Consider the following 55,771-nt stretch of genomic DNA (forward strand, 5'->3'; position numbering starts at 1 on the left):
AGGCCGTCGCCCATCTCGACGAGATGACCCAGCAGAACGCCGCCCTCGCCGAGCAGTCGGCCGCCTCCGCAGCCTCCCTCTCCGGCCGCATCGGCGAGCTCAACACCCTCGTCGCAGCGTTCAAGACCGGGCAGGAGCAGCAGGTGCCGGTTCAGATGGCCCAGCCGCAGCGCATCGCTGCGCCCGCCCCGGTCGCGCCTCGGCCGACCCGCGCCGCCGCACCTGCTCGGGCGCCGGCCCCGGCCTATGCGCCAACGCCGGCGCGCGCCGCCGACAAGGCTGCGAAGGCTACCAGCTCCGAGCCCGAGCGCCTGCGCAAGCTCGCCGAAGCCGCCTTCGCCCAGACCAAGGCCACGCCGGCCCGCGTGCCCGCCAAAAAGGTCGCCAATAGCCGCAATGCCGACGCCGGCTGGGAAGAGTTCTGAGGCAACCCTAAAGAAGCGCCTCACTCCGGTAGCTTAGCAGTACACGTCAAGGGCCTCGCGCAACGCTGCGCGGGGCCTTTTTCATGGTGGATCGTTCAACCCTGGCGGCAGCTTTCGGCCAGCCGTGCACGATCTCACTCCACTCCCGCCTGAAGCTTTGGAGAATCGTGCAATCATCGCGGGGCATCGGTCTACCGCCTGAGAGCCGCCCGCAGGCAAGGTCTCCTCACACCGGACGCGCGGTCGCGCCGGTCTTTTCAGGAGGCCAACATGTCTGAACTCAAGGGCAAGGTCATCGCCATCACCGGCGCCAGCAGCGGCATCGGCGAGGCGAGCGCGAAGCTTCTGGCAGAGCGCGGCGCGCATGTCGTGCTCGGCGCCAGGCGCGGCGAACGACTGGTCGCGCTCGCGGCCGAGATCAGCGCGAAAGGCGGCCAGGCCCGCCAGCGCGTGGTCGATGTCACCGACCTCGCCAGCGTCGAGGCCTTCATCGGTTTCGCGCAGCAGGAATTCGGCCGCGTCGACGTCATCGTCAACAATGCCGGCGTGATGCCGCTCTCGACGCTCGACACGCTCAAGATCGACGAGTGGAACCGGATGATCGACGTCAACATCCGCGGCGTCCTGCACGGCATCGCCGCCGGGCTGCCAGTGATGAAGCGCCAGGGCTTCGGCCATTTCGTCAACCTGTCCTCGATCGGCGGCCATGCCGTCTATCCGACCGCCGCCGTCTACTGCGCCACGAAGTACGCCGTGCTCGCGATCTCCGAAGGCCTGCGCCAGGAGAACACCGACATCCGCGTCACCGTGATCTCGCCCGGCGTGACCCGCTCGGAGCTGGCCGACAGCATCTCCGACGAGGGCGCCCGGCAGGCGATGAACGACTTCCGCAAGATCGCGATCGCGCCCGAGGCGATCGGCCGCGCCATCGCCTTCGCCATTGAGCAGCCGGGCGACGTCGATGTGAGCGAGATCATAGTTCGCCCCATCGCCAGCGCCTACTGAGCGCCCATCAGCGCGCCGGCGGATGGCCCAGCGCGCTCTTCACCCACTGACGCGAGGGAGCGAACCATGATCGTCACAAGCCTGATCCATGCGCTCGGCACCCTTGCGGCGAGCGTCAGGCCAGCCGCGGCGAACCCGCCGCTGCCGCTCGAAATCGACCTGGACATCCCCGAGGCTCCGCTCGTCGCCACGCAGGCCATGGCCGGGACCTGGGCGAGCGAGGACAGGCTGGTGCGCCTCGAACTCTCGGCCAATGGCCGCTACGACGAGGCGCGCGGCACGCGCCGCAGCGCCTATCGCGGCCGCTACGAGGTCGAGGGGCAGCGGCTCTACTTCGCCGATGATCGCGGCTTCACCGCGCTCGGCGAGGTGCGCAACGGCGTACTGCGCCTCGGCAGCGAGCGGCTGATGCGGCAGTGAGCGTGACCGGCTTCCACCGTCATGGTCGGGCTTGTCCCGACCATCCACGTCTTCGCTGATCGAGAACCGTGGTCAAGACGTGGATGCTCGCCACGAGGGCGAGTATGACGTCGCGGGTCTCGCCGCCTCAATACGCGACCGTGAAGCGCTGTCTGTTATGGGCGGGCTTCTCCAGCTCGTCGACCAGCGCGATCGCGTAATCCTCGGCCGAAACGGCGCTCTTGCCGTCCGCGTCGACCAGGAGCTGGTCCTTGCCGAGGCGGAACTTGCCCGTGCGCTCGCCGGGCGCGATCAGCGCGGGAGGCGATAGGAAGCTCCAGTCGAGCCCGTTCTCCTGCCTGAGCAAGTCGAGGAAGGCGCCGCCTGCCTTGGCCTCGACGAGATAGATCGCGGGAAAATCCGGCGCGTCGAAGAGCTTCACGCCCGGCGCGACCTCGAGGCTGCCGGCGCCGCCGACGACGAGATAGCGCTTTACGCCGGACTGCTTGACCGCGGCGAGCAGCACGGCCGGGTCGCTGGCGGTGAAATGCACCGCGCTGATGACGGCGTCGTGCCCCTTGAGCTGCGCGGCGAGCCCGTCCTTGTCGAAGACGTCGCCCTTCACGGCGGTGATTCCGGCCTGCACAGGCACCTTCTCGGGATTGCGCACGATGGCGCTGACCTGATGGCCACGCGCGGTGAGTTCGGCGAGCAGGCGCGAGCCGATGAAGCCGGTGGCGCCGACGAGAGCGATTTTCATGGTTCAATCCTTCCAGTATCTAATGGGAACCAACATCCCAATGGACACTAGATGGCCGGCATGCGATCACGCGTAAAGAAGGCACTTTCACGCTACGTGGTCACCCGAAGGATACCGCCGTGCTGCATCGCCCCGATCCGTTCGACGCGAAATGCCCGACCCGGCAGGTGCTCGACCGTATCGGCGACCGCTGGGCGGTGCTGATCCTGATCTCGTTGGAGCAGCGTACCATGCGCTTCAACGAGCTGCGCCGGCGGATCGAGGCGATCTCGCAGAAGATGCTGTCGCAGACGCTGAAGAGCCTGGAGCGCGACGGGCTGGTCAACCGCAAGGTCTTCGCCACCGTGCCGGTGACGGTCGAGTACTCGCTGACCCCGCTCGGCCGCACACTGTCGCAGACGGTGCATGCGCTGACGCTCTGGGCCGAGACGCATATCGGCGAGGTCGCGCAGGCGCAGCAGCGCTATGATCAAGGCGAGGCTGCGCCGGAAACGGCCACAACGCCGCCGCGCTAGCGTTTCCGCCAGTTTCGTGTATACCCCCGGCCAACCGGCCTAAAAGCCGGCTGCGCATCCCCTCCTCGATGAGGCCGATGCGGGCTTCGGACCTTGCTGGACGACATCCCGGCCTGGCCCGCCAGATCAACCCGAACACGAGGATCCACGATGTCGATCACAGCCGAGCGCAAGACCGCGCTCATCAACGAACACGCCACCAAGCCGAACGATACCGGCTCGCCCGAGGTCCAGGTCGCGATCCTGACGGAGCGCATCAACAACCTGACCGGGCACTTCAAGTCGCACGTCAAGGACAACCATTCGCGTCGCGGCCTGCTCAAGCTGGTCTCGCAGCGCCGTTCGCTGCTCGACTACCTGAAGAGCCGCAACGAGGCGCGCTACAAGACGCTGATCGAGAAGCTCGGCATCCGCCGCTGATCGACTGATCCGCTTCCCGCCCGGCGCGATCTCGTTCCGGGCGGTTTTTCCAGAGCATGATGCCGAAAAGCGGGTACCGGTTTTCGGGCCACATCATGCTCCCCTTCCAGGGTCTGGCCGCAATGGGGCGGCGCCCTGATCTTCAACGCGGTGGCCGCATGGGCGGTTTGCCGCTGGCCTCCACTGGGCGCCAAGACGTCCATGGCAGGATCGCCGAGCGCTCGGGCGCCGTCTCCACGCCTCCCGAGCTTTCCGCCGTCTTGCCCATGGGCTCGAGACGCCCGGACGGGTGCCGCATCCGATCCGAAAGACAGACATGTTCGACATCCAGACCGAAGAATTGATGTGGGGCGGGCGCAAGCTCGTACTCGAAACCGGCAAGATCGCACGCCAGGCCGACGCCGCCGTGCTCGCGACCTATGGCGAGACCGTGGTGCTCGCCACCGTCGTCTCGGCGAAGGAGCCCAAGGCCGGGATCGACTTCTTCCCGCTCACCGTGAACTACCAGGAAAAGACCTTCGCCGCCGGCCGCATCCCCGGCGGCTATTTCAAGCGCGAGGGACGTCCGACCGAGAAGGAGACGCTGGTCTCGCGCCTGATCGACCGGCCGATCCGCCCGCTCTTCGTCGAGGGCTACCGCAACGAGACGCAGGTCGTCTGCACCGTGCTGCAGCATGACCTCGAGAACGATCCCGACATCGTCGCCATGGTCGCGGCCTCGGCCGCCCTGACCCTGTCGGGCGTGCCGTTCACCGGCCCGGTCGGCGCGGCCCGCGTCGGCTATTTCGACGGCGCCTACAAGCTCAACCCCCTGGTCGACGAGATCAAGGAATCGGGGCTCGACCTCGTCGTCGCCGGCACGCCCGATGCCGTTCTGATGGTGGAATCGGAGGCCAAGCAGCTGTCCGAGGAGATCATGCTCGGGGCCGTGATGTTCGGCCACAAGCATTTCCAGCCGGTGATCGACGCCATCATCCGCCTGGCCGAGAAGGCCGCCAAGGAGCCGCGCGACTATCAGCCCGCCGATAATTCGGTCGTGCTCGAGGCCGTGCTGAAGCTGGTCGACGCCGATCTGCGCGCCGCCTACAAGATCACCACCAAGGCCGAGCGCTACAAGGCGATCGACGCCGCCAAGGCCAAGGTCGCGGCGCTGGTCTCGTCCGAGCCGGACGGCAAGACCAGCTTCACCAAGGAGCAGGTCGGCGGCCAGTTCAAGGAAGCCCAGGCCAAGGTCGTGCGCTGGACCATCCTCGACGAAGGCGTGCGCATCGACGGGCGCGACCTCAAGACCGTGCGCAAGATCGTGGCCGAAGCCGGCATCCTGCCGCGCACCCATGGCTCGGCCCTGTTCACCCGCGGCGAGACGCAGGCGCTGGTCGTGACCACGCTGGGCACCGGCGACGACGAGCAGTACATCGACTCGCTGGAAGGCACCTACAAGGAGACCTTCCTGCTGCACTACAACTTCCCTCCCTACTCGGTCGGTGAAGCCGGCCGCATGGGCTCGCCCGGCCGCCGCGAGATCGGCCATGGCAAGCTCGCCTGGCGCGCCATCCGGCCGATGCTGCCGGCCAAGGGCGAGTTCCCCTACACGATCCGCGTCGTCTCGGAGATCACCGAGTCGAACGGCTCCTCCTCGATGGCCACCGTCTGCGGCACCTCGCTCGCCCTGATGGACGCCGGCGTGCCGCTCAAGGCTCCCGTCGCCGGCATCGCCATGGGCCTGATCCTGGAAGGCGAGCGCTTCGCGGTGCTCTCCGACATCCTCGGCGACGAGGACCATCTCGGCGACATGGACTTCAAGGTCGCCGGCACCGCCGAGGGCATCACCTCGCTGCAGATGGACATCAAGATCGCCGGCATCACCGAGGAGATCATGAAGGTCGCCCTCGACCAGGCCAAGGGCGGTCGCGACCACATCCTCAGCGAGATGAACAAGGCGCTTTCGGTCTCGCGCGGCCAGCTCGGCGAGTATGCCCCGCGCATCGAGACGATGAAGATCCCGGTCGACAAGATCCGTGAAGTCATCGGCTCCGGCGGCAAGGTCATCCGCGAGATCGTCGAGAAGACCGGCGCCAAGGTCAACATCGAGGATGACGGCACCATCAAGATCGCCTCGGCCGACGGCAAGTCGATCGAAGCCGCGATCAAGTGGATCAAGTCGATCGTCTCGGAAGCCGAGCCGGGCATGATCTATGACGGCACCGTGGTGAAGATCATGGAGTTCGGCGCCTTCGTGAACTTCTTCGGCGCCAAGGACGGGCTTGTTCATATTTCGGAGCTGGCCGCGGCTAGGGTCCAGAAGGTCTCGGACGTCGTCAAGGAAGGCGACAAGGTCAAGGTCAAGTTCCTCGGCCAGGACGAGCGCGGCAAGATCCGCCTCTCGATGAAGGTCGTCGACCAGGAGACCGGCGAGGACATCACCGAGAAGCTGAAGGCCCAGCGCGACGCCGACAAGACCCGCGAGCGCGCCGAGTAAGCCTGACGCGATTCACGTGAAACGGGACGCCCCGCATCGAAAGGTGCGGGGCGTTTTGCTTTGGGCGCATCATCCGGGTGGACCGCACCACGCCGGTATGCTCGGGCTTGTCCCGAGCATCCACGTCTTGGACGCCGCCCGCGATGAGTGAAGACGTGGATGGTCGGCACAAGGCCGACCATGACGGGAGGGCGAGCAGAGAACGGCTAGCGCTCCACCCGATTTCCGAATAGTCTAGACTTATTGATTTCGGAGACTGGCATGCCCGACCACAGCATCACCTCGCTCGACGCCCTCAGCGCGCTCTATCCGAATCCGGTGGCCCCGGCCTCGGTCGCCAAGGAGATCGATCACATCGATGCGAACTACGCCGCGCTGATCGCCGCCTCGCCGTTTTGCCTGCTCGCGACCATGGGTCCAGAGGGGCTGGATTGCTCGCCGCGCGGGGATAAGCCGGGCTTCGTCACGGTGAGGGACGCGAAAACGCTCCTGATTCCCGATCGAAAAGGCAATAACCGCCTGGATACGTTTAAGAATATCCTGTCCGACGCGCGAATCGGAATGCTCTTCCTGATCCCCGGTTACGGCGAGACCTTGCGCGTGAACGGACGCGCCGAACTCTCCTGCGATCCTGAGTTGTGCGGAGGGTTCGAGATGGCCGGAAAGCTGCCGGCCTGCGTCATCGTGGTCAAAGTCGAGGCCGCCTACTTCCAGTGCTCGCGCGCAGTGGTGCGGGCCGACCTGTGGAACCCGGCGGGGCATGTCGACCGGCGCACGTTGCCGAGCGCCGGGCAGATCCTGCAGGGGATCACGGCGCGCAACACGGCGATCGAGACGTTCGATGGCGAGGCCTATGACAAGGCGCTGCCCGAGCGGGTGAAGGCGACGTTGTATTGAGGCGCGGTTCTCCCCTTCTCCCCCTGCGGGAGAAGGTGTCAGGGCAAAGCCCTGACGGATGAGGGGTCGCGCAACGGTAGCCGCGCTTGGCCTACTCAAACACGGATAGGGCAGCGCGACCCCTCATCCGCCTGCCGGCACCTTCTCCCACAAGGGGAGAAGGACGCCAATCACAGCAGCCCGTTATTCCCCGCCAGCACCTTGAGGTTCACCTCCGGCCGGGCGCCGACATGGCCGATGACCTCGGCCGCCGCCAGCGCGCCGAGGCGCAGCGAATCGCGGACCTCGCGGCCCGAGGTCAGGCCGAAGAGGAAGCCGGCGGCGAAGAGGTCGCCGGCGCCGGTCGCATCGACGACGCGGTCGATCGGGAAGACCGGCTCGGCGAGCACGCCATCGGGCGTCACCGCCAGCGCGCCCTTCTCGGAACGGGTCACGGCCGCAACGATGTTCTCGGCGCGCAGCGCGGCGAGCGCGGTGTCGAAATCGCCTGTCTGGTACAGGCTCTTCAGCTCGTGCTCGTTGGCGAAGACGATGTCGACCATGCGGTTGCGGACCAGGCCGAGGAACTCGTCGCGATAGCGGTCGACGCAGAAGGAATCCGAGAGCGTGATGGCGACGCGTCCGCCGGCGGCATGGGCCAGCTCGGACGCCTTGCGGAAGGCGTCCTTGGCCGCCGGGGGATCCCAGAGATAGCCTTCGAGATAGACGATGTCGGCGTTCTGCACCGCCTTGGCGTCGACATCGTCGGTGGTGAGGCCCTGGCAGGCGCCGAGATAGGTGTTCATCGTGCGCTCGCCATCGGGCGTGACGATGATGAAGGAGCGCGCCGTCGCCGGGCCCTCGGTGGCGAAAGCGGTGTCGAAGGCGACGCCGAGCGAGGTCAGGTCGTGGCGGTAGAGTTTGCCGAGCTCGTCCTGCTTGACCTTGCCGATGAAGGCGCCCTTGCCGCCGAACGAGGCCAGGCCGGCAATCGTGTTGGCGGCCGAGCCACCGGAGATGACCTTTCCGGGACCCATGGCGGCATAGAGCGCTTCGGCGCGGGCCTCGTCGATCAGCATCATCGCGCCCTTGGCGAGCTCGTGCTTGGCCAGGAAATCCTCCTCGGCCGAGGCGATGACATCGACGATAGCGTTGCCGAGGGCGAGAACGTCGGTGCGCGTGGCTGTCATGGGAGCGTCCGGAGCGTGGGAAATCGAAAGGAAAGCTGCGCGGCGTGTCGCATTCGCTGCTGCAAGGGTCAAGCCATCGGGCCTAGCCGCGGCTACGCCGCGCCGCGGCCTCGTCCAGCACGGCGGCGAGCTGCTGGAAGTCCTGCGGCTCCAACGCCGCGATATCGCGGGCGAGCCGGTTGGCCAGCAGGGTCGCCTCCGGGTCGAGCCCTGCCGTGTCGACCGTGACGCGCGGGTGTGAGAGATCGGCCAGGCGGATCAGTTCGTCGGCCTCGTCCCAGATGACGCCGAGCACGTGGATGACGCCCTGGATCAAGGTGAAGGTCGGGCGGCCGCGCTTGCCGTGCTCAAGCGCCGAGAGATAGGCCGGCGTGACGCCGAGCGCCGCCGCCATCTCGGCCAGAGTGACGCCACGGACCGCGCGCAATTCGCGCACGCGCTGGCCGAAGGGGGTCACCAGCCGGTCTCGCGGCTGCGGCGCAGGCGGATATAGAGCGCGCCCGAGCCGCCATGGCGCTGCTCGGCCTCCTCGAAGCCGACCACCAGCGGGCGCAGGTCGGGCAGTCGCAGCCAGTGCGGTACCGTCCGGCGCAGAACGCCGCGCTCCTCGCCGAACAGCGCATCGCCCGCCGCGCCTTTGCCGGTGACGACGAGCGCCAGCTTGGTGCCGCGCCCCTGCTCGCGGCGCAGGAAGGCGCGCAGCGCGTCGTGAGCCTGGTCCTGGCGCATGCCGTGCAGGTCGATGACCGCCTCGACGGATTGCTGGCCGCGACGCAATTGCGTGCGCAGACGGCGCTCCAGCGGGGCCAGGGGCGGCGGGGTCGGCTTGGCAGGGGTGAGCCTCGCGGTGACCACGAGAGCCGGCGCAGCGGCTTCGGCTACGGCCGGTGGGGGCGGTTCGGGTGCCTCCGGTTCCGGCAAGCGCCCGGCAAGCGGCTTGACCGAACGCGCGACCTGGCGCCAGAGCGCGATATCGGCCTCCGACAGGACCTTGCCGCGCCGGCGCATGATCAGCGCTCCTCGCGCGGCCAGAGCACGATGAAATCGAGGGCATGGCGCACGAGACCGGCGCGGTGGCCGGCCTCCGGCCCCGAACCGACGAAGAGATCGATCCGCGCCGGGCCAAGAATGGCGGAGCCGGTGTCCTGCGCGATCATCAGGCGCGCCAGCAGCTCCGTTCCGCCGGTGCCGGCGGGGATCTCGGTGTCGATCCAGGCGGGCATGCCGTAGGGCCAGAGCGTACGGTCAACGGCGATGCTGCGCAGGGGCGTGAGCGGCAGGCCGGCGCCGCCGATCGGCCCGGATTCAGCCGGGAGGTCGTCCTTGCGGGCGAAGAAGACGAAGGACTTGTTGAGGCGGATCAGGTCGCGGGCGAAATCGGCGTCGGCCTTCAGCCGCGCGATCAGCCGGTCCATCGTCATCTCGGCGGGGGGGATGCCCTCGCGCTCGCTGAGGGTGCGGCCGAGCGAGGTGTAGGGATGGCCGTTGCGGCCGGAATAGACCAGCCTGACCACCCCGCCATCAGGCAGGCGGATGCGGCCGGAGCCCTGGACCTGCAGCACGAAGCGGTCGACCGGATCGCGCAGCCAGATGATTTCCAGCCCCTGGCCATCGAGCGCCCCGGTCTCGATCGCGGTGCGGTCGGGGAAGGGCTCGAAGCCCTTGGCGGTGCGGCGGGCAGAGGAGAGCGCCGGGTCGAGGCCAGGCCAGTCATCGCCCTGCTGGCGCGTCACCAGATCGGCCGGGCGGTCGTAGAGCGGCGTCGGATATTCAGCCGAGCGCGTCAGCGAGCCAGCGAATTCGGGCTCGAAATAACCGGTCATGAAGCCGCGCGGACTGCCCAGCGGCCTGATCCGCCAGAAGTCGAAGCGCTCTTCGAAAAAGCGGCGGGCCGTTGCCTGGTCGGGCTGGCCCCGGGCAAGCAGCGCGCGCGCATCCTTGCATATGGCGACCAGACCGGGGGGGATCGGCGCGCCCGGACGCAAGGGCGGGTCAGCGGCGCAGCCGGCGGCGAAGATGCCTAGCGGAATGCGCTGATCATCGTTGCGCCAGCCGGGAATGCCCCCGGGCGACATCAGCTCGGCGCGGGCGCCGGGCGGCAGAGGCGGGGCAGCGTGGGCGGGCGTCATGGCCGTCATCAGCAGGCTGGCGGCCAGGAACGCAACGCGGATCACGCGCCGGATTCGGTCGCGACCAGGAGCCAGTTGGGATCGCGGCTGCCGAGCTGTCGCGAGAAGGTCCAGATGTCGTTGACCTCGGAGACCGCCTCGGCGCTGCCGTCAACCACCGCGCCTTGCGCATCCCGGGTCGCGCTGATCAGCTGCGAGACGAAGGCGATCGTCACCTGCGCCGTCTTACCCTTGACGTCGACGGCGGTGATCTCGGCCTTGTCGATCGAGACGAAGTTGGATTCCGCCTTCTCGCCGCGCTTCTCGCGATCGGTGATCGCCTGCTCGAAGCCGTCATAGACCTCCTTCGCCAGCAGGCCCTTCAACATCTTGCGATCGCCGCGGGCGAAGGCGGTGACGATGGTCTCATAGGCCGCCTTGGCGCCGTTCACGAAGGTGTAGGGGTCGAAGCCCGCCTCCTGCTGCGCGATCGCGTCGATGCCGGCGATGATCGGCGAGTCCGGCGGGGCGATGTCCTTCCAGCGCTCGGCCGCGGGCGGCGGCGCGCCGTTGGCGGCGGGATCATTGGCCGCACCGGGCAGCCTGATGACGTTGTCGCGCTTGGCGTCGGCCTGCGGCGCCTGGTCCGGCCGCATCGGCGGCGTCTCGCGGCGCGCGAAGGGATCGGCCGGCGGCTGCTCGCTGCCGGTCTTCTGGCCGAGAACGGAGCGCAGCTTCCAGGCGACGAAAACGGCCAGAGCCAGGAAGACCAAAGTCGTCATGTCGAAGGAATTTTGCATCGAACGCTGATCCGAAGCTCCAAGGGGGACCGTTTCGTGCCGGCTCTATACGACGGTCGGCCGGCCGTCGGATGCCATATGGTGATCTAGGCTCGTAACATCCACCCCTCAGCTTGTGAAGGCTTGGGCTTGTGAAGGCAGCTTCTTGTGCCTGGAAGTCGTCCATGATAGCCGACGCGTGCATGGCACCGGGGAGCGGTGCGCAGTCCCTGGCGTCAGCACGGCGCGGGATTTTTCCGAGACAGCCTGCCAACAATAGATGGGACCGATGGCCAACGACATCCCCAACGGCAACGGCGCGGGCCCGGCGGATGCCGGCCCGAGCCTGAACGCCCTGATCCAGTACACCAAGGATTTCTCGTTCGAGAACCCGAAGGCGCCGCGCTCGCTGAGCCAGCAGGAGGCCCAGCAGGGCCCGCAAATGTCGCTGCAGGTGAACGTCTCCACCACGGCGCTCTCCGACAGCGAGTACGAGACCGTGCTCCAGCTCGAGGGCAAGGCGGAGCTGAACGGCGAGACGCTGTTCGCGTTCGACCTGAGCTATGCCGGCGTGTTCCGGCTGGCGAACATCCCGCAGGAGCATATCCACCCGGTGCTGGTGATCGACTGCGCCCGCCTGCTCTTCCCCTTCGCCCGGCAGATCGTCGCCGATGCGGTGCAGAGCGGCGGCTTCCCGCCCTTCTACGTCCCGACGATCGACTTCGCGCAGCTCTACCAGCAGCGGATGCAGCAGTTCCAGGCCGAGCAGGGCGCCGCCAACGCCTGATCCGGCTTGCCCGGCCGCTATGAGAAAGGGCCCGTGAGGGCCCTTTTTATTTGGCGTCACCCCTTCTCGGGCAGCGCGATGTAATTGCCCCAGAGCGGCGTCTTGAGCGTCTGGACGAAGGCCTCGTGGGCGGCGAGGGCGGCCTCGTCGAGGCGGGGCGCGAGCGGGCGCAGGCGCTGCGGCCTCTCGGCGACGCCGGCGAGCCCGTTGCCGAGGCCGGCGACCGACGCGACGCCGAGGCCGAGATCGGCCTGCTTGCCGCCGATCAGCTCGATATAGACCTCGGCCAGGATCTCGGAATCGAGCAAGGCGCCGTGCCTGGTGCGGCGGGTGTTGTCGATGCCATAGCGCGAGCAGAGCGCGTCGAGGCTGTTCGAGGCTCCCGGATGCTTGCGCCGCGCCATGGCGAGCGTGTCGACGACGCGCGCCGGCTCGATCGGCCCGCGCCCGACGCGCTTGAACTCCATGTTGAGGAAGCCGACGTCGAAGGCGGCGTTGTGGATCACCAGCCGGGCGCCGTCGATGAACTCGGCGAAATCCTGCGCGATCGCAGCGAAGATCGGCTTGTCTGCGAGGAACGCGTCGGAGAGGCCGTGGACCCTGAAGGCGCCCTCGGACATCGCCCGCTCCGGGTTGATGTACTGGTGATAGGTCCGGCCGGTCGGGCAATGATTGACCAGCTCGACGCAGCCGATCTCGACGACGCGGTCGCCGCCATTGGCTTCGACGCCGGTGGTCTCGGTATCGAGGACGATCTCACGCATGGCTGGTCTCAATCTGTGCGGCCGGGCCGGCCCGCGAGCGCCACCAGGATAGAGCCGACTTGCCGCTCCGCAGCCAGAAGACCGCGCGAGGTGTCCACAAGGAAGTGGGCGCGGCGGCGCTTCTCGGCATCGGGCATCTGGCGGGCGAGGATCGCGGTGAATTTCGCTTCGGTCATCTCGGGCCGGGCAAGCACGCGGGCACGCTGGACCTCGGCCGGGGCGGTGATGACCATGACGGCGTCGCAACGCGCCTCGCCGCCGGTCTCCAGCAGCAGCGGCACGTCGAGGATCGCGATGTCCTGGCCGGCCTGGCGGCAGCGGGCGAGGAAGGTGCGCTCCTCCTCGCGGACCAGCGGGTGGATGATGGTTTCGAGTTGGCGCAGCGCCGCGGGCTTGCCGACGACGGCAGCGGACAGGCGGGCGCGATCGACCGCGCCGTCGCGGACCACGCCGGGAAAGGCGGCCTCGATCGGCGCGACCGCCCTGCCCTGGTAGAGTCGATGGACCGAGGCGTCGGCGTCATGGACCGGGATGCCGCGAGCGCGAAACATCGCCGAGGTCGTCGACTTCCCCATCCCGATCGAGCCGGTCAATCCCAGGATGAAGGTCATGCGCGAAGGACGTCCCGCTGGCGGAAGGGCCGAATCAGTGGCCGAGGATATCCGCTTCGAGCCGCGCCCGCAGCGCCGGCGTGACGGAGGGCTTCACCCCGAACCAGCGGGTGAAGCCGGGCACGGCCTGATGCAGCAGCATGCCGAGGCCATCGACGGCGACACCGCCGCTCCGCGCCGCCTGGTCGAGCAATGCCGTGCGCAGCGGCACATAGACGATGTCGTCAACGATCGTGCCGGGGCGGAGGCCGGCGAGGTCGAGGTCCAGCGGCGGCTGCCCCTTCATGCCGAGCGCCGTGGTGTTGACGATCAGACCGGCGCTGGAGACGAGCTGATTGCGCTCCTCCCAAGCGGCGGCCTCGACCGGAGCGCCGAGCGCCGCTGCAAGTTCCACCGCGCGGGCCGGGCTGCGGTTGACCAGTATGATGCGGCTGAGCCCGCGCCCCTTCAGCCCATAGCCGATGGCGCGGGCAGCGCCGCCGGCACCAAGGATCAGGACGGAGCGGACGCGACCGCCCCAGCCCGGAGCGGAGGCGTCGAGATGGGCGAGGAAGCCGGCGGCGTCGGTATTGTCGCCATGGAGCTTGCCATCCTCGCGCCAGATCGTGTTGACCGCGCCCATCGCCTTCGCCGTCTCGCTGGGGACGTCGATCAGCCTCAGCGCAGCTTCCTTATGCGGGACCGTGACGTTGCCGCCCACGAACTCGCCGGCGCGGACCTTGTCGATGAAGGCCGGGAGCTCGGCGGGCGGCACGTCGACGCGCTCATAGGAACCGTCGAGGCCATGCTCGGCGATCCAGGAGCCATGGATCAACGGCGAGCGGGAATGGGCGATCGGGTGGCCAATGACGAAGCAGCGGCGGGTCATGGAATCAGGAAGTCCGGATCAGCGGGCGAGGAGGCCGAGCTCGCGCAAGGCGTCGAGCACGGCGAAGAGCGGCAGGCCGAGGATGGTGAAATGGTCGCCCTCGACCATCTCGAAGAGCTGGGCGCCAAGGCCCTCGACCTGATAGCCGCCGACGCTGCCCAGGATCGCCGGGCCGGCCGCCGCGACATAGGCGGCGATGAAATCGGCGCTGAGCGGGCGCATCGTCATCCGCGCCGTCTCGCCGCCCTCGGCGACGATCTCGCCATCGCAGGCCAGGACGAAGGCGGAGTGGAGCTCGTGCCCGCGCCCGGCCAGGGCCGCGATCTGGGCTTCGGCACCGGTAAGATCGGCCGGCTTGTGATGGATCGTCCCGCCGCAGGTCAGGCTTTGATCGGCGCCGAGCACGAAGCGGCCGGGATTGTTGACGGAGACGCCGAGCGCCTTGGCGCAGGCGAGCGCGCCCGCGATCGCCGAGCCGGCCGCGCCCTGCCGCAGCAAGGGCGCCTCGGCCGCGCGCTCGTCGAGATCGGGCCTGATCGCCTCGACGGGGACACCGGCGGCCACGAGCATGTCGCGCCGCGTCGTACTGCCGGAGGCGAGGAGGAGCGGCTTGTCCGCGCGCCAGAGCGAAGCGGGCGCGCTCATGTCGCAATGAACTTCATGCGGTGGTCGCGCAGCAGGTCGAGGATCGCGGCCGCCGTCTCCTCAATCGAGCGGCGGGTCACGTCGATCACCGGCCAGCCCTTGCGGGCGCAGAGCCGGCGCGACTGGGTCACCTCGTCGGCGACCGCGGTCGGATCGACATAGGGCGTCTCGTCATCGGCTTTGAGCGAGAGCAGCCGGTTCTGGCGGATCTGGACGATGCGCTCGGGGCTGGCGACCAGGCCGACGATGAGCGGCTTCTTCACCCGCTCGATCTCGGCCGGCAGCGGCACGTTCGGCACCAGGGGCACGTTGGCGGTCTTGATGCCGCGATTGGCGAGATAGATGCTGGTCGGCGTCTTCGAAGTGCGACTGATGCCGACGAGGATGACATCGGCGTTTTCGAGATCGCCGCCGAGCTGCCCGTCATCATGCATCAGCGTGTAGTTCATCGCGTCGATGCGGCGGAAATATTCACTGTTGAGCACGTGCTGCGCGCCTGGCCGTGGTGCCGAGGCCTGGCCGAGATAGGACTGGAACAGCGAGAGCACCGGGTTGAGCACCGACAGGCAAGGGCAGCCGAGCTCCTTGCAGAAGCTCTCCAGGCGCTCCGACCATTCCGATTCGACCAGCGTGTAGAGCACCACGCCCGGCGAGGATTCGATCTCGGCCAGCACGCGGGCAAGCTGCGCCTCCGAGCGGACCAGCGGATAGACATGCTCGATCGCCGAAACCGATTCGTACTGGGCCGCCGCCGCACGGCTGACCGCGATCAGGGTCTCGCCGGTCGCATCCGAGACGAGATGAAGGTGGAAGTAGTTGCGCGCCACTGCGGCTCCTGGGCTATCCGATCAAGAAATCTCTAGAGCATGCTGTAGTTCCGCGAAACCTCACCCGTCATGCTCGCCCTCGTGGCTGGTATCCACGTCTTGAACGGTGCCCGCGATAAGCGAAGACGTGGATGGTCGGGACAAGCCCGACCATGACGGCGGAGGGTGCGACAAGCTTGGGGAGGAATGTGGACAACCGAACATCTGGGCGCGGCTGATCGACCCGCCTGTATAACTCCGCCCGGCCATCAACAGGGTGGCGGGTGTGGAGGGAGGAATCGATGTTTCACGTGAATCATTTTCCCATGCGTTAACCCTCGCCGGATTCCGATTGGTTAAGAAACCCTTAACGCTTCGTTTCCACCTGTCCCGATAGCCGGCTCGAGGACTGCCAGCCTGTGGACTGGTTGTGGATCGGCTTGGGCCGGGCTATCTGCCCCCCTCCATCAGACAAAACAAAAGAATCTCTCTCTAAGATTCTTATTTGATTTAAGAAGGCCTGCGACCGGAGTGGCTATGGCAACGCGTGACGACCCGCTCTTCCTGCGGGCTCTTTCGGGTGAGACCCTGTCGAAGCCCCCGCTCTGGCTGATGCGTCAGGCTGGCCGCTATCTCCCCGAGTACCGCGAGATCCGAGCCAAGGCCGGCGGCTTTCTCGACCTCTGCTACAATCCCGATTTCGCCGCCGAAGTGACGCTGCAGCCGATCCGCCGCTTCGGCTTCGACGCAGCGATCCTGTTCTGCGACATCCTCGTGATCCCGCATGCGCTCGGCCAGAAGCTCTGGTTCGTCCAGGGCGAAGGTCCAAGGCTCGAGCCCGTGGCCGATGCCAAGAGGCTTGGCGAGATCCACGAGGAGATCGACCGGGATGTGCTGGCGCCGGTCTACGAGACCGTCCGCAGGGTGAAGGCTGCCCTGCCCAGCGAGACCGGCTTCATCGGCTTCTGCGGGGCGCCCTGGACCGTGGCGACCTATATGGTGGCGGGACGGGGCACGCCGGATCAGGGACCGGCCAAGGAGCTCTTCGCCCGCGACGCCGAGCTGTTCGCAAGGCTGATCGACCGGATCGTCATGGCTTCGATTGTCCATCTCAACGCGCAGATCGAGGCCGGAGTCGATGCGGTGCAGATCTTCGACAGCTGGGCGGGTTCGCTTGGCGAGAGCGATTTCGAGCGCTGGTGCATCGCGCCGACCAGGCGGATCGTCGACGGGGTGCGGGCGCGCCATCCCAAGGCGAAGATCATCGGCTTCCCGCGCGGCGCGGGGCGGCTGATCCCGGCCTATATCCGGGGCACCGGAGTCGATGCCGTCAGCCTGGAAACCGAGATCGACCGCAGCTTCGTGAGCGAGCAGATTCAGTCGCTGGTGCCGGTGCAGGGCCATCTCGATCCGCAGCTGCTGCGCGCTGGTGGGGCGGAGCTTGAGCGCGAGGTCGAGGTGATCCGTGCGTCATTCGGCGCAGGTCCGTTCGTCTTCAATCTCGGGCATGGCATTCTGCCGGACACGCCGATCGCTCATGTCGAGCGCCTGGTCGCAGCTGTCAGGGCATGATGGGAACGCGCCGATGCTGATCGAATGGATCAAGGCCTTTCACGTCATGGCCGTCATTTCCTGGATGGCGGGCATGCTCTATCTGCCGCGGCTGATGGTCTACCATGCCGATGCGCAGGTCGGCTCGATCCAGTCCGAGACCTTCAAGATCATGGAGCGCCGGCTGCTCAAGGGCATCATCAATCCGGCGATGGCGCTGACCTGGATCCTGGGTCTTTACCTCGCCTGGCAGATCTTCGGCTTCAAGGGCGGCTGGCTGCACGCCAAGCTGCTGCTGGTCTTCATGCTGTCGGGCGTCCACGGCTATCTCGTCGGCCGGGTCCGCGCCTTCGCCGAAGACCGCAACGACAAGCCCGCCCGCTTCTACCGGATCATCAACGAGGTGCCGGCGGTGCTGATGGCGCTGATCGTCATTCTCGTGATCGTGAAGCCCTTCTAAGTCGCGTCGTCGTTTCCGGCTTGAGACTTCAGCCGAAACCCGCTATCAAGCGTTAGCGCAATCTCTGCGTCCCTCCCTGTTGCCGATGGTTCGTGAGCTTCCTGCCCTAGCAGACGCTCATGGTGCGCAAGCAGCGCACTGGCCCTCTCAGGCCCTGTCGAGCCCTCCATTTTAGTCCTGGCTCCTGCCATTCGTGCGGGGGCATTTACGATCCGGGTGCCCCATGCGGGAAATCAAACTACACGAACTCAAGGTCAAATCTCCGACCGAACTCCTCACCTTTGCCGAAGGGCTCGAGGTCGAGAACGCCAGCACGATGCGCAAGCAGGAGCTGATGTTCGCGATCCTGAAGCAGCTCGCCGCGAAGGAAACCGAAATCCTCGGCGAAGGCGTCGTCGAGGTCCTGCAGGACGGCTTCGGCTTCCTGCGCTCCTCCGATTCCAACTATCTGCCCGGCCCGGACGACATCTACGTCTCGCCGTCGCAGATCCGGAAATTCGGCCTGCGCACTGGCGACACCGTCGAGGGTCCGATCCGCGGCCCGAAGGACGGCGAGCGCTATTTCGCCCTGCTCAAGGTCAACACGATCAATTTCGAAGACCCCGAGAAGATCAAGCACAAGATCCATTTCGACAACCTGACGCCGCTCTATCCCGATGAGCGCCTCAAGCTCGAAGTCCTGGATCCGACCAAGAAGGACTTCTCGCCGCGCGTCATCGACATCGTCTCGCCGATCGGCAAGGGCCAGCGCGCGCTGATCGTGGCGCCGCCGCGCACCGGCAAGACCGTGCTGCTGCAGAACATCGCGCAGTCGATCACCAGCAACCATCCGGAATGCTACCTGATCGTCCTGCTGATCGACGAGCGTCCCGAGGAAGTCACGGACATGCAGCGCTCGGTGAAGGGCGAGGTCGTGTCCTCGACCTTCGACGAGCCGGCCTCGCGCCACGTCCAGGTTGCCGAGATGGTGATCGAGAAGGCCAAGCGCCTGGTCGAGCACGGCCGCGACGTCGTGATCCTGCTCGATTCGATCACCCGCCTCGGCCGCGCCTACAACACCGTGGTGCCGTCCTCCGGCAAGGTGCTGACCGGCGGCGTCGACGCCAACGCCCTGCAGCGTCCCAAGCGCTTCTTCGGCGCGGCCCGTAACATCGAGGAAGGCGGCTCGCTGACCATCGTCGCGACCGCGCTGATCGATACCGGCAGCCGCATGGACGAAGTCATCTTCGAAGAGTTCAAGGGCACCGGCAACTCGGAAATCGTGCTCGACCGCAAGGTGGCCGACAAGCGCATCTTCCCGGCGATCGACATCCTCAAGTCCGGCACCCGCAAGGAAGAGCTCATCACCCCGAAGGACGTGCTGCAGAAGACCTATGTCCTGCGCCGCATCCTCAACCCGATGGGCCCGCAGGACGCGATCGAGTTCCTGATCGACAAGCTGCGCCAGACCAAGCAGAACTCCGAGTTCTTCGACTCGATGAATACCTAACCTCTTCTCCCCTCGGGGGGCAGAGGCTTCGCGAAGCGGAGAGGAATGCGGAAGGGTCGCGCAAGCGGCCCTTTTTCTTGGCGGGCGCGTCTCTTCCCTTCTTCCGCAAGGGGAGAAGGGAAGGTGTCAGCGCGCCGCTTCCAAAGCCTCCGCCAATCGATTCGGCTCCGTGACGGGCGGCAGGCAGCGGCCCGAAAAGCAAATGAAGGCGGCGCCTTCACCGGCGCGGCTCACCATGGCGGCAGCCGGATGTTCGGCCGGAAGTGCTTCCGGGTCGGGACAGTCGATGACGATGGTCGTGGTATAAGGCAGCTTCAGCGCCGCCCTGCGGAAAGCGTCCCGGTTTGTCCCGGCAACCACGATCTCAACCCCATTCCTCGCCAGGTCATAGGCATTGAGCACCGAGCCATGCGCCATCGGCGCGCGGGCGGCTGCGCCAAGCGCTGCATCGAGGAAGCTCTCGGCCCGGGCGCGGTCCTCGGCGTCGCCGGTCTTGGCCGCGAGACGCAGCAGATTGCCCGCGTGAACTCCAATCGCATTGGGCACGGCGTCGTCGTGGCTCGGCCGCGGTATGACCGGCAAGCTGCTGGAATCGTTGCGGGTCATACCGAGTAGGCCTGTCTCGGAACTACGGTAGTGCCGCCAGAGATGCTCCGCCCAGCGTTTGGCACGATCGAGGTAGTGCTGCTCGGAGGTCGCGTCATATAATGCGAGGGCGGCATCGATCATCGCGGCGTGGTCGAGTGCGAAGCCGGGCCGGATCAAACGACCCTCGCGATAGGAATGGGCCAGGCCGTCGCCATCCGCCATTGATTCGGCGACGAAATGGTAGGCGCCTTTGGCAAGCGCGAGCCAATGCGGCCGATCGAGCAGGCCGGCTGCGCGAGCGAGCGCTGCGATCATCAGGCCGTTCCAGTCGGCCAAAATCTTGTCGTCGCGCGCCGGGGGGATGCGCTTGCTTCTGATTGCGAGCAGCTTTTCCCGGATTGGCGCGAGCTCAGCTTCGATGGCGGCGTCGGGATCGGGCGTCTCCAACCGATTCGGGATCGTAACCTCTTCCCAGTTGCCATGCGGGGTGACGTCGTAATGCTGCGCGAATAGCGCGTACTCGTCCGGTGGCAGCAGCTCGTGCAGTTCGCGGGCGGTCCAGACATAGTATTTGCCCTCGACGCCGTCGGAATCGGCATCGAGGCTGGCGGCGAATGCGCCTTCGGGCAGCAGCATCTCGCGCTCGAGCCAGGCGACGATGCCCTCAGCTGCCATGAGGGCAAGGGGATCGCCGCTGCGCGCGCCTTCGAGCGCATACAGGCTCAGCAGCTGGGCGTTGTCGTAGAGCATCTTCTCGAAATGCGGCACGAGCCAGCGCTCATCGACTGAATAGCGGGCGAAGCCGCCGCCGAGATGATCGTAGATGCCGCCGCGAGCCATGCGCTCCAGGCTGCGGGCAGCGCGTTGCAGCGTCAGGGAATCGCGGGTGCGTGCGCCATGGCGCCAGAGCAGCTCGACTAGGCCGGGATTGGGAAACTTTGGCGCGCCGCGCAGGCCGCCGTGATGGGGATCAAAGGCCTGCGCGACCTGCCTGGCGACCTCGTCGAGATCCGGCTCATGACGCTGCCCGTCGCCCGCCGCGGTTTCGCCGCGGATCAGCGCCGCCTTGATCGCTTCGGCGTTCTTGGCGATGCGCTGGGGGTCCTGCATGTGGATCGTTGCGATCTGGTTGAGGACGCTGCTGAAGGACGGGCGGCCGTAGCGTGCTTCCGGCGGAAAATAGGTGCCGCCCCAGAAAGGCTCGCCATCGGCGGTGAGGAACATGGTCAGCGGCCAGCCGCCCTGCTCGCCGAGGCTGTGCAGCGCGCTCATGTAGACGTGGTCGATATCGGGCCGCTCCTCGCGGTCGACCTTGATGTTGACGAAGAGCTCGTTCATCAGCGCCGCCGTCGCCTCGTTCTCGAAGCTCTCATGCGCCATGACGTGGCACCAATGGCAGGCGGCATAGCCGACCGAGAGCAGCACCGGCCGGCCGCTGTTCTTAGCCTCGGCAAACGCCTCCTCGCCCCATTCCCACCAATGGACGGGATTGTCCTTATGCTGCAGGAGATAGGGGCTGGCGGCCGCCTTGAGACGGTTCATGGGCAGGTCTCCGGTGAGCGGCAGCGTTGAGACGGGCGATAGCGAAGCATGATCCAGGCTGAGGAATATCCGACGATTGTGGCGGTGTCGTCGGGAAACGGCCGCGCCGGCGTCGCGGTCATCAGGATCTCCGGTGCCCGGGTTCGATTCGTGCTCGAAACATTTGCCGGAGTTATCCCCAAGCCGCGATTTGCGACCCTGCGGCCGCTGCGGACCATCTCAGGCGAGATCATCGACACCGCGTTGGTCCTGTTCTTTCCCGGCCCCGCCAGCTTTACCGGGGAGGATGTCGCCGAGTTCCATGTCCATGGCTCGCGCGCAGTGCTGGCCGCCCTGCTCTCTGCGTTGACGGCTGTCTCTGGCGTGCGCCTGGCGGAAGCCGGCGAGTTCACCCGGCGAGCTTTCGAGGCCGGAAAGCTTGACCTTGCCGCGGTCGAAGGCCTTGCCGACCTGATCGATTCGGAGACGGAATGGCAGCGCAGGCAGGCGTTGCGGCAAATGGAGGGCTCGTTGGGTCGGGCATCCGAGGCTTGGCGGCAGGCGCTGATCAAGGCGATGGCGCTACTCGAGGCCGAGATCGATTTCTCTGATGAAGGCGATGTCTCGGGGCCGCTGCTGGCGGAGGCGGTGGCCGGCGTGGCGACGGTGCTGGACGGTCTCAAGGATGCGCTGGGTTCCTTCCGCATGGGTGAGCGGGTGCGCGAGGGTTTTGTCGTCGTGCTGGCCGGGCCGCCCAATGCCGGCAAGTCGAGCCTGCTCAATGCGCTGGCCCGGCGCGATGTGGCAATCGTCTCGCCGCAGCCGGGCACGACGCGGGACATCATCGAGGTTAGGCTCGATCTCGCCGGATTTCCTGTAACCCTCGTCGATACCGCCGGCTTGCGCGAGAGTGCTGATCCGATCGAGGCCGAAGGCGTGCGGCGGGCAATGGCCCTGGCCGATAAGGCAGACCTCGTGCTGCGCCTGCGTTCGATCGATTCGCCTCCGAACCAAATCGAGAACAACGCCCGCGAGTTGGCCGTAGCGACGAAGGCGGATCTGCCGGGAAGTCCCGAGCCGGGAGAGTTGGCGGTGTCGGTACGAACCGGCGCTGGCATCGATAGGCTTTTGCAGGGGATCAGCGAGCGGTTGGGCGCCTTGTCGAGCCCCGAACCGGCGCTGCTGACCCGCGAACGCCAGCGTGTTGCGGTCTCGGATGCAATCATGGCCCTCGAACGCGTCGTCGGCTCCAGCCATGATCAGGCCGAGCTGCTGGCGGAGGATATCAGGCTCGCGGTCAGGGCCTTGGAGCGCCTTGTCGGTCGCGTCGACGTCGAGGATGTGCTGGATCAGCTCTTTTCCGGCTTCTGCATCGGAAAATAGGGTTAATAGAAGGTAAAACCGGGCGTTTCACGTGAAACGTGGCGGCCATCTCAAGAAGACAATTGACCCTCTGCTCGGGCTTGGATAGCGAAAGTCATGGTCGACACCCAGAGTTCATATGACGTCATCGTCGTCGGTGGCGGGCATGCCGGCGTCGAGGCTGCCGCTGCAGCCGCGCGCGTCGGCGCGCGCACCGCGTTGCTGACGCACCAGCGCGAGACCATCGGCGTGATGTCGTGCAATCCGGCGATCGGCGGGCTGGGCAAGGGCCATCTTGTCCGCGAGATCGATGCGCTCGATGGCGTGATGGCGCGCGCGGCCGATCGCGGTGGCATCCAGTTCCGCATGCTCAATCGCCGCAAGGGCCCGGCGGTGCGCGGCCCCCGCGCCCAGGCCGATCGCAAGCTTTATCGTCAGGCGGTGCAGGATATCCTGGCTGAATACGGCAATCTCGACATCATTGCCGGAGAGGCGTTTGACCTCGATATCGCCAATGGACGCGTGACCGGCGCCGTTCTCGCCGATGGCCGTCGATTCGTTACCGGAACAATCGTGCTGACGACCGGCACCTTTTTGCGCGGCCTGATCCACATCGGCGAGCAGAAGATCCCTGCCGGCCGCGTCGGCGAAGCGCCGTCGCTGGGCCTGTCGGCGACGCTGGAGCGGCATGATTTCCCGCTCGGCCGCCTCAAGACCGGCACGCCGCCGCGGCTCGATGGCCGCACGATCGATTGGGCCGGGCTGGAGATGCAGGCCGGCGACGATCCGCCGGAGCCGTTCTCGGCGTTGACCAAGGCGATCACGACGCCGCAGATCTCCTGCGGCATCACCCGCACCACGGTTGCCGGTCACGACCTGATCCGGGCCAACCTGCATCGCGCGCCGATGTTCTCGGGCCAGATCGAAGGTCGCGGGCCACGCTATTGCCCCTCGATCGAGGACAAGGTCGGCCGTTTCGGCGATCGCGACGGGCATCAGATCTTCCTGGAGCCGGAAGGGCTTGACGACCCAACGGTCTACCCGAACGGGATTTCGACCTCGCTGCCCGAGGATGTGCAGCTCGGCCTGCTGAAGACGATCCCCGGCCTGGAGCGCGCGGTTATGCTGCGGCCGGGCTATGCGATCGAGTATGATTTCGTCGATCCCCGCGCCCTGAAGAGCACGCTGGAGACGCGCGCTATTCAGGGCCTGTTCCTGGCCGGACAGATCAACGGCACGACCGGCTATGAGGAAGCGGCAGCGCAGGGCTTGTTCGCCGGCCTTAACGCAGCGCGCCGCGCCGGCGGCGCCGAGCCGGTTACGATGGACCGCACCTCGTCTTATATCGGCGTGCTGGTCGACGACCTGGTGACGCGCGGTGTTACGGAGCCGTATCGAATGTTCACCTCGCGGGCGGAATTCCGCCTGTCCTTGCGTGTAGACAATGCCGATGAGCGGCTGACGGCTTGGGGCGTGGAGCACGGCCTGGTCGGTAGCGAGCGTGAGCGGCATTTCCGGGCCAATGCCGGACGGGTCGAGAAGTTGCGTGAGCGGCTGCGGAGCGTGTCGCTGACGCCATCCGAGGCCGACCAGATCGGGCTCCAACTCAACCGCGACGGCATTCGGCGCAGCGGCTACCAGCTTCTGTCCTATCCCGATATCAGCTTTGAGCAGCTGGCGGCGATCTGGCCCGATCTCAACGACTATTCGCTATCCGTGACCGCTCGGGTGACGGCCGATGCGACCTATGCGGTCTATCTCGACCGGCAGGCGGCGGAAATCGGTGCGGTTCAACGCGATCAAGCGCTGGTCGTGCCGGATGATCTCGACCTCGACGTGATTTCGGGTCTCTCCAACGAGTTGAAGGCGAAGTTGACGCAGCAGCGTCCGGCCAATCTGGCGCAGGCCGCGAAGATCGAGGGCATGACCCCGGCAGCCCTGACGCTGCTCGCTGCTCATGCCCGGCGCGGGCGGAAGCGCGCTCCGCAACTGGCTGACTGATCCGTGACTGTTGATAACGGTGATAACGGCGACCGTGCCCGCGCTTTGCGCTTGACACCTGTTTCACGTGAAACACAGGAGCGGCTCGCGCTTCTGGTGGCGGAGCTGGCGCGCTGGCAGAAGGCCAAGAACCTCGTCTCCTCCGCCACTCTCGCCGATGTCTGGACGCGGCACGTCGCGGACTCGCTCCAGCTCTTCACTCTGGCGCCTGATGCGAAGCGATGGCTCGATCTCGGCTCGGGCGGCGGTTTCCCGGGTCTCGTGCTCGGGATCTGCCTGGTCGAGACGGGCGGGCATATCGATCTGGTCGAGAGCAATGCCCGCAAATGCGCCTTCCTGCGCCATGCCGCCCGGCTGACAGGGGCGCCGGTCACGGTCCATACCGCGCGGATCGAGGATGTGATCGGAGAATTCACTGGAAAAGTCGACGTCGTTACCGCGCGCGCGCTCGCGCCACTGCCAAATCTGATCGGATGGTGTAGAACGTTGTTGAGAACTGGCACCCTCGGACTCTTTCCCAAGGGACAATATCTAGATGCGGAATTGACCGAAGCCTCTAAATATTGGAATATCCAGGCCTCAACTGTTGTTTCCGTGACAGATCCGGCGGCCCGAATCCTAATGATTCGCGGAGCCGAGCAGCGGGCAGATTCATGAACGCTCTGACACCCATCGCCGCTACGTCTCGCCGGCCGCGCGTGCTGGCCCTGGCGAACCAGAAGGGTGGCGTCGGCAAGACCACGACCGCCATCAACCTCGGCACCGCGCTCGCCGCCATCGGCGAGAAGGTGCTGATCATCGATCTCGACCCGCAGGGCAATGCCTCGACGGGGCTCGGCGTCGACCGCAAGAGCCGGCGATCCTCGACCTATGACGTGCTCTGCGGCGATATCGGCTTGGGCCAGGCACTGCAGGAAACGGCCGTTCCCGGTCTGTTCATTGCGCCCTCGACGCTCGACCTACTCGGCGTCGAGCTCGAGATCGCCAGCGCCAAGGACCGCGCCCATCGGTTGAAGAAGGCGATCGACGAGATCGCCGACGATCCGCGCTGCTCGGACCTGACCTATGTTCTGATCGATTGCCCGCCCTCGCTCAGCCTGATCACGATCAACGCGATGACGGCGGCCGACGCCGTGCTCGTGCCGCTGCAATGCGAGTTCTTCGCGCTGGAGGGCCTCAGCCAGCTGCTCAAGACGGTTGAGCAGGTCCGCGCCGGCCTCAACCCGCGCCTGGTCATCCAGGGCGTGGTGCTGACCATGTACGACCCGCGCAACAACCTCTCCGGGCAGGTCATGGCCGATGTGCGCGAGTTTTTGGGCGAGAAGGTCTACGAGACGGTGATTCCGCGCAATGTCCGGGTCTCCGAGGCGCCGTCCTACGGCAAGCCGGTGTTGCTTTACGATCTGCGTTGTTCTGGCTCGCAGGCCTATCTGCGTCTGGCTTCGGAGGTGATCAAACGGGAGCGCGAGCTTCGTGCCGCCTGACAATTCCAGGGTAATGTTGAAAGGTTCTGCCATGGCCGAGGAACAAGGACGTTCCCGTCTTGGCCGCGGGCTCGCGGCCCTGATCGGAGATGTCGGCGACGAGATCGGCGCCATCGAGCGCTCGCGCGGTCAACGGCGCGTTCCGGTCGAGTTCCTGCGTCCCAGCCCGCGCAATCCGCGCCGCAGCTTCGGCGAGGACGATCTTGAGGATCTGACCGCGTCGATCCGCGAGCGCGGCATCCTGCAGCCGATCATCGTGCGCTCGATCGCCGGCATGGTCGACGCCTATGAGATCATCGCCGGCGAACGGCGCTGGCGCGCGGCGCAGCGGGCAGAGCTGCATGACGTGCCGGTGATCCTGGTCGAGGCCAATGATCGCGAGGCGCTCGAGATCGCCATCGTCGAGAACGTGCAGCGCACGGATCTCAACGCGATCGAGGAAGCCGCCGGCTACGAGCGGCTGATCGCCGAATTCAGCTATACCCAGAACGACCTTGCCCGCGTCATCGGCAAGAGCCGCAGCCATGTCGCCAACACCTTGCGGCTGTCGAAGCTGCCCGAGCCGGTGCGCAGGATGGTCAGCGAGGGCGCGGTCTCGGCCGGCCATGCCCGCGCCCTGCTCTCGGTCGCCGATCCCGAGCTGATGGCGAAGAAGATCGTCGACGAGGGCCTGAGCGTCCGCGATATCGAGCGGATCGTGCAGGAAGAGTCGCGCGGCGAGACCAAGAGCGCTTCGGCCAAGCCGAAGGTCGACAAGGACCCCGATACCCGTGCCGTCGAGAAGGCGCTGGAGGAGGTCCTGGGCGTCTCGGTCTCGATCCAGCATCGCGCCAATGGCGGCGGCGAGATGAAGCTCGGCTACAAGACGCTGGAGCAGCTCGACGCGCTCTGCCGTCGGCTGAAGGCCTGAGCGGCTGCTTCTGTTGGTAAGCAAACCCTCGCCGTCATTCCGGGCAAACGCAGCGCAGTCCCGGGATGACGGCGTTTCAATTGTTCTCGTAAATTAGGCGATATCAGCCGCCGCGTGCGCCGCTCTGGCCCAGCCGCGCCAGGGTCCAGAGCGCGCGCGAGGCCGTGGCGCGGGCGATCTCGCCGTCGCGCCTGACAGCCAGCATCGCCGTTCCCAACGTAGCCACCGCTTCCGTCAGCTTCGGCACCGTCCAGGCGTTCAGGGCGGCCTCGGCGACCGCCATCCGGGGAAAGGGCAGGCGCATGGCTGCGACTGCGTCGCGCGGCCCACGGCCGCCATCGACGCCCTGACGGGCTTTCAGCAGCATCAGCGCGTGCCGCAGCACGGCGCCGAGCATCACGCCCGAATCCAGGCCCTCGCTGGTCAGCTTGGCCAGCGCCAGATCGAGCGCGGGCAGGCGGCCGGCGAAGACGGCGTCGATCAGCGCCGCCTGTTCGCGCTGGGCGGTATCGCCGACCACGGCCTCGATATGCTCCTCGGTGATCGAGGCATCGCCGCCGGCATAGAGCAGCAGCTTTTCGATCTCGCGGCGCGAGGTCTGGCGGTCGCCGCCGAGCAGGCCGGCGAGCTGCTCGCGCGTGGTACGGTCGATGTTCTTGCCGGCCGAGCGCATCATCTCGTCGATGATGCTGCCGAGATCGCGCGCGGCGTCGCCGTAGCAGGGCACAGCGAGTGCCGTTCGCGCCTTCTCGCAGGCGACGCGCAGCGGGTTGGTGCGCTGCAGGTCGCCGGCCTCGACGATGACGATCGCGTCCTGCGACGGCGTCGCCAGCAAGGGCTCGACGGCGGCGAGCAACGGCTTCGAGGTCGGCGAGACGCGAATGGCGCGCCGGCCGCCGAACAGGCCGATCGTATTGGCCTCATCCACCAGCTTGAGCGGATCGGAGGCGATGTCGTCGCCGTCCATGCGGACGAGCTGGAAGGCGTTGTTGATGTCGTCGACGCTGGCGCGGGCAAGCGCGGTGGCGCGCTCGGAGACGAGCCCGGCATCGGGGCCGTAGATCAGGACCAGGCGCCAGGCCGGGTCGGGCTTCGCCAGGGCGCGGTCGGCCTCATGCGCCTTGATGGCGACCATGCTGGAGCTCTTTGTCTTGACGCATCTTCTTCACGCGAACCGGTATCCACTTCGCTCGAAAATGCTTCAGCTGGTCAGGTCGGCGGCCAGCTGGCCGCGAATCAGCTCCGCCAGCGACTTGCCGGCCCGGACCTGAGCGTCGCGCGCGGCGCGGACGGTGGCGAAGCGCTGCTCGGAGCGATCATAGGGCGCGCGGATCTGGTTCAGGCCGGAGGAGACGACCTTGCCAGTCGCGCTGTCGGTGACCTTCCAGGTCGCCGTCGCGACCAGGATCGCCGAATCGGCGCGGCCGTTGGCGTAGTCGACGGTGACCACCTCGAGGCTCTCGTTCACGGAGGCTTCGAGCTTCAGCCGCTTGGTGGCGTCAGGCGCGCCGCCGCCATCGAGGTTGAAGACCAGTTCGTTGCGCAGGTAATGGCCGACCAGGCCCTTGATATCGGCGATCTCGACGCCCCTGAGCGCGTCCTTGACGCTGCCGCCGACGGTGCTCGTGGTGCTGTCGGCATAGAGCGGGCGCAGGCAGCCACCGGCGATTGCGGCAAGGCCCAGCGCGGCCAGCAGCATCAGCCGGCGGGTCGGAGCGCTCGATTCAGACGACGACATTCACGATTCTCCCGGGCACCACGATGATCTTCCGGATCGGACGGTCCTCCAACGCCTTGAGGACGGCCTCGGAGGCGCGAACGATCGCCTCGACGGCCACCGTATCCGCATCGGCGGGGACGGTCACCTCCGCGCGCTTCTTGCCGTTGATCTGCACGGGGAGGACGACGCTGTCATCACGCAGCAGATCAGCTTGCGCCTCCGGCCAGGAGGCCTCGCCGGCGAGACCCGCTTGGCCGAGCGCCTGCCAGCACTCCTCCGCCAGATGCGGCATCATCGGCGCGACAAGCTGCGTGGCGATCGTGGCGGATTCATGCAGGGCGAAGGCGGTGTCGGGTGCGAGCGCGCTGCTCTCGGCCGCCGCATCCAGCGCCTTCGCGATGGCGTTGGTCAGCGTGTAGATATGGGCGACGCAGCGGTTGAAGCCGAGGCGTTCGATATCGGCGCCAACGGCGTGCAGGGCGCGGTGGCTGGCCTTGCGCAGGGCCTGGGCGCCCTCGCCGATCACGGCTGGCTGCTCGGCCTTGTTGCCGGTGCGCTCGGCGATCTCGCCGACCAGGCGCCAGAAGCGCTGGACGAAGCGGGCCGCGCCCTGGACACCCTCGTCGGTCCAGATCACGTCGCGGTCGGGCGGCGAATCCGACAGCATGAACCAGCGCGCGGTGTCGGCGCCGTAGGACGCGATGATCTCGTCGGGATCGACCACGTTCTTCTTCGACTTCGACATTTTCTCGATCGAGCCGATCTCGATCGGCTCGCTGGTCTCGACATGGAAGCCCCGGCGCTCGCTGCCGTTCGCCTCGATGCGGACATTGCCCGGCTCGACCCAGCTGCCGTCCTCGGCGCGGTAGGTCTCGTGCACGACCATGCCCTGCGTGAACATGCCGTCGAACGGCTCGTCCAGCCCGGCATGGCCGGTCGCCTTCATGGCGCGGGTGAAGAAGCGCGAATAGAGCAGGTGCAGGATCGCGTGCTCGACGCCGCCGATATACTGGTCGACCGGCAGGAAACGGTCGACCGCCTTGCGGTCGGTCGGCGTGTCCTCGCGCCAGGGATCGGTGAAGCGGGCGAAATACCAGGACGAATCGACGAACGTGTCCATCGTGTCGGTTTCGCGCCGCGCCGGCCCGCCGCAGGACGGGCAGTCGACGTGCTTCCAGGTGGGGTGATGGTCGAGCGGGTTGCCCGGCTTCTCGAAGGAGACGTCGTCGGGCAGCTTGACCGGCAAATCGGCATCGGGGACCGGCACCGTGCCGCAATCAGCGCAGTGGATGATCGGGATCGGGCAGCCCCAATAGCGCTGGCGCGAGATGCCCCAGTCGCGCAGGCGGAAATTGACCTTGCGGGCGCCGATGGCGCTGTTGCCGCGCGTCTCGCCTTCAAGCCGGCGGGCGACCTCTTCTTTCGCCTCCGGAATGGTCATGCCGTCGAGGAAGCGCGAATTGATCATGCGGCCATCGTCGGTATAGGCGGTGTCGGTGACGACGAAGGTGGCGGGATCGACGCCTTCGGGACAGACCACCGGCGTGTTGCCGAGCCCGTAACGATTGACGAAGTCGAGATCGCGCTGATCATGCGCCGGGCAGCCGAAGATGGCGCCGGTGCCGTATTCCATCAGGATGAAGTTCGCGACATAGACCGGCAAAACCCATGACGGATCAAAGGGATGTACGGCGCGCAGACCGGTGTCGAAGCCGAGCTTCTCCGCCTTGTCGATGTTCTCCTGGGCCGTGCCGGTCTTCTTGCACTCGGCGATGAAGGCCTGGAGCTCGGGGTTGTTCTCGGCCAGGGACTTGGCGAGCGGATGATCGGGCGCGATAGCCATGAACTTGGCGCCGAACAGCGTGTCCGGCCGCGTCGTGTAGATCTCCAGCTCGTTCTGCCCGGTCGGGTTCGATTCGAGGGCGAAACGAATCAGCAGCCCTTCCGAGCGGCCGATCCAGTTCTTCTGCATCAGCCGGACCTTGTCGGGCCAGCGCACCAGACCTTCAAGGGCGTCGTTCAGCTCCTGGCCATAGGCCGTGATCTTGAAGAACCACTGCGTCAGCTCGCGCAGCTCGACCAGCGCGCCGGAGCGCCAGCCGCGGCCGTCGATGACCTGCTCGTTGGCCAGCACGGTCTCGTCGACCGGGTCCCAGTTGACCTTGGCGGTCTTGCGGTCGACCAGCCCAGCCTTCAGGAAATCGAGGAACATCTTCTGCTGATGGCGATAATAGCTCGGGTCGCAGGTGGCGAGCTCGCGGCTCCAGTCCAGCGACAGGCCCATCGATTGCAGCTGCGCCCGCATCGTCGCGATATTGGCGTAGGTCCATTCGCGCGGGTGGATCTTGTTGGCCTTGGCGGCGTTTTCGGCCGGCAGGCCGAACGCGTCCCAGCCCATCGGGTGCAGCACCGCAAAGCCTTTGGCGCGCTTGTAGCGCGCGACCACGTCGCCCATCGCATAGTTGCGGACATGGCCCATATGGATGCGGCCCGACGGGTAGGGGAACATCTCGAGCACGTAGTAGCTCGGCCGCGGATCGTCGTTGCGCGTCTCGAAGAGCTTGCGCTCATTCCAGACGCTGCGCCATTTCGGCTCGGATTCCTTGGGATTGTAACGTTCGACGGCCATCGCGGAAGATTCTTGCGTGAGCGGATGTTGGACGGCCCTCGGTCAAGGGCCAAACAGGGTCATGCGGAAAAACGGGTGCCACTTTTCCACATGCTGTTCTAGGACACCATTGCACGCACGCGGTCAACGCCGACAGCGAGACGGAAGGGTTTCACGATGAACGACACGGTCAGCCGGCTCGCTGAGACCAGGGCTGCGATCGCCCGCGCCGCTGGCGATGTCGAGCGCCGGCCGGAGGAGGTCGCGCTCATCGCCGTGTCGAAGACGATGCCGGAAGAGGTGATCCTGCCGGCGCTCGAAGCCGGGCAGCGCGTCTTCGGCGAGAATTACGTGCAGGAGGCCAAGACGAAATGGCCGGCGCTGCGCGAGCGCTTCCCGGATGCGGAAGTCCACATGATCGGGCCGCTGCAATCGAACAAGGCGCGCGAGGCGGTGGCGCTGTTCGACGCGATCCATTCGCTCGACCGCGAGAGCCTGGCGAAGGAGCTCTCCCGCGAGATCGCCCGCGCCGGCAAGGCGCCGCTTCTCTTCGTCCAGGTCAATACCGGCGAGGAGCCGCAGAAGGGTGGCATCAGCCCTGGCGAGGTCGATGCCTTCCTCGCGCTCTGTCGGGATCATCATGGCCTCGTCATCGCGGGGCTGATGTGCATTCCGCCCGCCGACGAGCCGCCCTCGCCGCATTTCGCCCTGCTCGCCAAGATCGCGGCGCGGAATGGGTTGCACGGGCTCTCGATGGGGATGAGCGCGGACTACGAGGCCGCGATCCAGCTTGGCGCTACCCATGTGCGGGTGGGCAGCGCGATTTTTGGCGCGCGCGGGTAGAGGCCGGGGCATCGCCTGAGGTTGTAGAGGTTGCGAAGGCGATCAGGTCTGCGGCGTTGGCTGTGCGCCGACCTCGGCAAAGCAGGCCTCCAGCACGCCCGCCTGCGCCGCCGCCAGCCGGAAGCGGCACAAGGTCGTCTCGTCGAGCGCGCCGCCATCCAGCGCGAAGCCGCAGAAGCGCCTAAAGCGCCTCACCCCTGAGCAGGCGCGGCGTATCTCCCGCCAGCCCGGCCGCCTCGCGGATGAAGAAGCGCTTCAGCCCCGGCATCCGGTCGACCAGCCCGAGCCCGAGATCTCGCGCCAAGCGCAATGGCGTCGCGTCGTTCGAGAACAGCCGGTTGAGCCCGTCCGTCACCGCGCCCATCGCGACCGTGTCGAAGCGCCGCGCCTTCTCGTAATCCTCCAGCGCCTCCGCACTACCAGGATCGAGCCCGAGCCTTGCGGCATCGACGATCGCCTCGGCCAGGGCCGCGACATCCTTCAGGCCGAGATTGAGCCCCTGTCCGGCGATCGGATGGATGACGTGCGCGGCGTCACCGAGCAGTGCCAACCGCTCGCCGACGAAGCGCCTGGCGACACCGAAGCCGAGCGGATGGGCCGAGACCTTGCTCTCCAGCGCCAACTCGCCAAGCTCGAGCCCGAAGCGCTGCTCGATCTCGGCCAGGATGTCGTCGGCATCGAGCGAGAGCAGCGCCGGCACGTTCTCCTTGCGCTCGGTCCAGACGATGGAGGAGCGGTGGCCGAGCGCGCCGCCGTCGCTGAGCGGCAGGATCGCGAAGGGGCCGGACGGCAGGAAATGCTCGACCGCCCGCCCGCCATGCGGCCGCTCATGGCTCAGCGTCGCGACGATGCCCGACTGGTCATAGCTCCAGCCGACCCAGCCGATCCCGGCGAGCTCGCGCAGCTTCGAGCGCGCGCCATCGGCCGCGACGAGCAAGGTGGCGCCGAGCCTTTCGCCGCCCGCAAAGCTAATATCCACGCCGTCATTATCGGCCTCGAAGCCGCGCACGCCCTCGGGCCGAAGTTCGACCCCCGCTTCGCGGCAGGCATCGAGCAGCGCCGTCACCAGCGCCGCGTTCTCGACCATATGGGCGAAGGGCTGGCCCGGTGCGACCTCGCCGTCGAAGGTCAGGAAGACCGGGCGCACCACGTCGGGGTTGCGGCTGTCTGTCACCACCATCTCGGTCATGGCGGCGGCATGGCCTGCAACCTTGTCCCAGATTGCGAGCGTCTCCAGCATGTTGCGCGCGGCGGCGGCGACGGCGTAGGCGCGGTTGTCGGCGCGCGGCGGCGCGGCCAGGGCAGGATCGGCCAGAACGACCGCATAGGCGCGGCCGAGCGCCCGCTTCAGCGCCAGCGCCAGCGAAAGCCCGGCGATGCCGCCGCCGGCGATCACGATCCGGCTGCCGGGACGCCCTGCCTGTTCACTCATCTCTGCCGCTCCAGCGCTGCGAGTCGCCGGCTTGACGCGCCTGCATCCCTCGGTGCTGATGCGGTATAGGGCTAAACCATTCCCGGCGCAGCCCTTCCTTCAGACCACGCCGAGCTTGAAGCCCATGTCCCAGATCAGCGACTCCCTGACGTCGATCCTCGACCTCGAGCCGCTCGAACGCAATCTGTTCAGGGGTCGCAGTCCCAAGATCGGCTGGCAGCGCGTCTTCGGCGGGCAGGTCATCGGCCAGGCGCTCTATGCCGCCTGCAAGACGGTCGAGGGCCGGCAGCCGCATTCGCTCCATGCCTATTTCCTGCTGCCGGGCGATCCGGAGACGCCGATCATCTACGAGGTCGAGCGCCTGCGCGACGGCCGCTCCTTCACCACGCGGCGCGTGCTCGCGATCCAGCACGGCCAGGCGATCTTCGCGATGTCGGCCTCGTTCCAGGTCGAGGAGCCCGGCTACGAGCACCAGATGCCGATGCCGAACGTGCCGATGCCGGAGGACCTGCCCGACCGCGAGGAGATGAAGCGCAGCGTGCTGCCGCATATGCCCGACGCGGTCCGCGCCTACTACCAGCGCGAGCGGCCGATCGAGATCAGGCCGGTCGAGCTGCAGCGCTACGCCACCGGCGAGAAGATGGAGCCGAAGTTCAACGTCTGGATCCGCGCCATGGAGCCCTTGCCCGACGAGCCGGCGGTCCATCAGAGCGTGCTCGCCTATGCGTCGGACCTGATGCTGCTCGATTCCAGCCTGATCGCGCATGGCACCTCGGTCTTCGACAAGCAGATCCAGGGCGCCAGCCTCGACCATGCGCTCTGGTTCCACCGGCCGTTCCGCGCCGATGACTGGCTGCTCTATTCGCAGGACAGCCCCTCGACCTCGGGTGCACGCGGCTTCTCGCGCGGGCTCGTCTTCGACCGCCACGGCAAGCTCGTCGCCTCCGTCGCGCAGGAAGGCCTGATTCGGCCAAGGCCGGATCGCGGCTGAGCGCTTTCTGAGCATAAGCCTAGTTATCAGGCATTTGCCAATTCTTTAGGCGACGGCAACGGCGCCGGGCCCGTAGCTCGCCGCGATTCGCCAATTCCATAGCCGTCACCGCCTCCGGGCAGTTGGCACGCGCCTTGAATTGTCCCGGCTGACGCGCCGGGCTCCCGGATGCGTGCAGACGCAACGGGATCGCCGGGGCTGACATCCGGGCGGCGGAAACGGGGTAACCCAGCAATGAAAATCGTGATGGCTATCATCAAGCCGTTCAAGCTGGAGGAGGTGCGCGACGGGCTCACCGCCATCGGCGTGCATGGCCTGACCGTGACTGAGGTGAAGGGCTATGGCCGCCAGAAGGGCCATACGGAAATCTACCGTGGCGCCGAATACGCCGTGAGCTTCCTGCCGAAGATCAAGATCGAGGTTGCCGTGGCCGACGAGCTCGTCGGCAAGGTCATCGAGGCGATCACCGCCGCGGCCCGCACCGGGCAGATCGGTGACGGCAAGATTTTCGTCTCGTCGATCGAGAAAGCCGTGCGCATCCGCACCGGCGAGACCGACGGCGACGCCCTTTGATCCAAGCGATCCTTCAGTCTTCCAGGAGTTTCCAACGATGAATTCCAAGTTTCTCTTGCGGGCCGGAACGGTCGGGCTCGCGCTAGCCGCGACCACCGCCGCCGTGTTCGCCCAGGACGCCGCGCCCGCGGCGGCCCCTGTGCCCAACAAGGGCGACGTCGCCTTCATGATGAGCTCGACCGTGCTGGTCCTGCTGATGACGATCCCCGGCCTCGCCCTGTTCTATGGCGGCCTGGTCCGCAGCAAGAACATGCTCTCGGTGCTGACGCAGGTCTTCGCCATCGTCTGCCTCGTCTGCCTGCTCTGGATCTTCTACGGCTACTCGCTCGCCTTCACCAATGGCAGCGGCCTCAACGACTTCGTCGGCGGCTTCTCCAAGGCCTTCCTGAAGGGCGTCGACGCCAACTCCGTGGCCGCGACCTTCTCCAACGGCGTCGTCATCCCGGAATACGTCTACATCTGCTTCCAGATGACCTTCGCCTGCATCACGCCGGCCCTCATCGTCGGCGCCTTCGCCGAGCGCATGAAGTTCTCGGCGCTGCTGCTGTTCATCGTGCTCTGGGTCACCTTCATCTATTTCCCGATGGCCCACATGGTCTGGTACTGGGGCGGTCCTGACATCGTCGGCAACGCCGCCAAGGCGCTGGCCGCCGCCACGCCGGAAGGCAAGGCCGCCGCGACCGCTGCGCTCGACGCCGTCAACGCGGATGCCGGCATGCTCTTCAAGTGGGGCGCGCTCGACTTCGCCGGCGGCACCGTGGTGCACATCAACGCCGGTATCGCCGGTCTCGTCGGCTGCATCCTGATCGGCAAGCGCGTCGGCTACGGCAAGGAGCTGATGGCCCCGCACTCGCTGACCATGACCCTGATCGGCGGCGCCCTGCTCTGGGTCGGCTGGTTCGGCTTCAACGCCGGCTCGAACCTGGAGGCCAACGGCACCGCCGCGCTCGCCATGGTCAACACCTTCGTCGCCACGGCGGCGGCGGCTCTCGGCTGGCTCTTCGTCGAATGGGCCGTGAAGGGCAAGCCCTCGATGCTCGGCATGGTCTCGGGCGCGGTCGCCGGCCTCGTCGCCGTCACCCCGGCCGCCGGCTTCGCCGGCCCGATGGGCTCGATCGTGCTCGGCCTCGTCGCCAGCGTCGTCTGCTTCGTCTTCTGCTCGACCGTCAAGAACGCGCTCGGCTATGACGACTCGCTCGACGTCTTCGGCATCCACTGCATCGGCGGCATCATCGGCGCGCTTGCGACCGGCATCCTGGTCAACGTCGATCTCGGCGGCGTCGGCATCCCCGACTACTCGTCGAAGCCCGGCGAACTGGCTGTGGGCGCCTATGAGTTCGGCACGGCCTTCATGGCCCAGGCCAAGGCGGTGCTGTTCACGCTGGTCTTCAGCGGCGTCGGCTCGCTGATCCTCTACAAGATCGTCGACGTCATCGTCGGCCTGCGCGTCGCCCCGGATCAGGAGCGCGAGGGCCTCGACATCGCCGAGCATGGCGAGCGCGCCTATCACGACTGATCGCGGGCATGATGCCGAAAAGTGCGAAGCGGTTTTCGGCTAACGTCATGCTCAAACAACAAGTCGCTCAGCCACTCACGTGAAACACACCCCGGCGGGCAACCGCCGGGGTTTTTGTTTGGGCGGTCCTCAGGTCAGAATCACGCCCCGTTCGAAGCGTGCTGCAACTTGCCAGAACCAAGCGCTGTCATCCCGGACGGAGCGCAGCGGAGCTCCGGGATCCATCGTAAGGCTCCGGCGCGCTACGATGGATCCCGGAGCTGCGCCGCAAACGCGGCTTGTCCGGGATGACGCGGTGAGGTTCCCGCACAAAATGATCTATGGCGCCGGCGGCCGGTGCAGCACGATCTCGAGCACCTGCACGCCCTCCGGCAGCTCGATCAGGAATTCTGCGTCGCGTTCGAGATGGTGGATGCGGCGCGGGTCGGGCCCGGCGAAGCGCGACATCGCCTCGATGCTCTCCCAATAGGAGATCGTCACGAACTCGCTCTCGCCGTCGCGGTCCTCGCGGAACATCTGCGCGCCCAGCGCCTTCTCGACCAGCGGCTTGACCCCGGCCTCGTAGAGATAGGCGGCGTAGTCGTCGGCCTCTCAGCCGTGGTGCGGCCGCGCCAGATGCGCGCGATCCTGGGTTTCAGGGCAGCGTTGTCGTCACCTGCCATGCGCCGTCTCCTCGAACAGGGAGCGCGCCCGCAAGCACCGCCGCGAGTCGCGCCAGATGCTTCCCTCAATAGCGCGGCCCGCCGTCCGGTTCCGGCAGCAGCAAGAACCTGGGGCAACCGGCTCAAGGTTAAGCGGCCCTTAACCAGCCCTTCATAACGTGAGCTTTCAAAGGCCGGTCTGATGCGGCCGGATTCCCTTTTTGGAAGGCGGCCCGCCCGGCCATGCGCACGATCCGACGCTCCTCATCCCTGATCGACCGGCTGCCGGACCCGGCGCGCGAATTCCTGTCGCGCCGGACGGCGGAGATGGTCGGGCTCGGGCTGCTGGCGCTGATGGTCGCCATCGCCTTTTCGCTGGCGACCTGGACGGTCGACGACCCCAGCCTGAACAACGCCACCGGCGGCACGGTCAGCAACTGGCTCGGCCGTCCCGGCGCCATGGTCGCCGACCTGACCATGCAGCTGATCGGGCTTGGCGTCATCGCCATGCTGTTCCCGCCGCTGATCTGGGCGCTCAGGCTGATCCGCTTCCACGTCTTCGACCGTGGCGCGCTGAAGCTCGGCCTCTGGGTCATCGGCGTCGTCGCCACCGCCGCCGTCGCCAGCGCACTGCCGGCGACGCCGCGCTGGCCTCTGCCGACCGGCATGGGCGGCGTCATCGGCGACGGCCTGCTCTTCGGCACCCGCAACGTCGTCGGCATTGCCGGCAGCGCGCTCAGCGGCCTCGTCGCCTTCCTCTATGCCGGCATCGCCATCCTCTCCGTCACCGCCGCCGCCGGCTTCGGCTTCGTCACCGACGAGGACCCGCAGCCTGAGAGCGAGGACGAGGATGAATCCTGGTCCGAGAGCGAGGAGCGCCGCGACGACGAGCCGGGCTTCGCCGTGATCCTGGTCGGCTGGCTTGCCCATGGCGCGATGGCGCTGAAGGCCGCGATCCTGCGCCGCCTGCCGCGCCCGCCCGAGCCCGCGGTCAGCGCCGCCGCCGGCGCGCAGCCCGCCAGCCGCGTCCGCCGCGAGCCGCAATTCAACGAGCAGGCCGGCCGCGCGGCCCCGCCCGTGTTCAATCCCGAGCCGCTTCCGGCACCGGCCTCGTCAGGGCGCGGCGTCGCCGCAGCGCAGCCGGGTTATGACGACGACGAGGACGTCGAGACCCTGCGCGACCTCAACGCGCCGCGCGTCACCGCCCCGCCGGTCGCGCCCAAGCCCGGCAAGCGCCTGGCGCGCGAGGCGCAACCCTCGCTGCTCGACCGCGACACCTTCGAGCTGCCGCCGCTGACCTATCTGGCCGAGCCGAAGAAGCTGCCCGCCAGCACGATCTCGACCGACGCGCTGGAGCAGAACGCGACCCTGCTCGAAGGCGTTCTGGAGGATTTCGGCGTCCGCGGCGAGATTTCGCAGGTCCGCCCCGGCCCGGTGGTGACTTTGTACGAGCTTGAGCCTGCGCCTGGGACGAAGTCCTCGCGGGTGATCTCCTTGGCCGACGACATCGCGCGCTCGATGAGCGCGATCTCGGCGCGCGTCGCGGTGATCCCGGGCAAGAACGCGATCGGCATCGAATTGCCCAACGCCAAGCGCGAGACCGTCTTCCTGCGCGAGCTGCTCGCCAGCCAGGACTTCGAGAGCACCAAGCACAAGCTCGCGCTCTGCCTCGGCAAGACCATCGGCGGCGAGCCGGTGATCGCCGACCTGGCGCGCATGCCGCACCTGCTGGTGGCCGGCACCACCGGCTCGGGCAAGTCGGTCGCGATCAACACCATGATCCTGTCGATCCTCTACCGGCTCAAGCCGGAGGAGTGCCGCCTGATCATGGTCGACCCGAAGATGCTCGAGCTCTCCGTCTATGACGGCATCCCGCACCTGCTCACCCCCGTCGTCACCGACCCGAAGAAGGCGGTCGTCGCCCTGAAATGGGCGGTGCGCGAGATGGAGGAGCGCTACAAGAAGATGTCGAAGCTCGGCGTGCGCAACATCGACGGCTTCAACGTCCGCGTCGGCGAGGCCATGGCCGCCGGCGAGGTGATCACGCGCACGGTCCAGACCGGCTTCGACCGGCACTCCGGCGAGGCTGTCTACGAGGAGGAGGTGATGGACCTCGCGCCTCTGCCCTACATCGTCGTGATCGTCGACGAGATGGCCGACCTGATGATGGTCGCCGGCAAGGAGATCGAGGGCACGATCCAGCGCCTGGCCCAGATGGCGCGCGCCGCCGGCATCCACGTCGTGCTGGCGACGCAGCGGCCGTCGGTCGACGTCATCACCGGCACGATCAAGGCGAACTTCCCGACCCGGATCTCGTTCCAGGTCACCTCGAAGATCGATAGCCGCACGATCCTGGGCGAGATGGGCGCCGAGCAGCTGCTCGGCCAGGGCGACATGCTCTACATGGCCGGCGGCGGCCGGATCACCCGCGTGCACGGGCCGTTCGTCTCCGACGCCGAGGTCGAGAAGGTGGTGGCGCACCTGAAGACGCAGGGGCGGCCGGACTATCTCGATGCGGTGACCGCCGAGGAGGAGGCCGCCGCCGCGGAGGACGAGGATGGCGGCGCCGTCTTCGACAAGGGCGCCATGGCCTCAGCCGAGAGCGAGGACCCCTACGAGCAGGCGGTGGCGGTGGTCCTGCGCGACAAGAAGGCCTCGACCTCCTACATCCAGCGCCGCCTGCAGATCGGCTACAACCGCGCCGCCTCGATCATGGAGCGGATGGAGCACGAGGGCATCGTCGGACCCGCAAACCACGCCGGAAAACGCGACATCCTCGTCGAGACCGGCAGGGCCCGCGAGGATGAGGACTGAAACCAAGCTGCTGCGGCAATGACTCGACCGGGTCCTGAAATTGCCACGAGACGGTGCAACCTAGACAGCGCGCTGGGCGTTGAGCCGGAGGAACCGATCCTCTTGTCCCTGCACACCGCCATTGCCAGCCTTTTGCGCAATGGCGCGATCATCCCGGCCTTAGGGCCCGAACCGCCGGAGCAGCCCTGCTCATGACACGTATCTCGCCATTGCAGGCTTCGTTCAGCGCCATTGCCGCGCTCGGCCTTGCCGTGGTGGCTGGTCCGCTCGCGGCTCAGCCGCTCAGCCTGCAACCCGCCGCGCCGGCTACGGCCACCGCGCGCCCTGCCGCTCCGCGCGCCCTGCCATTGCCGCCGCCCCGGCCGGTCGGACTGGGCACGCCGCGCGCCGTCGCAGGCGCGGCCACGCCCGCTCCGGCCGCAACCGCGACCCCGGTCTTCACTGCGGCAAACGAGCCGCCGCGTCCGCCTGCCGCCACGCCCGCGAAAGCCAAGGCCTCGGCGCCGCAGACGCGCGAAGAGGCGATCGACCGGATCAACACCTATTTCAACAGCTTCTCCAGCCTGCAGGGCGACTTCATCCAGTTCGCCTCGGATGGCCGCCGCTTCGAGGGCAAGCTCTATATCCAGCGCCCCGGCAAGATGCGCTTCGAGTACCGCCCGCCGGTCACCATGGAAGTCGTCGCCGACGGCACCTCGGTCGCCATCCGCGACAAGAAGCTGGCGACGCAGGATCTCTACTCGATCGGCCAGACCCCGCTGAAGTTCCTGGTCAAGGAGCGGATGGACATCAACCGCGACTCGACCGTCACCGGCGTCAGCACCGACGGCGACGTGCTGTCGGTCAAGATCGAGGACCGCTCGACGCTTGGCGGCACCTCGAAGATCACGCTGAAATACGACTTCGTCGCCAACGAGCTCAGACAATGGATTGTGGTCGACCCGCAGGGCTACGAGACCTCCGTCTCGGTCTACAATCTCGACACCCAGCGCCGGCCCGATCCGAAGAATTTCGTGATCAACTACGAGCGCGTGCTCTGACGTCCTGAACGTCATGCTCGGCCTTGTGCCGAGCATCCACGTCTTGAACGCTCATCGCAGGCGAAGACGTGGATGGTCGGGACAAGCCCGACCATGACGGCAGGATGCTACCGGCGAAAAAGCGCTTTCCTGCGGATGACGGGCGGCATTGCGCCGCCCGCCGTTGCTATGGCGCCATCCCCCCTCCAGATTGACCTGAGACGGCGCACCGCTTGGCTGCGCGAGGCAGTCAGGACGGGACGAACCGCGTGAAGCTTAAGATCACGAGCTGGAACATCAATTCGGTGCGCCTGCGCATCGGGCTGGTCACCGATTTCCTGGCGAACCACGCCCCCGACGTGCTCTGCCTGCAGGAGACCAAGACGCCGGACGAGCAATACCCGGCCAAGGCCTTCGAGAAGGCCGGCTACGTCCATCAGGCCTTCATCGGCCAGAAGGGCTATAACGGCGTCGCCATCGTCTCGCGCCTGCCCTTCAGCGAGAAGGACGCCATGGCGATGTGCGGCCGCAACGACGCCCGCCACATGAGCGTCGTGCTCGACAAGGGCGCGGGGGCGGCGGCCGGCATCGCCATCCATAACTTCTACATCCCGGCCGGCGGCGACATCCCCGACCCGGCGCTCAACGACAAGTTCGCCCATAAGCTCGCCTTCCTCGACGAGATCGGCGCCTGGGGCATCGGCAAGCGCCCGACCGACCGGCCGAGCGTGCTGCTCGGCGACCTCAACATCGCGCCCTACGAGCACGACGTCTGGAGCCACAAGCAGCTCCTGGACGTGGTCAGCCACACTCCGATCGAGACCACCACGCTGGAGAAACTCCGCACCGAACTCGGCTGGACCGACGCAGCGCGCACGCTGCGGCCCGAACCGGAGAAGCTCTACAGCTGGTGGAGCTACCGCGCCGCCGACTGGGCCGCCACCAACAAGGGCCGCCGGCTCGACCATATCTGGCTCTCGGACGGGCTGAAGCCGGCGCTGCGCGACCTCACCTTCCTGCGCGAGGCGCGTGGTTGGGAGCGGCCCTCGGACCATGTCCCGGTGACGGTCGAGCTTGAGGTCTGATTTAACCTCAGCCCTCATCCTGAGGAGCCGCGAAGCGGCGTCTCGAAGGATGATCCAGGAGGTTCGGAAGCCCGCTGGAGCATCCTTCGAGACGCGCTCTACGAGCGCTCCTCAGGATGAGGGCTATCAGTCAGGGCCGATCGATCGCCGTCAGCGCGTCCTGCACGCGCTTCAGCTCGCTGGTGAAGCCGCGCAGCCGCTCGCCGATCGCGCCCGCGATGGCCTGGGCCGACTCAGGCGATTCGCCTAACACCCGCCGCATCACGCTGCGCGACAGCTTCATCACCTGCGTCGGCTCGCGCGCGATCGCCGTCACCGGCCGGTCGACATTGGCGAAGAGCGCGAGTTCCCCGATCAGCGCGCCCGGCCCGACGACGTCGTCGGCCGGCCGGCCATCGTCATGGCTCATCAGCGCGACCGCGCCCGAGATCACAAGGAAGGCGCCGTCCGAGTGCTCGCCGCTGCGGAACAGGACGTCGCCTGCGCGCAGGATGCGGCTCTCGGCGGCGAAGGCCACGAGCCGGAGCGCATCATGCTCCATGAGGCTCAGCAGCTTCTGCCTGGCGAGGAGGGCGATATCGTCGTTGAGCGCCATGAATGACTTTACGGATTCAGGCGATAGCCGCCTGCATCCGTCACGAGCAGCCGCGCATTGCCCGGATCGGGTTCGATCTTCTGGCGCAGGCGATAGATATGCGTCTCCAGCGTGTGCGTGGTGACCTGCGAATTATAGCCCCAGACCTCCTGCAGCAGGATCTCGCGGGCGATCGGCTTGCGCCCGGCACGGTAGAGGAAGCGCAGGATCGCCGTCTCCTTCTCGGTCAGCTTGGTCTTCGAGCCCTTGGCGCTGACCAGCAGCTTCGAGCCGGGATGGAAGGTGTAGGGGCCGACCTGGAAGACCGCGTCCTCGCTTGCCTCGTATTGCCTGAGATGCGCGCGGATGCGGGCCAGCAGCACGGCGAACTTGAACGGCTTCACCACATAGTCGTTGGCCCCGGCCTCGAGCCCGAGCACGGTGTCGGCATCCGAGCCCTGGCCGGTCAGCATGATCACCGGGCTCTTGAAGCCGTTGCGGCGCATCACCTTGACCGCTTCGCGCCCGTCCATGTCGGGCAGGCCGACATCCATGACGGCGAGGTCGATGCGCTCGGCCTGGACGGCCTTGACGCCGGCCGTCGCCGTCGCCGCCGTCGAGATCTTGAACTCGTCGTAGAGCGCGAGCTGCTCGGCGAGCGCGTCACGCAACGTCTGGTCGTCATCGACCAGAAGAATATGATGGACGGCTGGCATGGCAATGATTTGAACCAGTTGCGATTCCGGCCAACATGAGCCCGCTGAATCGCGACCGCAAGTCACGCAGGATGGAAATTCCGTGAAGAGATGTGATTGGGACAAGGAGGCAACCCGTAAGGGAACGCGGCAGGGCCTGACCTCGCTGCGTGTCTTCGCCTCCATCCGCGACAAGCGGAAGGGCTTCCTGATCGCCGGCCATGCCATCTTTCCCTGCGCGCTCGGCCGTTCCGGCATCGTCGTCGGCAAGCGCGAGGGCGACGGCGGCACGCCCCGCGCCCGCCTGCCGCTCAGGCGCGCCTTCTACCGCGCCGAGCGCATGCCGCGACCCCGGACCTTGCTCGCATTGCGCGCCATAACCGCCCGCGACGCCTGGTGCGACGACATGGCCGACCGCCGCTACAACAGGCTGATCGACCGCCCGCCGGGGATGGCCGAGGAGCGCCTCGCCCGGGCCGACCATCTCTACGACGTCATCGTCGAGCTCGGCTGGAATGACGATCCGGTGATTCGCGGTCGCGGCAGCGCGATCTTCTGGCATTTGCCGCGAGCGGGCTTCACGCCGACCGCCGGCTGCGTCGCCGTCGAGCGCCACGTTTTCCAGAAGTTGCTGCCGCGCTTGTCGCGGGATTGCGTGATGATCGTCGGGCGGGCTTGAAACCAGGGCCTCTGCTCGGCAAAATCGTGGTTGAGCACCGTCTCGACGATCAGATCAGGAGCAACCGGCTAGGCGGCCCGGCCGATCTCCCAACGCGAGACTTTGCCATGACCAATCCCGACATCCGCTTCGGCCGCGTCGCCGCCATGTTCCCCGTCAGGGACATGGAAAAGGCCCATGCCTTCTATTCAGGCGTGCTCGGCTTCACCAAGACCTTCGAGAACGGCCAGCCGATCGGCTTCATGATCCTGAAGAAGGACGGCGCCGAGATCCATCTGACCTTGCAGAAGGATCACAAGGCCGCGCCCTTCAACATCGCCCATATGATGGTCGGGGACGTCGACGCCCTCCACGACCTCTGCCAGCGCCACGGCCTGCGCATCGTCAAGGGCCTGCGCGACAAGGACTATGGCCTCAGGGCCTTCGTCTTCGAGGATCCGGACGGCAACCGCATCGATGTCGGGCAGCCGATCTGAGGGTCTGTGATTTCGCCGACGGGTGAGCCTTACCCCTCGATCTGCCGCGCCTCTTCCGGCAGCATGATCGGGATGCCGTCGCGGATCGGGTAGGCCAGCCGGGCGCTCCGGCTGATCAGCTCCTGATTGGCGGCGTCGTATTCCAGCGTGCTCTTGGTCACCGGGCAGACCAGGATCTCGAGCAGCTTATGGTCGATGCGCGTCACCTGCGTCTCGCGTTCGTTCTCGCCCATGGTCACTACCTCATCTCGTCTTTGAGTACCGGTTTGCCCGAAAGCCGGTACTCATTTTTCGGGCCGATGCTAGGACTGCCGGCGCGGCAGGTCGGCCAGCATGCCGGCCGCGACCATCAATTTTGGCAGGGAGAGGCCGGACATGGCAATGGCCGAGACGGTGGCGCGGGTGCGGTCGGCCTCGACGGCGCGGCTCGCCAGCCAGCCGTCGAGCGTGCCGGTGCCATTGGCGCCGGCGGAGATCTCCTGGGTCAGCCCGGCATGGGCATCGACCAGGGTCTCGACCGCGCGCTCGCGGGCCATGCGCTCGTAATCGTCGGTCGCCGGCACGGTGCCGGCCGAATTCGCCAGGCCGGAGAGGCCGAAGACCGAATCGACACCGAAATGAATCCGCGCGACCTCGGCGATGGGCCGGCCGGTGCGCTCGGCGATGTCGACGATATCGGTCGCCTGGGCCAGCGCCGGCAGGCTGGCGATGCGATTTGCCAGCGCCTCGGGCACGCCCTCGGAGGTCAGCACGGCGATGCGCGCGGCCCGTGCCTGCGCGGCGGCCTCTGGCAAGAGGCCGTCGAGCTCGGCGGCGAGCGCGGCGACGCCCTTGGCGTAATGGGCCACGGTCTGTTCGATCGCGCCCGGCTTGGCGACGCCGCGGCGCAGGAACCAGCTCATCCGGTCGGTGACGAGCTCCTGGGCGGCGGCATAGAGCCCCATCTGGGTCTTGCCGGAGAGTTTTGCGTCGAGCGCATCGATCGCGGTGTTCAGCGCGATCAGGTCGAAGGAATCGCGCGCGATCGCGTAGGCCGCAGCGATGGCGGGCGCCTCGGCGCGGGTCTGGTCGGCCAACGTCGAGACGATGGCAGGGCCGCCGCGGTTGACGATGGCGTTGGCGAGCTGGGTTGCGACGATCTCGCGGCGCAGCTTGTGGCCGGCGATCTCCGGGCCGTAGGATTCACGCAGTGCCTTGGGGAAATAGCGGGTCAGCTCGCTGTTGAGGTAGAGATCGTCGGGCACCGCCGATTCGAGCAGGGCGTCGTGCAGCGCGAGCTTGGCATAGGCGAGCAGCACCGAGAGCTCGGGCCGGGTCAGGCCCTCGCCGCGCTTCTCGCGCTCGGCCAGCACGATATCGGTCGGCAGGTACTCGACGGAGCGGTCGAGCCGGCCTTCCGCCTCCAGCGAGAGCATCAGCCGGCGCAGGGCCGGGGTCGCGGCCGGCCCTTGCGCCTCGGTCAGCGAGAGCGCCAGCGTCTGCAGGTAGTTGTTGCGCAGGACGAGCAGGCCGACCTCGTCGGTCATGGTGACCAGCAGCGCGTTGCGGTCGTCCTCGGCCAGGCGGCCGTCGCGGACGGGGCCGGCGAGCGCGATCTTGATGTTGACCTCGACGTCGGAGGTGTTGACGCCGGCGGAGTTGTCGATCGCGTCGGTGTTGAGGCGCACGCCCTTGCGGCCGGCCTCGATGCGGCCACGCTGGGTCGCGCCCAGGTTGGCGCCCTCGCCGATGACCTTGGCGCGGATGTCGCCGCCGGTGACGCGGATCGCGTCGTTGGCGCGGTCGCCGACCTGGGCGTCGGTCTCGTCGGAGGCGCGGATATAGGTGCCGATGCCGCCGAACCAGAGCAGGTCGACGCGTGCCTTCAGGATCGCGGTCATCAGCTCGAGCGGGGTGACCTCGGGCTTGTCGAGGTCGAGCATGGCCTGCACGGCGGGCGAAAGCGGGATGCTCTTGGCCTGGCGCGAGAAGATGCCGCCGCCAGCCGAGATCAGCGACTTGTCGTAGTCCTGCCAGGACGAGCGCGGCAGGTCGAACAGGCGCTGGCGCTCGGCCAGGGAAGCCGCCGCGTCGGGCTCGGGATCGAGGAAGATGTCGCGGTGGTCGAAGGCCGCGACGAGCTTGATCGCCGGCGACAGCAGCATGCCGTTGCCGAAGACGTCGCCCGACATGTCGCCGACGCCGGCCACGGTGAAGGGCGTGGTCTGGATGTCGACGTCGATTTCGCGGAAATGGCGCTTGACCGCCTCCCAGGCGCCGCGCGCCGTGATGCCCATCTTCTTGTGGTCGTAGCCTTGGCTGCCGCCGGAGGCGAAGGCGTCGCCGAGCCAGTGGCCCTTCTCCAGCGAGAGTGCGTTGGCGGTGTCGGAGAAGGTCGCGGTGCCCTTGTCGGCGGCGACGACGAGATAGGGGTCGTCGCCGTCATGGCGCACCGTCTCCGGCGGCGGCACGACGGTCTCGCCGTCGAGGTTGTCGGTGAGCTCGAGCAGGGTGCGCACGAAGATGCGGTAGCTCTCGGTGCCTTCGGCCAGCCAGGCCTGGCGGTCGGAGGCCGGCGGGAGCTGCTTCGGGAAGAAGCCGCCCTTGGCGCCGACGGGAACGATGACGGCGTTCTTGACTTGCTGCGCCTTGACCAGGCCGAGCACCTCGGTGCGGAAATCCTGCGGCCGGTCGGACCAGCGCAGGCCGCCGCGCGCAACCTTGCCGAAGCGCAGGTGCACGCCCTCGACGCGCGGCGAATAGACGAAGATCTCGTAGAGCGGGCGCGGCAGCGGCAGCTCGTCGAGCTTGGCGCATTCGAACTTGATCGAGATCGTGCTGCGCGGGTGCCCGTCCGGGCCGGTCTGGAAGAAGTTGGTGCGCAGCGCCGAGTCGACCAGGTTGACGAAGCGGCGCAGGATGCGGTCCTCGTCCAGGCTGGTGACGTCGTTGAGCGCGGCCTCGATCGCCTCACGCTCGGTCGCGACCTTGTCGGTGCGCGAGTTGGCGCCGAGGCGCGGGTCGAACTTGGCGATGAAATAGGCGACGAGCCCGGCGGCGATGCCGGAATGGCGGGTCAGCACATCCGCGATATAGCCCTGCGCATAGGGCGCGCCGACCTGGCGGAGATAGCGGCCGAGCGCGCGCAGCAGCGCCGCCTCGCGCCAGGCGAGGCCGGCGGCGAGCACGAGCTGGTCGAAGCGGTCGGATTCGGCCAGGCCGCGGAACTGCGCCATCAGCGCCGCCTCGATGGTCGGATCGAGATGGGCGACGTCGATCTCGCCGTTATTGGCGCGTTCGAGCGTCATGTCGTGCAGCCAGACGCGCGAGGCCTCCGGCGCCTCGGCGGAGCCGGCGGCCGGCTGGGGCGCGAGGTTGAAGGTGCGCTCGTTGACGACCCGGAAGCCCATGTTCTCGAGCACGGGCACGCGGGCCGAGAGCGCGATCGCGGCGCCGCGCGAGAAGACCTTGAGGTTGGCGCGCGTCGCCGGATCGCCCTCGCGGCGGTAGAGGTTGACCGCGCGCGGCCGCTCGGCCGAGAGCTTCTGCAGCATGTCGATGTCTTCGAGCGCGTCCGTCGCCGAGAAGCGCTCGCGATAGGCGGCCCCGAAGGCCTCGGCATAGCGCTCCGTCAGGGCGCGGGCGGAAGGGCCGGCCTTCTGCTCGTCGAGGACCTCCTTCAGGCTGTCGGCCCAGGTGCGGACGATCGCGGCGATGCCGGATTCGAGCGTGGCGCGGTCGATCTGCGGGGTCACGCCCTCGTCGCGGCCGACGATGTAGTGCGTGCGCGAGAGCGGCCCGTCCGGATAGGCCGGATAGGCGGCCGAGAGCCGGCCCTGGTAGATCCGGGCGAGGAACTCGCCGACGCGGCGGCGCACCGAGGTGTCGTAGCGGTCCTTCGGGATGAAGACGAGGATCGAGACGAAGCGGTCGAACTCGTCGACGCGGGCAAGCGCGCGGATGCGCGGCCGCTCGGTGAGCTGGAGGATGTCGAGCGCGAAGCTCTCCAACGTCTCGGCGTCGATCTGGAAGAGCTCGTCGCGCGGGAAGGCGTCGAGCACGTTGAGCAGGGCGCGGCCGGAATAGCTGGAGGCGTCGAAACCGCTGTTGCGGACGACGCGGGCGACCTTGAGCCGGAGATAGGGAATGGCGCGGGCCGAGCCGGTATAGGCGTTCGAGGTCAAGAGGCCGACGATGCGCAGCTCGCCGTCGAGCCGGCCCTCGGCCGTGAACAGCTTGACGCCGACATAGTCGAGATGGACGCGGCGATGCACCAGGCTCTTGACGTTGGCCTTGGTGATGATCAGCGCCTGCGGCTTGGCGAGGAAGTCGCGGATCTCGGGCGTCATCACCACGAGCTCGCGGTTCTTGCGCAGCACGCGCATCTCGGGATCGCGCAGGATGCCGAGCCCGGTGCCGTCGACCGGGTCGGCGGCCGAGTCGCCGCCCGGGAAGCGGTAGGCGCGCATGCCGAGCAGGGTGAAATTGTCGCCGGCGATCCATTCGAGGAAGTTCAGCGCCTCGGTGACCTCGTCCTCCGGCAGCGGCGGGGGATTGGCGCGATAGGCCTGGATCACCTCGGTGATCCGCCCGCGCATCGAGGCCCAGTCGTCGACGGCGAGGCCGACATCGACATAGACGCGCTCCAGCCCGGCCTTCAGGCGCTCGCGCGCCTCGGGCGTGTCGATGCGGTCGAGATGGATATGGATCAGGCTTTCGCGGCGGGTGCCCTCAGGGGCGCGGCCGGCGGCCTCGCCGGCGAGCGAGAGGAAGGCGCCGTCGGCGTCGCGCGCTACGGCCAGGATCGGGTGGGCGACGAGGCGCGGCTCGTAGCCCTGTTCGGTCAGCTCGGCCAGCGTCGAATCGAGCAGGAAGGCGCGGTTGTCGTTGACGACTTCGAGGATGGTGATCTGGCGGTCGCGGCCGTCCTCGCTGAAGGCCTCGTCGCGGAAGCGCAGGTTCGGCGTGTTCGGCGCGCGCGTCGCGGTGAGGTGCTCATAGGCCGCCTCGGCGGCGCGGGCGAGCATGGCCGGCGGCAGGGCGACGAGATCCTCGGCGACGCTGCGGCCGAAGAGCAGGCGGGGGAACTCGGTGGGCATGCCGTTGGCGGCGCCAGCTGCCGCGGCTTCGATCGCCGCAACGGCCTCGGCCGCAGCCTTGGTCACGAGTTCAGTCATGTCGACCCCCCTGTTATTTAGCCGCAGCGATGACATAGGCTGCGCGGCCTTTCAACTTTCCGTCAGGGTAGACCCTGACCGGCCGGGTGGTCCGATTCGACGGAAGCTCGCTCACCCGACGCAAGGAGCCGGACAATGTCGAACAAGCATGACAAATCGAAGGTGGGTGAAATGCCGGCGAAGCAGGACGACCCGCCGCGCGTGATGGCGCTCGACTTGCCGCAGGCCGTTTTGTCGGAGGAGAACCGCGCCTACTTCGCCAAATGCCAGGAAAAGCTGGGCTTCATCCCCTATGTGCTGCTGGCCTATGCGCATGACGACGCCAAGCTCACCGCCTTCGCGGCGTTCTACAATGACCTGATGCTCGGCCCGTCCGGCCTGTCGAAGCTGGAGCGCGAGATGATCGCGGTCGCAGTCTCGAGCGTGAACCATTGCTACTACTGCCTGACGGCACATGGCGCGGCGGTGCGCCAGCTCTCGGGCGACCCGGTGCTGGGCGAGCTGATGGCGATGAACTACCGCGCCGCGGAGCTGTCGCCGCGCCACCGCGCCATGCTCGACTTCGCGGTGAAGCTGACCGAGGCGCCGCACCAGGTGGAGGAGGCCGACCGCGCCGCGCTGCGCAAGGCCGGGTTCGGTGAGCGCGACATCTGGGACGTCAGCGCCGTCGCCGCCTTCTTCAACATGTCCAACCGGATGGCGTCTGCGGTCGATATGCGGCCGAACGCGCAATATCACAGCGTGGCGAGATAGGTTCGGCGCAAAGAAAAACGGCCAGCGGAAACCGCCAGCCGTTGAGGTAGCCTCGAACCGAATGGCCCGGTCCCATCGAAGCCCCGGGGGGCTGGGGGGCTGACGTATCCGGAACTCCGCGGAACCGGGCCGTCGAGGCAACGATCGGGAGTTGACCCGCGTAACTTGGCCATGGCTTGACGCGTTCGGGGCGAAATTGCGGCAGGCCTGACGAAGGCGTGATTGTCTTTGCGTGCAGGGCTGCGGCCGCAGGGATGCCTTGCCAGCGCAGCTTTGCGGGCGCATCATCCCGAGCCTGAGAAGAGCGGAGCGGTCCGGCCGCCCGCCATCGGGAGGCGCGATGAGCGAAAGCGAAACTCCGCAATCGCAGGGGGCCGGGGCGGTCGTCGCCTTCCCCGGCCAGAGCAGACCGACAACGGTGACCTTCGATCGCCGCGAACTCTCCGAGCTCCTGAACCTCTATGGCCGCATGGTCGCCGCCGGCGAATGGCGCGACTACGCCATCGATTTCCTCAAGGACAAGGCGCAGTTCTCGGTCTATCGCCGGGCCTCCGAGGTGCCGATCTACCGGATCGTCAAGGATCCGGCGCTGGCCAAGCGCCAGGGCGCCTATTCGGTGGTGGCGGCGACAGGGCTGATCCTGAAGCGCGGATCGGACTTGGCGCGCGTGCTGCGCGTGCTGGACAAGCGGCTCAGCGTCGTCAGTTGAGCAGGTGGGCGCGGCACCGCCCCAGGAATCCCAGGCAGGGCAAATATCTGGAACGTTCGGGATGAGGTCATGACAGACGCGGGCCAGGGCCAGCCGGCATCGGAGCTCATCTCGAAACGAATCGCCGAACTCGGGGACTGGCGCGGGGAGACCCTCGGCAGAATGCGCAGGCTCATCCAGGAGGCGGACCCGGACGTCGTCGAGGAGTGGAAATGGATGGGCACTCCGGTCTGGTCGCATGATGGCATCGTCTGCACCGGCGAATCCTACAAGAAGATCGTGAAGCTCACCTTCGCCAAGGGCGCGTCCCTGCAGGACCCGGCCGATCTGTTCAACGCGAGCCTCGACGGAAACGTCCGCCGCGCGATCGACATCCCGGAAGGAGGGGACGTCGACGAGGCCGCCTTCAAGGCGCTGATCCGCCAGGCGGTCGACCTCAACCGCTCCGGCAAGGCGAAACCTGCGAAGAAAGCGAAGTCCTAGACCGCCGTGCGCCCTATCGGACGCAAAGTGGCGATCTAGGCTTTTGTTATTGCATCGGATCTTTCCGAAAACCGGATTCCACTTTTCGGTCCGATGCTCTAGGGGATTTCGCCTCCCCGAACAGGGCCGACATCGAGATGGGAGTGTGAGAGCTTGTCTCGAAAGCCAACCACCGGAAGCACCGGACCAGCGAAGGCCATCGTCCTCCTCTCGGGCGGCAACCCGCAAATCGCGAAGGCGGATGGCGACGCCCCGGTGCAGGCCTATATCGCCGCGATGCCGGGCTGGAAAAGCGACTTCGGGAAGCGCCTCGACGCGCTGATCGTGCAGAACGCGCCCGACGTGCGGAAGGCCGTGAAGTGGAACTCGCCGCTTTACGGCATCGCGGGCCGAGGCTGGTTCCTGTCGTTCCACGTCCTCACCCATTACGTGAAGGTGACCTTCTTCCAGGGCATGTCGCTGCAGCCGGTCCCGCCCGGCGGCACGGCGCGCAGCAAGGAGGCGCGTTGGATCGACATCCGCGAGGGTGACGAACTCGACGAGGCGCAGATGGCCAGCTGGGTGAAGCAGGCCGCCGGGCTGCAGGGTTGGGTTCCGTAGGGCGTCGCCGCGATTGACCAGGATAAAGCGCCGTCATCCCGGACAAGCCGCTTTAGCGGCGCCGCTCCGGCCGGGATGACGGCGCTTTATTCTAGCAAGCCGCAGGAGACTCTAGGCTTGGGGCGGCGTGCGGTTGCCGTCGCCGAGCTCCTTTTGCATCAGCATCTGGTCGAGCCAGCGGCCGTGCTTGTAGCCGACCGACCTGGCGATGCCGATGAGCTGGAAGCCGGCCTGCTCGTGCAGGCGGCGCGAAGCCTCGGAGGCGCCGTTGCCGTCTCCGATCACCGCGACGATCTGGCGGAAGCCCCTCGCCTCGCAGGCGGCGATCAGCGCCGCCATCAGGGCGCGGCCAAGCCCTAAGCCCTGGGCGTGGCGGGTGAGGTAGATCGAATCCTCGACGGTATGGCGATAAGCCGGGCGCGGCCGGTAGGCGCCGGCATAGGCGTAGCCGAGGATGTCCGGGCCGCGATGCGCCACCAGATAGGGGTAGCCGTCGGCAATGAGCGCCTCGAAGCGGCGCTGCATCTCGCCTTGGGAAGGCGGTTCCAGCTCCCAGGAGGCGGTGCCGTGGCGGACTGCATCGGCGTAGATCGTGGTGATGACGGGGATGTCGTCGGCCCGCCCGTCACGGATATCGACAGCGTTCATGGCGGGGATGATGGATCAGCCCAGGGCCAAAAGAAAAGCCCCGGCCTTGCAGCCGGGGCTCGCGCGATCCGCATGGATCATATCAGCTAGAGCACGATGTCATCCGAAAACCGGTTCCCACTTTTCGGCATCATGCTCCCGAGATCAGCTGTTGCGGTTGCCGAACAGCGACAGCAGCATCTGGAACATGTTGATGAAGTTCAGGTAGAGCGACAGCGCGCCGTTCACCGAGAGCTTCGCAGCCGATTCCGCGTCCATGTCCGAGTAGAGATACATTTCCTTCAGGCGCTGGGTATCCCAGGCGGTCAGGCCGGCGAAGACCAGCACGCCGATCACGGAGATCGCGAAGGAGAGCGCGCTCGAGGCCAGGAAGAGATTGACCAGCGAGGCGATCACCAGGCCGATCAGGCCCATGATCAGAAACGAACCCATGCCCGAAAGCGACTTCTTCGTGGTGTAGGCGTAGAGGCTGATGCCACCGAAGGTCGCCGCGGTGATGAAGAAGACCTTCGTGATCGACTCACCGGTGAAGACGACGAAGATCGACGAGAGCGACACGCCCATGACCGCCGCGAAGGCGAAGAACATGGTGCGGGCCGTCGCAGAGCTCATGCTCTCGGCCTTGAACGAGAAGAACATGATGAAGGCGAGCGGCGCCAGCATCACGACCCACTTGAGCGGGCTGAGGTAGAGCGCCTGGCCCAGCGAGGTCAGCGCCGTAACCTTGCCGGTCGGCGAGACGCCGGCGATCGCCAGCATGCTGATGCCGATCGCGGCGAGGCCGGTGATGGCCAGGCCGATCGTCATGTTGTTGTAGACGCCGAGCATGAACGAGCGCAGGCCCTGATCCATCTCGACGGCGCTGGTCTGCTGTGCGCGGGCCGCACCCCAGACCGGAGCGTTGCGGTCGAAGTTGCTCATGGAGATGATTCCCCTGATTAAACTCTGAGGCGGATATCGCCCCTGCGACAGCCACCATCGCGCACAATCGTGGCGACAGCAGGGAATATGAGGGGGATTGGCGCGCCTTACAAGAGGCCGCCATGGTTAAGGCGGCCCGCCGGATAGAAACGCGGGCGTGCCGCGATGCAATGCAGAGTCCGCGCCATGTCTAAAACCCTCTCACAAACGCGAGAGTTCATAAATTCCGCAGATGAGAAGCCGGCGCCTTCGATAGTATTTGCAGGGTGCCGGCCAGGCCGAACAGGACGGTGACGACAATTGCCGCAGTCGCGGCAAGAATTGCCCCGGTCGGGTTGCCAACGAATTCGATCTTCATCACCTGCGTAACGACGCCCCAGCCGGCGAGAGCGCCCGCGACGACACCAAACACCGCCGACACCAGCCCGATCCCGGCATACTCAAGGGCGTACGACGAAAGTATGAAGCGGCGTGTTGCCCCAAGCGTCTTGAGGATCATCGCGTCGTAGAGCCGCGCCCGCTGCCCGGCCGCCAGAGCGCCGGCCAGGACGAGCAGGCTGGCGGCGATGGCGAGGCTGGAGGCGCCGCGGATCGCGGTCGCGAGCTGGCCGACGATGGTGTTGACCGCCTCCAGCGCGTCCTTGACCCTGACAGCCGTCACTGCCGGGAATTCGGCCGCGAGATGGCGTAGCAGGGCGGCGTCGGCATTTGCGGCAGCGTCGCTGCCGGCCGTGACCGTGGCGAGGTTGGTGTAGGGCGCGCCCGCGAAGGTGTTGGGCGAGAACACCATGACGAAGTTGATGCCGAGCGAGCGCCATTCGACCGTGCGCAGGTTGGCGACCTTGGCGGTGATGTTGCGGCCGAGCACGTTGACCACGATGGGGTCGCCGACTTTCAGGCCCAGGCCGGCGGCGACCGGCGCGTCGAAGGAGACCAGCGGCTCGCCGCGGTAGTCGGCCGGCCACCATTGCCCGGCGGTGATGGTCGAGCCATCGGGCATGGCGGCTGAGAAGGTGATGCCGCGGTCGCCCTCCAGCACCCAGGCGGCCTGCTCGGAGGCCTTCACATCCTCGGCCTTGACGCCGGCCAGGCTGACGATGCGGCCCCGCATCATCGGCACGCGCTCGAGCGTCGCATCGGGCCGCTCGCGCTTGAGGAAGGCGTCGAAGCGCTCTGCCTGGCTGGCGGGGATGTCGAGAAAGAAGAAGCTCGGCGCCTTCGCCGGCAAGGCCTGGGTGAGCTGGCGGGTCAGGCTGACGTCGATGAAGGCGAGCGCCGAGAGCAGGGCGACGCCGAGCCCGAGCGAAAGCACCAGCGAGGGCGTCAGCGCGCCCGGCCGATGCGTATTGGCGAGCGCCATCCGGACGGCCGGGTTGCGCGGGCGCGGGCTGCGCTTGGCCAGCGCCATCAGGCCCCAGGCGACGAGCCGCAGCAGCAGGAAGACGCTCGCCGCGACGCCGATATAGATCAGCGCGATGCGGCGGTCATAGGCGAAGGCGATGGCGACGCCGACGAGGCCGATGAGCGCTGCTGCGAAAACGATCAGATAGATCAGGCGCGGCCGGCGGGAATCGGGCTCGATCTGGTCGCGGAACAGGGCGGAGACCGGCACGTCATGGGCACGGCCGAGCGGCAAGATGGCGAAGACGAGCGCGGTCAGGAAGCCGTAGAGCGCGGCGATCACGAGTTCGCCCGGCGCGAGCGTCGGCTCGAAGGGCAGCGGCAGCAGGTCCTTCAGCGCATAGCCGAGGGCGAAGGGGGCGGCTGCGCCGAGCGCCAGGCCGATCGCGATGCCGAAGCCGGCGACGATCATCACTTCGGTGAGGTGGATCGCGACGACGCGGCCGCCGGTGGCGCCGATCGCCTTCATCGTGGCGAAGTCGAGCTTCTTGGCCTCGACGAAGCGCCTGACGGCATTGGCGACGCCGACGCCGCCGACCAGCAGCGCGGTCAGGCCGACCAGGGTCAGGAACTGGGTGAAGCGTTCGAGATTGCGCTGGAAACTCGGCGCGGCATTGGCGCGAGAGCGGAT

The 55,771-nt window shown here is 67.1% G+C and carries 53 protein-coding genes and 1 pseudogene (1 of these 54 cut by a window edge); 29 read left to right on the plus strand and 25 right to left on the minus strand.

Going from position 1 to position 55,771, the window contains the following annotated elements:
- From DWF00_RS29370 to DWF00_RS29700, 3 genes and pseudogenes are all read left to right on the plus strand, one after another.
- Positions 1-425: pseudogene (locus DWF00_RS29370) on the plus strand (hypothetical protein); the annotation flags it as partial.
- Positions 426-695: 270 nt separating this feature from the next.
- Positions 696-1,430, plus strand: a complete 735-nt coding sequence (locus DWF00_RS07685) for an SDR family oxidoreductase (protein ID WP_114831774.1) — start codon at positions 696-698, stop codon at positions 1,428-1,430.
- A 66-nt stretch (positions 1,431-1,496) separates the two neighbouring features.
- Positions 1,497-1,850, plus strand: coding sequence for an Atu4866 domain-containing protein (locus tag DWF00_RS29700; RefSeq protein WP_210207935.1), 354 nt, complete (start codon positions 1,497-1,499; stop codon positions 1,848-1,850).
- A 127-nt stretch (positions 1,851-1,977) separates the two neighbouring features.
- Here the strand turns inward: DWF00_RS29700 and DWF00_RS07695 are convergent, their stop codons facing one another.
- The gene (locus tag DWF00_RS07695; RefSeq protein ID WP_114831775.1) at positions 1,978-2,589 is read right to left on the minus strand and encodes an NAD(P)-dependent oxidoreductase; all 612 of its coding nucleotides are present in this window, start codon (positions 2,587-2,589) and stop codon (positions 1,978-1,980) included.
- 122 nt (positions 2,590-2,711) lie between these two features.
- Here DWF00_RS07695 and DWF00_RS07700 point away from each other — a divergent pair, with 122 nt between their 5' ends.
- The 4 genes from DWF00_RS07700 (at position 2,712) to DWF00_RS07715 (ending at position 6,900) form a co-directional block, all read left to right on the plus strand.
- Complete coding sequence (locus DWF00_RS07700; protein WP_114831873.1) at positions 2,712-3,104, plus strand: winged helix-turn-helix transcriptional regulator; 393 nt, start codon at positions 2,712-2,714, stop codon at positions 3,102-3,104.
- 150 nt (positions 3,105-3,254) lie between these two features.
- Entirely contained in the window at positions 3,255-3,524 is a 270-nt protein-coding gene (rpsO, locus tag DWF00_RS07705; protein ID WP_114831776.1) for a 30S ribosomal protein S15, read from the plus strand.
- Between the two features lie 316 nt (positions 3,525-3,840).
- Positions 3,841-6,003, plus strand: a complete 2,163-nt coding sequence (pnp, locus tag DWF00_RS07710; protein WP_114831777.1) for a polyribonucleotide nucleotidyltransferase — start codon at positions 3,841-3,843, stop codon at positions 6,001-6,003.
- A gap of 261 nt (positions 6,004-6,264) precedes the next feature.
- Positions 6,265-6,900: a pyridoxamine 5'-phosphate oxidase family protein gene (locus DWF00_RS07715; RefSeq protein ID WP_114831778.1), complete on the plus strand. Its 636-nt coding sequence runs from the start codon at positions 6,265-6,267 to the stop codon at positions 6,898-6,900.
- 170 nt (positions 6,901-7,070) lie between these two features.
- Here the strand turns inward: DWF00_RS07715 and DWF00_RS07720 are convergent, their stop codons facing one another.
- The 5 genes from DWF00_RS07720 to DWF00_RS07740 form a co-directional block, all read right to left on the minus strand.
- Positions 7,071-8,069: an adenosine kinase gene (locus DWF00_RS07720; protein WP_114831779.1), complete on the minus strand. Its 999-nt coding sequence runs from the start codon at positions 8,067-8,069 to the stop codon at positions 7,071-7,073.
- Positions 8,070-8,151: 82 nt separating this feature from the next.
- Complete coding sequence (locus DWF00_RS07725; RefSeq protein WP_114831780.1) at positions 8,152-8,526, minus strand: helix-turn-helix domain-containing protein; 375 nt, start codon at positions 8,524-8,526, stop codon at positions 8,152-8,154.
- Positions 8,523-9,077 (minus strand): Smr/MutS family protein, encoded by a 555-nt coding sequence (locus tag DWF00_RS07730; protein ID WP_114831781.1) that lies wholly within the window; start codon positions 9,075-9,077, stop codon positions 8,523-8,525. The genes DWF00_RS07725 and DWF00_RS07730 overlap by 4 nt, the downstream gene beginning before the upstream one ends.
- Positions 9,078-9,079: 2 nt before the next feature.
- Positions 9,080-10,243: a murein transglycosylase A gene (gene mltA / locus DWF00_RS07735; RefSeq protein ID WP_114831782.1), complete on the minus strand. Its 1,164-nt coding sequence runs from the start codon at positions 10,241-10,243 to the stop codon at positions 9,080-9,082.
- The gene (locus DWF00_RS07740) at positions 10,240-10,977 is read right to left on the minus strand and encodes a Tim44/TimA family putative adaptor protein (RefSeq protein ID WP_114831783.1); all 738 of its coding nucleotides are present in this window, start codon (positions 10,975-10,977) and stop codon (positions 10,240-10,242) included. Before DWF00_RS07740 ends, mltA begins: the two co-directional genes overlap by 4 nt.
- Before the next feature lie 268 nt (positions 10,978-11,245).
- On the opposite strand from DWF00_RS07740, the gene secB reads away from it, so the two are divergent.
- Entirely contained in the window at positions 11,246-11,743 is a 498-nt protein-coding gene (gene secB / locus DWF00_RS07745; protein WP_114831784.1) for a protein-export chaperone SecB, read from the plus strand.
- 56 nt (positions 11,744-11,799) lie between these two features.
- Here secB and dnaQ read toward each other — a convergent pair whose 3' ends face one another.
- The 5 genes from dnaQ to DWF00_RS07770 are packed head-to-tail and all read right to left on the minus strand — an operon-like array spanning position 11,800 to position 15,458.
- Positions 11,800-12,507 carry a DNA polymerase III subunit epsilon gene (dnaQ, locus tag DWF00_RS07750; RefSeq protein ID WP_114831785.1) on the minus strand — a complete coding sequence of 236 codons (708 nt, stop codon included), beginning with the start codon at positions 12,505-12,507 and terminating at the stop codon, positions 11,800-11,802.
- Between the two features lie 8 nt (positions 12,508-12,515).
- Positions 12,516-13,118, minus strand: coding sequence for a dephospho-CoA kinase (gene coaE / locus DWF00_RS07755; protein WP_114831786.1), 603 nt, complete (start codon positions 13,116-13,118; stop codon positions 12,516-12,518).
- 34 nt (positions 13,119-13,152) lie between these two features.
- Positions 13,153-13,986, minus strand: a complete 834-nt coding sequence (locus tag DWF00_RS07760; protein ID WP_114831787.1) for a shikimate dehydrogenase — start codon at positions 13,984-13,986, stop codon at positions 13,153-13,155.
- An 18-nt stretch (positions 13,987-14,004) separates the two neighbouring features.
- The gene (locus DWF00_RS07765; protein WP_114831788.1) at positions 14,005-14,631 is read right to left on the minus strand and encodes a Maf family protein; all 627 of its coding nucleotides are present in this window, start codon (positions 14,629-14,631) and stop codon (positions 14,005-14,007) included.
- The gene (locus DWF00_RS07770) at positions 14,628-15,458 is read right to left on the minus strand and encodes a pyruvate, water dikinase regulatory protein (RefSeq protein ID WP_114831789.1); all 831 of its coding nucleotides are present in this window, start codon (positions 15,456-15,458) and stop codon (positions 14,628-14,630) included. Before DWF00_RS07770 ends, DWF00_RS07765 begins: the two co-directional genes overlap by 4 nt.
- Before the next feature lie 516 nt (positions 15,459-15,974).
- Here DWF00_RS07770 and hemE point away from each other — a divergent pair.
- The 3 genes from hemE to rho all read left to right on the plus strand — a co-directional run bounded on the left by hemE (position 15,975) and on the right by rho (position 18,937).
- Positions 15,975-17,009, plus strand: coding sequence for a uroporphyrinogen decarboxylase (gene hemE / locus DWF00_RS07775; protein ID WP_114831790.1), 1,035 nt, complete (start codon positions 15,975-15,977; stop codon positions 17,007-17,009).
- Between the two features lie 13 nt (positions 17,010-17,022).
- Positions 17,023-17,448, plus strand: coding sequence for a protoporphyrinogen oxidase HemJ (hemJ, locus tag DWF00_RS07780; RefSeq protein ID WP_245973788.1), 426 nt, complete (start codon positions 17,023-17,025; stop codon positions 17,446-17,448).
- A gap of 223 nt (positions 17,449-17,671) precedes the next feature.
- Positions 17,672-18,937: a transcription termination factor Rho gene (rho, locus tag DWF00_RS07785; RefSeq protein ID WP_114831792.1), complete on the plus strand. Its 1,266-nt coding sequence runs from the start codon at positions 17,672-17,674 to the stop codon at positions 18,935-18,937.
- Positions 18,938-19,063: 126 nt separating this feature from the next.
- On the opposite strand, the gene DWF00_RS07790 is transcribed toward rho, so the two are convergent.
- Complete coding sequence (locus tag DWF00_RS07790; RefSeq protein ID WP_181832834.1) at positions 19,064-21,067, minus strand: thioredoxin domain-containing protein; 2,004 nt, start codon at positions 21,065-21,067, stop codon at positions 19,064-19,066.
- 48 nt (positions 21,068-21,115) lie between these two features.
- On the opposite strand from DWF00_RS07790, the gene mnmE reads away from it, so the two are divergent.
- The 5 genes from mnmE (at position 21,116) to DWF00_RS07815 (ending at position 26,803) form a co-directional block, all read left to right on the plus strand.
- Complete coding sequence (gene mnmE, locus DWF00_RS07795) at positions 21,116-22,429, plus strand: tRNA uridine-5-carboxymethylaminomethyl(34) synthesis GTPase MnmE (protein ID WP_114831794.1); 1,314 nt, start codon at positions 21,116-21,118, stop codon at positions 22,427-22,429.
- Positions 22,430-22,525: 96 nt separating this feature from the next.
- Complete coding sequence (mnmG, locus tag DWF00_RS07800) at positions 22,526-24,409, plus strand: tRNA uridine-5-carboxymethylaminomethyl(34) synthesis enzyme MnmG (protein ID WP_114831795.1); 1,884 nt, start codon at positions 22,526-22,528, stop codon at positions 24,407-24,409.
- A gap of 3 nt (positions 24,410-24,412) precedes the next feature.
- Positions 24,413-25,066 (plus strand): 16S rRNA (guanine(527)-N(7))-methyltransferase RsmG, encoded by a 654-nt coding sequence (rsmG, locus tag DWF00_RS07805; protein ID WP_114831796.1) that lies wholly within the window; start codon positions 24,413-24,415, stop codon positions 25,064-25,066.
- Complete coding sequence (locus DWF00_RS07810) at positions 25,063-25,893, plus strand: ParA family protein (RefSeq protein ID WP_114831797.1); 831 nt, start codon at positions 25,063-25,065, stop codon at positions 25,891-25,893. The genes rsmG and DWF00_RS07810 overlap by 4 nt, the downstream gene beginning before the upstream one ends.
- Before the next feature lie 31 nt (positions 25,894-25,924).
- The gene (locus DWF00_RS07815) at positions 25,925-26,803 is read left to right on the plus strand and encodes a ParB/RepB/Spo0J family partition protein (RefSeq protein WP_114831798.1); all 879 of its coding nucleotides are present in this window, start codon (positions 25,925-25,927) and stop codon (positions 26,801-26,803) included.
- Positions 26,804-26,906: 103 nt separating this feature from the next.
- Here DWF00_RS07815 and holA read toward each other — a convergent pair whose 3' ends face one another.
- The 3 genes from holA to leuS form a co-directional block, all read right to left on the minus strand.
- Entirely contained in the window at positions 26,907-27,938 is a 1,032-nt protein-coding gene (gene holA, locus DWF00_RS07820) for a DNA polymerase III subunit delta (RefSeq protein ID WP_114831799.1), read from the minus strand.
- 66 nt (positions 27,939-28,004) lie between these two features.
- Positions 28,005-28,541: a hypothetical protein gene (locus tag DWF00_RS07825; RefSeq protein ID WP_147283802.1), complete on the minus strand. Its 537-nt coding sequence runs from the start codon at positions 28,539-28,541 to the stop codon at positions 28,005-28,007.
- The gene (gene leuS, locus DWF00_RS07830; protein WP_114831801.1) at positions 28,528-31,152 is read right to left on the minus strand and encodes a leucine--tRNA ligase; all 2,625 of its coding nucleotides are present in this window, start codon (positions 31,150-31,152) and stop codon (positions 28,528-28,530) included. The genes DWF00_RS07825 and leuS overlap by 14 nt, the downstream gene beginning before the upstream one ends.
- 156 nt (positions 31,153-31,308) lie before the next feature.
- Here leuS and DWF00_RS07835 point away from each other — a divergent pair, with 156 nt between their 5' ends.
- On the plus strand, positions 31,309-31,974 hold the full coding sequence (locus DWF00_RS07835) for a YggS family pyridoxal phosphate-dependent enzyme (protein WP_114831802.1): 666 nt from the start codon (positions 31,309-31,311) through the stop codon (positions 31,972-31,974).
- Between the two features lie 42 nt (positions 31,975-32,016).
- On the opposite strand, the gene DWF00_RS07840 is transcribed toward DWF00_RS07835, so the two are convergent.
- Entirely contained in the window at positions 32,017-32,169 is a 153-nt protein-coding gene (locus DWF00_RS07840) for a transposase (protein ID WP_181832835.1), read from the minus strand.
- The gene (locus tag DWF00_RS07845; protein ID WP_114831804.1) at positions 32,156-33,406 is read right to left on the minus strand and encodes a ubiquinone biosynthesis hydroxylase; all 1,251 of its coding nucleotides are present in this window, start codon (positions 33,404-33,406) and stop codon (positions 32,156-32,158) included. Before DWF00_RS07845 ends, DWF00_RS07840 begins: the two co-directional genes overlap by 14 nt.
- A 124-nt stretch (positions 33,407-33,530) precedes the next feature.
- Between DWF00_RS07845 and tesB the strand changes: the two genes are divergently transcribed.
- The 3 genes from tesB (at position 33,531) to DWF00_RS07860 (ending at position 36,486) form a co-directional block, all read left to right on the plus strand.
- Entirely contained in the window at positions 33,531-34,397 is an 867-nt protein-coding gene (gene tesB, locus DWF00_RS07850; RefSeq protein ID WP_114831805.1) for an acyl-CoA thioesterase II, read from the plus strand.
- A 234-nt stretch (positions 34,398-34,631) separates the two neighbouring features.
- A complete protein-coding gene (locus DWF00_RS07855) occupies positions 34,632-34,970 on the plus strand; it encodes a P-II family nitrogen regulator (RefSeq protein ID WP_038358178.1) in 339 nt (112 codons plus the stop codon).
- A 37-nt stretch (positions 34,971-35,007) separates the two neighbouring features.
- Positions 35,008-36,486, plus strand: coding sequence for an ammonium transporter (locus DWF00_RS07860; protein ID WP_114831806.1), 1,479 nt, complete (start codon positions 35,008-35,010; stop codon positions 36,484-36,486).
- Between the two features lie 318 nt (positions 36,487-36,804).
- Here the strand turns inward: DWF00_RS07860 and DWF00_RS30040 are convergent, their stop codons facing one another.
- Positions 36,805-37,002, minus strand: coding sequence for a hypothetical protein (locus tag DWF00_RS30040; protein WP_342769083.1), 198 nt, complete (start codon positions 37,000-37,002; stop codon positions 36,805-36,807).
- Positions 37,003-37,370: 368 nt separating this feature from the next.
- On the opposite strand from DWF00_RS30040, the gene DWF00_RS07875 reads away from it, so the two are divergent.
- The 3 genes from DWF00_RS07875 (at position 37,371) to xth (ending at position 42,045) form a co-directional block, all read left to right on the plus strand.
- On the plus strand, positions 37,371-39,941 hold the full coding sequence (locus DWF00_RS07875) for a DNA translocase FtsK (RefSeq protein ID WP_114831807.1): 2,571 nt from the start codon (positions 37,371-37,373) through the stop codon (positions 39,939-39,941).
- A gap of 191 nt (positions 39,942-40,132) precedes the next feature.
- Positions 40,133-40,981: a LolA family protein gene (locus DWF00_RS07880; RefSeq protein WP_114831808.1), complete on the plus strand. Its 849-nt coding sequence runs from the start codon at positions 40,133-40,135 to the stop codon at positions 40,979-40,981.
- A 248-nt stretch (positions 40,982-41,229) separates the two neighbouring features.
- Positions 41,230-42,045, plus strand: a complete 816-nt coding sequence (xth, locus tag DWF00_RS07885) for an exodeoxyribonuclease III (protein ID WP_114831809.1) — start codon at positions 41,230-41,232, stop codon at positions 42,043-42,045.
- Between the two features lie 130 nt (positions 42,046-42,175).
- Here the strand turns inward: xth and DWF00_RS07890 are convergent, their stop codons facing one another.
- Together DWF00_RS07890 and DWF00_RS07895 are read right to left on the minus strand one after the other, a co-directional pair.
- The gene (locus DWF00_RS07890; RefSeq protein WP_114831810.1) at positions 42,176-42,640 is read right to left on the minus strand and encodes a cyclic nucleotide-binding domain-containing protein; all 465 of its coding nucleotides are present in this window, start codon (positions 42,638-42,640) and stop codon (positions 42,176-42,178) included.
- A gap of 8 nt (positions 42,641-42,648) precedes the next feature.
- Positions 42,649-43,335, minus strand: a complete 687-nt coding sequence (locus tag DWF00_RS07895) for a response regulator transcription factor (RefSeq protein ID WP_114831811.1) — start codon at positions 43,333-43,335, stop codon at positions 42,649-42,651.
- Between the two features lie 82 nt (positions 43,336-43,417).
- On the opposite strand from DWF00_RS07895, the gene DWF00_RS07900 reads away from it, so the two are divergent.
- Together DWF00_RS07900 and DWF00_RS07905 are read left to right on the plus strand one after the other, a co-directional pair.
- Positions 43,418-43,993, plus strand: a complete 576-nt coding sequence (locus tag DWF00_RS07900) for a L,D-transpeptidase family protein (protein ID WP_245973789.1) — start codon at positions 43,418-43,420, stop codon at positions 43,991-43,993.
- Between the two features lie 107 nt (positions 43,994-44,100).
- A complete protein-coding gene (locus DWF00_RS07905) occupies positions 44,101-44,469 on the plus strand; it encodes a glyoxalase superfamily protein (protein ID WP_114831812.1) in 369 nt (122 codons plus the stop codon).
- A gap of 29 nt (positions 44,470-44,498) precedes the next feature.
- Here DWF00_RS07905 and DWF00_RS07910 read toward each other — a convergent pair whose 3' ends face one another.
- Positions 44,499-44,702 carry a Trm112 family protein gene (locus DWF00_RS07910; RefSeq protein ID WP_114831813.1) on the minus strand — a complete coding sequence of 68 codons (204 nt, stop codon included), beginning with the start codon at positions 44,700-44,702 and terminating at the stop codon, positions 44,499-44,501.
- 69 nt (positions 44,703-44,771) lie between these two features.
- Positions 44,772-49,625: an NAD-glutamate dehydrogenase gene (locus DWF00_RS07915; RefSeq protein ID WP_114831814.1), complete on the minus strand. Its 4,854-nt coding sequence runs from the start codon at positions 49,623-49,625 to the stop codon at positions 44,772-44,774.
- 171 nt (positions 49,626-49,796) lie between these two features.
- On the opposite strand from DWF00_RS07915, the gene DWF00_RS07920 reads away from it, so the two are divergent.
- The 4 genes from DWF00_RS07920 (at position 49,797) to DWF00_RS07935 (ending at position 52,170) form a co-directional block, all read left to right on the plus strand.
- Positions 49,797-50,378, plus strand: a complete 582-nt coding sequence (locus DWF00_RS07920; protein WP_245973792.1) for a peroxidase-related enzyme — start codon at positions 49,797-49,799, stop codon at positions 50,376-50,378.
- A 340-nt stretch (positions 50,379-50,718) separates the two neighbouring features.
- Positions 50,719-51,087, plus strand: a complete 369-nt coding sequence (locus DWF00_RS07925) for a DUF2794 domain-containing protein (RefSeq protein ID WP_114831816.1) — start codon at positions 50,719-50,721, stop codon at positions 51,085-51,087.
- 69 nt (positions 51,088-51,156) lie between these two features.
- Complete coding sequence (locus tag DWF00_RS07930) at positions 51,157-51,570, plus strand: DUF1801 domain-containing protein (protein ID WP_114831817.1); 414 nt, start codon at positions 51,157-51,159, stop codon at positions 51,568-51,570.
- Between the two features lie 153 nt (positions 51,571-51,723).
- Complete coding sequence (locus tag DWF00_RS07935; protein WP_114831818.1) at positions 51,724-52,170, plus strand: DUF1801 domain-containing protein; 447 nt, start codon at positions 51,724-51,726, stop codon at positions 52,168-52,170.
- Positions 52,171-52,281: 111 nt separating this feature from the next.
- On the opposite strand, the gene DWF00_RS07940 is transcribed toward DWF00_RS07935, so the two are convergent.
- From DWF00_RS07940 to DWF00_RS07950, 3 genes are all read right to left on the minus strand, one after another.
- A complete protein-coding gene (locus DWF00_RS07940) occupies positions 52,282-52,818 on the minus strand; it encodes a GNAT family N-acetyltransferase (protein WP_114831819.1) in 537 nt (178 codons plus the stop codon).
- 144 nt (positions 52,819-52,962) lie between these two features.
- Positions 52,963-53,739, minus strand: a complete 777-nt coding sequence (locus tag DWF00_RS07945; protein ID WP_114831820.1) for a Bax inhibitor-1/YccA family protein — start codon at positions 53,737-53,739, stop codon at positions 52,963-52,965.
- A gap of 217 nt (positions 53,740-53,956) precedes the next feature.
- Positions 53,957-55,771: the 3' portion of an ABC transporter permease gene (locus DWF00_RS07950; protein WP_114831821.1), read on the minus strand. 777 nt of this gene lie beyond the right edge of the window; the window shows 1,815 of its 2,592 coding nt (coding positions 778-2,592); its start codon lies beyond the right edge, outside the window; its stop codon occupies positions 53,957-53,959.

Source organism: Allobosea caraganae, from assembly GCF_003351345.1.
Taxonomy (GTDB): Bacteria; Pseudomonadota; Alphaproteobacteria; order Rhizobiales; family Beijerinckiaceae; genus Allobosea; species Allobosea caraganae.

Excerpts from the sequence above, each read along its gene's own strand:
- DWF00_RS07685 (WP_114831774.1), top strand. The coding sequence starts at position 696 with ATGTCTGAACTCAAGGGCAAGGTCATCGCCATCACCGGCGCCAGCAGC.
- DWF00_RS29700 (WP_210207935.1), top strand. The coding sequence starts at position 1,497 with ATGATCGTCACAAGCCTGATCCATGCGCTCGGCACCCTTGCGGCGAGC.
- DWF00_RS07695 (WP_114831775.1), bottom strand. The coding sequence starts at position 2,589 with ATGAAAATCGCTCTCGTCGGCGCCACCGGCTTCATCGGCTCGCGCCTG.
- rpsO (WP_114831776.1), top strand. The coding sequence starts at position 3,255 with ATGTCGATCACAGCCGAGCGCAAGACCGCGCTCATCAACGAACACGCC.
- pnp (WP_114831777.1), top strand. The coding sequence starts at position 3,841 with ATGTTCGACATCCAGACCGAAGAATTGATGTGGGGCGGGCGCAAGCTC.
- DWF00_RS07715 (WP_114831778.1), top strand. The coding sequence starts at position 6,265 with ATGCCCGACCACAGCATCACCTCGCTCGACGCCCTCAGCGCGCTCTAT.
- DWF00_RS07720 (WP_114831779.1), bottom strand. The coding sequence starts at position 8,069 with ATGACAGCCACGCGCACCGACGTTCTCGCCCTCGGCAACGCTATCGTC.
- DWF00_RS07730 (WP_114831781.1), bottom strand. The coding sequence starts at position 9,077 with ATGCGCCGGCGCGGCAAGGTCCTGTCGGAGGCCGATATCGCGCTCTGG.
- DWF00_RS07740 (WP_114831783.1), bottom strand. The coding sequence starts at position 10,977 with ATGCAAAATTCCTTCGACATGACGACTTTGGTCTTCCTGGCTCTGGCC.
- secB (WP_114831784.1), top strand. The coding sequence starts at position 11,246 with ATGGCCAACGACATCCCCAACGGCAACGGCGCGGGCCCGGCGGATGCC.
- dnaQ (WP_114831785.1), bottom strand. The coding sequence starts at position 12,507 with ATGCGTGAGATCGTCCTCGATACCGAGACCACCGGCGTCGAAGCCAAT.
- coaE (WP_114831786.1), bottom strand. The coding sequence starts at position 13,118 with ATGACCTTCATCCTGGGATTGACCGGCTCGATCGGGATGGGGAAGTCG.
- DWF00_RS07760 (WP_114831787.1), bottom strand. The coding sequence starts at position 13,986 with ATGACCCGCCGCTGCTTCGTCATTGGCCACCCGATCGCCCATTCCCGC.
- DWF00_RS07765 (WP_114831788.1), bottom strand. The coding sequence starts at position 14,631 with ATGAGCGCGCCCGCTTCGCTCTGGCGCGCGGACAAGCCGCTCCTCCTC.
- hemE (WP_114831790.1), top strand. The coding sequence starts at position 15,975 with ATGGCAACGCGTGACGACCCGCTCTTCCTGCGGGCTCTTTCGGGTGAG.
- hemJ (WP_245973788.1), top strand. The coding sequence starts at position 17,023 with ATGCTGATCGAATGGATCAAGGCCTTTCACGTCATGGCCGTCATTTCC.
- rho (WP_114831792.1), top strand. The coding sequence starts at position 17,672 with ATGCGGGAAATCAAACTACACGAACTCAAGGTCAAATCTCCGACCGAA.
- DWF00_RS07790 (WP_181832834.1), bottom strand. The coding sequence starts at position 21,067 with ATGAACCGTCTCAAGGCGGCCGCCAGCCCCTATCTCCTGCAGCATAAG.
- mnmE (WP_114831794.1), top strand. The coding sequence starts at position 21,116 with ATGATCCAGGCTGAGGAATATCCGACGATTGTGGCGGTGTCGTCGGGA.
- mnmG (WP_114831795.1), top strand. The coding sequence starts at position 22,526 with ATGGTCGACACCCAGAGTTCATATGACGTCATCGTCGTCGGTGGCGGG.
- DWF00_RS07810 (WP_114831797.1), top strand. The coding sequence starts at position 25,063 with ATGAACGCTCTGACACCCATCGCCGCTACGTCTCGCCGGCCGCGCGTG.
- DWF00_RS07815 (WP_114831798.1), top strand. The coding sequence starts at position 25,925 with ATGGCCGAGGAACAAGGACGTTCCCGTCTTGGCCGCGGGCTCGCGGCC.
- holA (WP_114831799.1), bottom strand. The coding sequence starts at position 27,938 with ATGGTCGCCATCAAGGCGCATGAGGCCGACCGCGCCCTGGCGAAGCCC.
- DWF00_RS07825 (WP_147283802.1), bottom strand. The coding sequence starts at position 28,541 with ATGTCGTCGTCTGAATCGAGCGCTCCGACCCGCCGGCTGATGCTGCTG.
- leuS (WP_114831801.1), bottom strand. The coding sequence starts at position 31,152 with ATGGCCGTCGAACGTTACAATCCCAAGGAATCCGAGCCGAAATGGCGC.
- DWF00_RS07835 (WP_114831802.1), top strand. The coding sequence starts at position 31,309 with ATGAACGACACGGTCAGCCGGCTCGCTGAGACCAGGGCTGCGATCGCC.
- DWF00_RS07845 (WP_114831804.1), bottom strand. The coding sequence starts at position 33,406 with ATGAGTGAACAGGCAGGGCGTCCCGGCAGCCGGATCGTGATCGCCGGC.
- tesB (WP_114831805.1), top strand. The coding sequence starts at position 33,531 with ATGTCCCAGATCAGCGACTCCCTGACGTCGATCCTCGACCTCGAGCCG.
- DWF00_RS07855 (WP_038358178.1), top strand. The coding sequence starts at position 34,632 with ATGAAAATCGTGATGGCTATCATCAAGCCGTTCAAGCTGGAGGAGGTG.
- DWF00_RS07860 (WP_114831806.1), top strand. The coding sequence starts at position 35,008 with ATGAATTCCAAGTTTCTCTTGCGGGCCGGAACGGTCGGGCTCGCGCTA.
- DWF00_RS30040 (WP_342769083.1), bottom strand. The coding sequence starts at position 37,002 with ATGTTCCGCGAGGACCGCGACGGCGAGAGCGAGTTCGTGACGATCTCC.
- DWF00_RS07875 (WP_114831807.1), top strand. The coding sequence starts at position 37,371 with ATGCGCACGATCCGACGCTCCTCATCCCTGATCGACCGGCTGCCGGAC.
- DWF00_RS07880 (WP_114831808.1), top strand. The coding sequence starts at position 40,133 with ATGACACGTATCTCGCCATTGCAGGCTTCGTTCAGCGCCATTGCCGCG.
- DWF00_RS07890 (WP_114831810.1), bottom strand. The coding sequence starts at position 42,640 with ATGGCGCTCAACGACGATATCGCCCTCCTCGCCAGGCAGAAGCTGCTG.
- DWF00_RS07895 (WP_114831811.1), bottom strand. The coding sequence starts at position 43,335 with ATGCCAGCCGTCCATCATATTCTTCTGGTCGATGACGACCAGACGTTG.
- DWF00_RS07905 (WP_114831812.1), top strand. The coding sequence starts at position 44,101 with ATGACCAATCCCGACATCCGCTTCGGCCGCGTCGCCGCCATGTTCCCC.
- DWF00_RS07910 (WP_114831813.1), bottom strand. The coding sequence starts at position 44,702 with ATGGGCGAGAACGAACGCGAGACGCAGGTGACGCGCATCGACCATAAG.
- DWF00_RS07915 (WP_114831814.1), bottom strand. The coding sequence starts at position 49,625 with ATGACTGAACTCGTGACCAAGGCTGCGGCCGAGGCCGTTGCGGCGATC.
- DWF00_RS07920 (WP_245973792.1), top strand. The coding sequence starts at position 49,797 with ATGCCGGCGAAGCAGGACGACCCGCCGCGCGTGATGGCGCTCGACTTG.
- DWF00_RS07925 (WP_114831816.1), top strand. The coding sequence starts at position 50,719 with ATGAGCGAAAGCGAAACTCCGCAATCGCAGGGGGCCGGGGCGGTCGTC.
- DWF00_RS07930 (WP_114831817.1), top strand. The coding sequence starts at position 51,157 with ATGACAGACGCGGGCCAGGGCCAGCCGGCATCGGAGCTCATCTCGAAA.
- DWF00_RS07940 (WP_114831819.1), bottom strand. The coding sequence starts at position 52,818 with ATGAACGCTGTCGATATCCGTGACGGGCGGGCCGACGACATCCCCGTC.
- DWF00_RS07945 (WP_114831820.1), bottom strand. The coding sequence starts at position 53,739 with ATGAGCAACTTCGACCGCAACGCTCCGGTCTGGGGTGCGGCCCGCGCA.